The organism is Pseudomonas sp. YNh (assembly GCF_037993085.1).
GTDB lineage: Bacteria > Pseudomonadota > Gammaproteobacteria > Pseudomonadales > Pseudomonadaceae > Aquipseudomonas > Aquipseudomonas putida.
On record NZ_JBBMRJ010000004.1, the window covers coordinates 115,344 to 171,422 of the forward strand.

A 56,079-nucleotide genomic window follows, 5' to 3' on the forward strand; every position below is an offset into this window, starting at 1 on the left:
ATGGTTGGAGAACAGCGTCCCCAACCCTTCGATGTCATTGCGCCAGTCGCGGTGCAGCTCGCATGCCACGCCAAACCAGGTCATCAACTGCGCCCCGGCCGCCTCCATGCGCCGCCAGGCCGAATCACGGGTCAGTTCGTTGAAGGTGCCGGAGGCGTCAGTGACGACGAACACCTCAAAGCCCTCCTCCAGCGCCGACAAGGCCGGGAACGCCACGCACACCTCGGTGACCACACCAGCAATCAGCAGCTGCTTCTTGCCAGTGGCTTTTACCGCTTTGACGAAATCTTCGTTGTCCCAGGCGTTGATGTTGCCGGGGCGTGCGATGTAGGGGGCGTCAAGGAACTGCTCTTTCAGCTCCGGCACCAGCGGGCCGTTGGGGCCGGTCTCGAAGCTGGTGGTGAGGATGGTTGGCAGCTTGAAATACTTGGCCAGGTCGGACAGGGCCAGCACGTTGTTCTTGAAGCGGTCGGGGTCTATGTCCCTTACCAGCGATAGCAGACCGGTCTGGTGATCGACCAGCAGCACGGCGACGTTGTTCTTGTCCAGACGCTTGTATTGGAAGGCCACGGTGAACTCCTTGCTTCAGCGGGTTGGGAGTATCAGCGTAGGCAAGGATCAAGGGTGGGACAGACCGTCAGTCGGTTCGCTTGTTGCTGCCTGTACCGGCCTCATCGCCGGTAAGCCAGCTCCCACAAGGTACTGTGTCTTCCTTAGGCATCAGGCACGGGGAGATGGCAGAAATGCGACTGAACATTCGCTGCTGTGAGATGACGTTGGATAACTGCGGCAGATCTCAATGGGAGCGGGACGTAGCCTACCTTGCAACCCGACGATACTGCTGCTTGGGACTGCGAGGTGAATCGGGATCTGTCATTTCGATCAAGCCAGCAGCCAAGGCCGGGTGCAAATAACTCTTACGGAATGTGGCACGGTGCGAGAGGCCCAGCTGATGCATGAGATCACTTGCCTTCAAAGCAACACCAGCGGGCAGCACCTTGAGAAGATTTGCTACTTGGTCGGTTACTTGGTCGGTTACTTGGTCGCTCTCTTTGGCTTCTACAAGCGCACTTAGCAACGCTTCAAGCATGTACTCGACAAACGGGGTAGCTTCAGCAGCCTGGTCAGCCGCAGCCAGCGCAGCGTAGTAAGCGTCCTGCTGCTCACGGATAACAGTTTCGACCGGCAGGTATGCCATCGCTGGTCGCCACCGGCTAAGCAGCAGGGTTTGCCATAGCCGTCCCATGCGCCCGTTGCCGTCAGCAAACGGGTGGATGAATTCGAATTCGTAGTGGAATACACAGCTGGTAATCAGCGGATGCCAATCGTTGTTCGAGAGCCAATCCAGTAAATCGTGCACCAGTGTCGCCACCCGGCTGGCCGGTGGTGCCATATGTAACAGGCGAGAACCCCGATAAATCCCCACACCACCGCGCCTGTAACGCCCAGCGTCGTCTATCAGGCCATGCATCTAAGCGCTGCATTGCGATAGGCAGTCAATAACCCCACTTGCTCGCTGACTTCGGCAACCAGAGCCAGAATCCGGGGGGTCACCGTCAGCGGTGGTTGGTAATTGCTCATTGCCTGCAACCTGAAGGGGTGGTGAACGACGCCGGCCATGGACGGGATCGTCCAGATGCTGGATGCCACAGCTGCAGACACCTTAGTCGACACATTACGCGAGGGTAAAGGAAGCATTGCCATCACTTCACAAATTCCTGAACTGATTATTTGCCTCCAGCGATTTGTTCCCTCGCCAACCATCACCAGAATCGCTTCACCATAATCACAAAAACCGTGAGGCCACTCCCGTGGACCAGACCCTTCAGGTGCGCCAAGCCGCCGCCAACCTCGTTGCCGCGTTCGCCAGCAACGACACCGCCCGCTATTTCGCCTGTTTCAGCGAAGACGCCACGTTCCTCTTCCACACCTTGCCGCAACCGCTGCTGTCGCGCCGTGCCTACGAAGACCTCTGGGCGCAGTGGCAGGCCGAAGGTTTTGCCGTGCTTGCCTGCGAGTCGGGCAATGCCCACGTGAGCCTGCAAGGTGACGTGGCGATCTTCATGCACGATGTGGCCACGCATATCCGCATCGCCGGCGAGGAACACCAGTTGAGCGAACGCGAGACCATCGTCTTCCGCCACCAGGGTGACCAGTGGCTGGCCTGCCATGAGCACCTGTCGGTCGTCTCGCCGGCCTGATCACCTTTTTACGCGGCCCTGCCGCCCTGCCATCGCACCCACAAGAAGGCCCGCGCACGCGCAGGCCCACAACAACCGCGCTGGAGCATCACCATGAGCCACTCGACCGGTATCGAGACCAACGGTGTCGAACAGATCCCCGACGATCAACGCGACGCCTCCCCGCTGGACCTGTTCCGCCTGATTTTCGGCGGCGCCAATACCTTCGCCACCGCCGTGCTGGGCAGCTTCCCCGTGCTGTTCGGGCTGTCGTTCCAGGCGGGTGTGTGGGCCATTCTGCTCGGCGTTGGCGTGGGCGCGCTGATTCTTGCGCCAATGGGGTTGTTTGGTGCGCTTAACGGCACCAACAACGCCGTGTCGTCGGGCGCACACTTTGGCGTGCACGGGCGTATCGTCGGCTCGTTCCTGTCGCTGCTCACGGCGGTGGCGTTCTTCTCGCTGTCGGTGTGGAGCTCGGGCGATGCCCTGGTCGGCGGCGCCAAGCGCCTGGCCGGCCTGCCGGAAACCGACCTCACCCTGGGCCTGACCTACGGCCTGTTCGCGGTGCTGGTACTGGTGGTGTGCATCTTCGGCTTTCGCTTCATGCTGTGGGTCAACAAGATTGCCGTGTGGGCTTCAAGCCTGCTGTTCCTGCTGGGCATCGTTGCCTTTGCCGGGCCGTTCGACGCCAGCTACGCAGGTAGCGTCAACCACGGCCAGGCGGGCTTCTGGGCGGCGTTCGTCGGCGCAGCGATCCTGGCCATGAGCAACCCGGTGTCGTTCGGCGCCTTCCTGGGCGACTGGTCGCGCTATATCCCGCGAGCAATACCCAAGACGCGCATCATGCTGGCGGTGATTGCCGCCCAGGGCGCAACGCTGATTCCGTTCCTGTTCGGCCTTTGCACCGCCACCTTGGTCGCGACCCAGGCACCGGACTACATCGCCGCCAACAACTATGTGGGTGGCCTGCTGGCAGTGGCGCCAAGCTGGTTCTTCCTGCCGGTGTGCCTGATTGCGGTGATCGGCGGCATGTCCACCGGCACCACTGCGCTGTATGGCACCGGCCTGGACATGTCCAGCGTGTTCCCGCGCCTGCTCAGCCGCGCCGGCGCCACGCTGCTGATCGGCGTGCTGGCGATCGGCTTCATCTTCATCGGCCGTTTCACCTTCAACCTGGTGCAGAGCGTGTCGACCTTTGCGGTACTCATCATCACCTGCACCAGCCCGTGGATGGTGATCATGATCCTCGGCCTGATCACTCGCCGCGGCTTCTACCACGCCGATGACCTGCAGGTATTCACCCGCGGCCAGCGTGGCGGCCATTACTGGTTCCTGCATGGCTGGAACTGGCGCGGCATGGGGGCGTGGCTCCCCAGCGCGGCGGTCGGCCTGTGCTTCGTCAACCTGCCCGGGCAATTCGTCGGCCCGCTGGGCGACCTGGGTGGCGGCATCGACCTGAGCCTGCCGGTCACCCTGGGGCTGGCTGGCGTGATGTACCTGCTGCTGCTCAACCTGTTCCCTGAACCTGCTGGCGTGTATGGCCCCCGGGGCCCGCGTTGGGTGCGTTGCAAAAGCACCGCGCACACGCCTGTGACCACTGCCGAAATGGCCTGACTGGAAACCGACCATGACCAATTCCCACTACATCGCCGGCCGCTGGGTCGAAGGCCAAGGCAGCGACTGCATCAGCGTCAACGACCCTGCGCTGGGGCAGCCGTTCGCCGAGTTCATGGCTGCCAGCGTGGCCCAGGTCGACCAGGCCGTAACCGCTGCCCGCAGCGCCCTGCCCGCCTGGAAAACCACCAGCGCCAGCGAACGCGCGGCCTACCTGCGCGGCTTTGCCGAACAGCTCGGGCAACGCCGCGAAGCGTTGATCACCTTGCAAATGCGCAACAACGGCAAGCCGCGCCACGAAGCCGAGATCGATCTGGACGACGCCATCGCCACCTTCGGCTACTACGCCGAGTTGGCCGAGCAACTGCCTGCCAAGAATCGCGACGTGCCACTGACCGCCCCAGGCTTCACCGCGCGCACTCGCCTTGAGCCGGTGGGTGTGGTCGGCCTGATCGTGCCGTGGAACTTCCCGCTGGTGACCAGCGCCTGGAAGCTAGCCCCGGCGCTGGCTGCCGGCTGCACCGTGGTGCTCAAGCCATCGGAAGTCACCCCGCTGATCGAACAGGCCTACGGCCAGATCGCCGACGCCCTGGGCCTGCCGGCCGGGGTGCTGAACATCGTCAACGGCAAAGCCGAGACCGGCGCCGCACTGAGCAACCACAACGGCCTGGACAAACTGTCGTTCACCGGCAGCAACAGCGTCGGCAGCCAGGTAATGCGCAGCGCGTCGGCACAGTGCCGGCCGGTGACGCTGGAGCTGGGCGGCAAGTCGGCCATCGTGGTGTTTGACGATTGCGATGTCGATCAGGCGGTCGAGTGGATTGTCGCCGGTATCAGCTGGAACGCGGGGCAGATGTGTTCGGCCACCTCGCGGTTGCTGGTGCAGGACGGTATTGCCGATGCGCTGCTGCCACGCTTGCAGGCGGCACTGGAAAACCTGCGGGTTGGCAACCCGCTGACCGAAGAGGTCGACATGGGCCCGCTGACCAGCCAGGCCCAGTGGCTGAAGGTGGCCGGCTACTTTGCCACGGCGCGGGAAGAAGGCTTGCAGTGCCTGGCCGGTGGCAAGGCGTTGGACCGCGACGGCTGGTTCGTCAGCCCTACGCTGTATACCGATGTGCCGAAACACAGCCGCCTGTGGACCGAGGAAATCTTTGGCCCGGTGCTGTGCGCACGGCGGTTTGCCAGTGAAGAGCAGGCGATTGCCGAGGCCAATGACAGCCGCTTCGGGCTGGTGGCGACCGTGTGTTCTGCCGATTTGCAACGCGCCGAGCGTGTGGCCGATGCGCTGGAGGTTGGCCATGTGTGGATCAACTCGGTGCAGGCGGTGTTCGTCGAAACCTCGTGGGGCGGTACCAAGGGTAGCGGGATCGGCCGTGAACTGGGGCCTTGGGGGTTGTCGGCCTACCAATCGGTCAAGCATGTGACCCGGTGTTTGGGCTGAATTATCAGGGGCCGCTTTGCGGCCCTTTCGCAGGCAAGCCAGCTCCCACCGCTGTCGTTGAAAGTTGCGCTGTACCTGTGGGAGCGGGTTTACCCGCAAAGAGGCCGGCACAGGTAGAACAAAACTCCGCCCCGCGTGACTTTCCCCGCCCGCTGCAAAGTCCCACCTCCTGGTACCCCAACAATCACAACACCAGGCCGGACCACCCATGCACCCTCAACGCACCGCCTTGCACAACGAATTGCACGCCCGCCCGTCGCTTTACTTCGACGGCCCTGCGCATGTCTTCCACCTGGCCTTGCTCGGCGGTGATGCAGCCTGTGCAGCGCTGCTGGAACGCTGCTGCCCGGAGGCCCTGGACACCGCTGCCGCCCAAGGCATCACCCGCCTGGATGGCCACCCGTTCAAGTGGGAACGGCACACCGAGTTCTTCACCCTGACACTGGTGGTGCCGTGCGTTGCCACCGACACCGAATGGCGGCCCCTGCCTCCCGTGCTGGCCGAAGCCATCGCCCCACAGGCGGCGCAGGTGATCAACGCCGTGCAGGTGCTGGTGCGTGACGAACAGGGGCTTGAGCTGCCTCGCTACGGTTTCAAAGACCCGTGCGGCTCGTGCGTTGGCGGGGGCGATGCGGTGGTGTGGAGCGATTTCCGCCTGACCGAAGATGGCACCAACCGTTTCCTGTTCATCAACCGCCGCCTCAATGCCTACCGCCAGGGCCGAATGATCCGCCGTCTGCTGGAAATCGAGACGTACCGCATGATGGCCTCGCTGACCCTGGCCACGGCCAAGGCCCTGAGCCAAGAACTGGACACTTTCGACCAGACGTTGGTCAGCCTCTCGGAGCGCAGTGCCGGGGGGGACGGCCATGACTCCAAAGGGCTGCTGGACGCCATTGCCCACTTGTCACGCCAGGTGGTCAGCCACACGGTAAAAACCCGCCACCGCTTCGGCGCCACCCAGGCCTATGCGCAACTGGTGTTCGAACGCCTGGGCGAGCTGCGGGAAAGCCATGTAGGCGACTGCCAGCGCCTGGGGGTGTTCATCGAGCGTCGGTTCAAGCCGACTGTGCGCTATTGCGCGGCGACCGAGCAGCGGCTGGAGCAATTGGCGAAGAACGTGGCAAACCTGGGCGACCTGTTGCAGGCGCGTGTTCAGGTAGAAATGGAAGAACAGAACGCCGAGATCCTGCGCAGCCTCAATGCCCGGGCCGACGCCCAGGTGAAAATTCAGCGGGCGGTGGAGGGGCTGTCGATCATTGCCATCACCTACTACCTGCTGAATTTGTTCAAGCTGCTGTATGGCGGGCTTAATGTGCTGGGGTTGGGGCTGACGGCGCGGGATGGGTTGCTGGCCATGGCGCCGCCGGTGCTGCTGGTATTATTGGTGATTTTGCTGAGGATCAAGCAGGCCAAGCAGCATTGAATTCGGGGGGCGCTATGCGCCCCCCGCTTTACACCGACTCGTCAGCGGGGCGCGTACCCTCTTGCACCAGCACCATGCTCTGCGGCGAAGACAGCGGAATGCCTTCATCACGCAGGCGACCAAGAATGGTGAACAGCAGGTCGCTACGAGTGCCTGACACCTGCCGCGGCCCCGCCACGTAACCACTGACGCCAATCACCATGCCACTGGCCGTCAGGTCCTTGAACGACACCGAAGTGGCGGGCGCATCCAGAATCGCCTCATGCTCGTGGTACGCCGCCAGCAGCAACTCGCGTACCCGGTTGGCATCGGTCTCCAGTGGCAGGGTCAGGGTAATGCCGACCACGCCCAGCGCATTGCCCATGGTCACGTTGCGCACGTTCTGCGAAATGAACTGCGAATTGGGCACGATCACCGTCGAGCGGTCGGACATCTGGATTTCGGTGGCACGCACATTGATGCGGCGGATATCACCCTCGACGCCCGCCAGGCTGACCCAGTCGCCCACCTTGACGGGGCGCTCGGTGAGCAGGATCAGGCCGGAGATGAAGTTCTGCACGATCTGCTGCAGACCAAAACCGATACCTACCGACAGGGCACTGACTACCCAGGTGAGGCTGGTGAGGTTGATGCGCAGGGTCGACATGACCAGCATGGCCAGGAACAGGAAGCCCAGGTAACCGACCAGGGTCACCAGCGAGGCGCGCATGCCGGCGTCCATGTCGGTTTCCGGCAGCAGGCGCTCACTCAGCCAGCGCTTGACTACGCGAATGGCGAACAGGCCACCGAAGAAAATCGCCAGGGCCAGCAGGATGTCCTGCGGCACGATGTTGAGGTTGCCAAGCAGCTTGCCGCCGGTGCCGTCCCAGTCACCCAGGCTCATCAGCAGCTCGCTGGGGCTGGTGCCCGACGGCATCAGCGCCAGCAACAGTGCCAGGAACAGCACGATGGTACGGCCGATGCCGGCCAGGATGGTGCTGGCCTGCGCCTGGTGGCGAGGCGCCAGGCCCAAGGTTGAGGCCAGCGCCAAACCACCTGGCTGACGTGGCGACAGCAAGGTTTCGCACAGGTCACCGAAGAAGGTGGTCAGCAAGTACGCACAGGTGACCACCAGGCTGACCCACAGCAATTTGGCGGTGAGGAAATAGGCGAGCGTCAGGTAGCCGGTAAGCAGTGCCAGCAAGATCAGCGTCAGCCAGACGACCATCACGAACGGGATCAGCCCGACCAGACCGGTGGGGCGCTCCAGGTCATGCTTGCGCAGGGTTCGGCGATAACGCAGCAGCGCGCCGGCAAAGATGAACGCCACGACCAGCGCGGTGAGGCCATTGACCGCCACGGTCAACGCCAGGCTGGCGCCGATGACGCTGTTGATGCGCTCCATGGTCATCATCACCATCAGCGCCAAGGCCAGTACCTTGGGGAACCAACCGAGCGCACTGGCCACTTCGTCATGCATCGGCGGCAGGCGCCAGGACGGGCGCTGCAGCATCAGCATGGCGCGGCCCAGGCCGGTGATGAAGGCGCTGAACACCACCAGGGTGAGAATGTGGTTGACCAGGCTGGCGATATCCGAGCCCAGCTCGGCGCTGCTCTCCAGCCCCCAGCGCAGCAGCGATACAGAGCCGGCAATGGTACCCAGGGTTGCCAGGCTGACGCCCAGGGCCAAGGCGCTGCGGCGCAAGCGGCCCTCGGGCAACCAGCCGACCATGGCCCTGGCCAGCAGGCGCTCGAGCACGCGCCGCACCAAGGTCCAGACCAGAATCGCCGCCACCAGGCTGGTAATGAACAGCCAGCGGTTTTCGGCGCTGAAGGCACTACCGATGGCGTCGGCCGCCTCGCCGCGCAGGTCACGCAGACGCGCCACGTCGTCCTGGGTGGGGCGGATGATGCTCTGCCAGAACGCCGGGGTCAGTGGCGAGGCCGCACGGCTGGTGATTTGCGAGTTGAACTGGCTACGGCGCAGGTTGACGATTTGCGTGGAAAGGTCGCGGGCCGACTGATTCAGCTTGGTGGCCTGGTCCTGCTGGGCTACCAGCGCTTTTTTCTCGGCCTCCAGCGCTTTGCGCTGCTGGGTCAGGGTGGCGGCTTCGTCCGGCTGCACCGGGCCGATGACCTTGAGCTTGTCCTCGAGCTTTTCTATGTCGGCGGTGCGCTGTGCACTCAGTGCATCCGCCTGGCGCTGAACCTGCATCGCCGCAAGGCGCAACTGGGACAGCAAGTCGTCGTTGGCCTCACTGGTGACGCCCTGGCGGATCAGGTCCAGCCGGTCGCTCAGCTGTTCGATGCTGGCGTTTTCATCCAGCGCTGGCGCTTCGGCAGCCGCAAGATTGGACAATGGCGTGGCCGGGGCCGACCAGGCCGGGCTGGCAATAACCAGCATCAGGGCCAGCAGGGCCATCAGGCCTGGGCAATAACGGGCAAGGCTCACACGCCTCATCGAAGTTTCCTCTTTACAACTCGATTTGGCGGGGGATTCTACGCGGCTTCAGGCAATCAGGAGAGTGCCGTCTCTCGCTTCAGGAGTTGCTGTTTGCGCTCGACACCCCAACGGTAGCCACTGATGTCGCCGTCCCGGCGCACCACCCGATGGCAGGGGATGGCCACCGCGATGTGGTTGGCCGCGCAGGCCATGGCCACCGCGCGCACCGCTTTGGGCGCACCGATACGCTCGGCAATATCGGTGTAGCTGACCCGGCTGCCGGCCGGCACCTCGCGCAACGCCTGCCACACCCGCTCCTGAAACGCCGTACCTTGCACATCCAGCGGCAGCGCCAGGCCCAACGCCGGGGCTTCGACAAAGCCCACCACTTCGGCGACCAACTGTTCGTAGGCGCTATCGCCACCGATCAAGCGGGCCTTGGGGAACTGGTCTTGCAGGTCGTGCAGCAGGCCCTCAGGGTCGTCGCCCAGCAAAATCGCGCAAATGCCCTTCTCGCTCTGGGCAACCAGGATGGCCCCCAGCGAACACTGGCCGAGGGCAAAGTGGATGGTGGCCCCTGCGCCGCCGGCACGGTACTGCCGGGGGCGCATGCCCAGGCGCTGATCGGCGCTTTCGTAGAAGCGGCTGTTGGAGTTGAAGCCGGCATCGTAGATGGCGTCGGTGACTGAACGCTGGCCATCTTCCAGGTGCTCACGCAGGCGCCGGGCACGGAAGGCGGTGGCATAGGCCTTGGGGGTAACGCCAATTTCGGCCTTGAACAGGCGGTGCAGGTGGAAGGGGCTTACGGCCAGTTGCGCACTGAGCTGGTCGAGGCTGGGCGCAGGGTCGATGGTTTCGATCAGGCGGCAGGCGCGGGTGACCAGTTGGCTGTGGCGGGTGGTGCTGGCCTTGCTGATACAACGCTTGCAGGCACGGTAACCCGCCGCTTCGGCGGCAGCGGGGGTGTCGTAGAACTCGACATTGGTGCGCTTGGCCATGCGTGATTTGCAGCCGGGGTGGCAGTAGACGCCGGTGGTGCGGACGGCGTAGACGAAGTGGCCCGTGGCGGTGGAGTCGCGGGACTCCACGGCTTGCCAGCGTTGGTCGGGGGTGATGTAGAGATTCATGGGTTAGCATCCAGATAAGTTGTCGCCTGTACCGGCCCTTTCGCGGGTAAACCCGCTCCCACAGAGACTGCAAAAGGCTCGAGCATTGGGCAGTCCCTGTGAGTTACCTGTACTGGCCTCTTCGCGGGCATGCCCGCTCCCACAGGGACTGCACAAGGCTCGAACCCGGCAGAGGTACCTGTGGGAGCGGGTTCACCCGCGAAGGGGCCCGTTCAGGCGATGCAAAAACCTCAGGCCCGCCACAGGTACCAGGCCGCCACGGTTCGAAACGGCCGCCAGCCGCCGCCCAGCGAGCGCATCTGCGCAGGTGTCGGCGCCTTGTCCAGCCCCTTCAGCCGTCGGTACCCCTCGCGCACGCCAAAATCGTCCACCGGCAGAATGTCCGAACGCTCCAGGCTATAGATCAGCAGCATCTCCACCGTCCATCGCCCTACCCCGCGCAAGGCTACCAGGCGTTCGATCAGGGCTTCGTCGGCCATGGCCAATGCCTCTTCCCGCGTCGGCACCAGGCCTTCCAGCCGTGCCTGGGCAATGCCTTGCACCGTGGCCATCTTGCTTGCCGAGAACCCACAGGCGCGCAGGGTTTCCGGGCTGACCGTCAGCAACTGCTGTGGCGTCGGGAACGCAACCTCCGGAAACAATGCCAGCAACCGGCCAAGGATCGCTTCGGCAGCCCGGGCATGCAGTTGCTGGTAGGCAATAGCCCGCACCAACGCTTCGTAAGGCTCACGCCCCGGCGTGGCCTGGTGCAGGCAGGGCCCGGTTGCAGCAATGTGCCGCGACCAGTCCGGGTCGAGCGCTGCCAAATATCGAGTGGCCTCGCAGTAGGCCTCGGGTGAAAGGTCGGCCAGAATCATGGCGCCTCCAACAGGTTGAATGCAGGCCCAGCTTAGCTCAGCCGTTCATCGGCTAAACCCCGCTTCTTGCGCGGCTAATTCCTGGCATACCATTGCCCTGCGTCACATTCCCCGCATAGAATTGAGAACTATTCACAATCGCACAGTTCACAGGGCCAGGCCTTCGCTACGATGCAGATCAACGACACGCTCAAGCCGACCGAGGTCGCTCTGCTCTACCAGGCCCACCATAGCTGGCTGCGCGGCTGGTTGCGCAACCGGGTAGGTTGCAGCGAGCATGCCGCCGACCTGGCCCAGGATACCTTCGTGCGGCTGCTGCGGGCCCGCCAGGCTTCACCACTGAAAGAGCCACGCGCCTATCTCAGCAGCATCGCCCGTGGCCTGATGATCGACCAGTTCCGCCGCCGTGCACTGGAACACGCCTACCAGCAAAGCCTGGCCCACCTGCCCGAAGCCGAGGTACCGAGCGAAGAACACCGCCTGGTCATTCTCGATGCCCTGCACCGCCTCGACCGTGCCCTGCACCAGCTCAAGCCGCGTGTTCGCCAGGCGTTTCTGCTGGCGCAACTGGACGGCTTGAGCATCGTTCAGATCGCCCAGCAGCTGGAGGTATCCCGGGCCACCGTGGAGCGCGACCTGGCCAAAGCCTTGGGCGCCTGCTACCGGTTGCGTTATGCCGATGCATGACAGCGTGCCGGCGCAGGCGCAGATCGACCAGGCCATCGACTGGCTGGTGAAGCTGCGCTTCGACCGCCCCAGCCCGCGTACCGAGCAGCAATTCCAGCACTGGCTGGCCAGCCACCCGCACAACCCGCTGGCCTGGCAACGGGTCAGCCAACTCGGCGACGAACTGGCCGGGCTGCCCAAGGACCTGAGCCGGCGCACCCTGGACGGCAGCCAGCGCCAGCGCAGCAGCCGCCGTGACCACCTCAAGTTACTGAGCCTGCTGGCCGTGGGCGGCAGCCTGGGCTGGGCCACGCGCGAACCTCTGGGCCTGCCGCAACTGCTGGCCGACAGCAGCACCGCCACGGGTGAACGGCGCCAGTGGCAAGTCAGCGATGGCAGCCACATACTGCTAAACACTGCCAGCGCCATCGACCTGCATTACAGCGCCGAGCAACGCCAGTTGGAACTGGTACGTGGCGAGGTCAGCCTGGACAGCAACCCCAACGATACCCGCCCGTTCTACATCGACACCCGCATCGGCCCGCTGACCACCCTCAACGGCCAGCTGCTGCTGCGTGAAAACAACCAAGGCCTGCTGCTGGCAGTGCGACGTGGTGAAGTTACGCTGTTTCCCACGTCGGCCTCACCGCGTCAGGTGCATTCGGGCGAAACGGTACAGGTTGGGGCCAATGGCAGTGTCCACGCGGTGGCGCTGCACAGCGACCCTTGGGGCTGGACCGACGGTGTGCTCAGCGTGCAGCAGATGCCACTGGGCGAGTTTGTCGCAGAGCTCGCCCGCTACCGCCCGGGCCTGTTGCGCTGCGCCCCTGAGGTGGCGAACTTGAAGGTGTCAGGCACCTATCAGTTGGCCGATACCGCTCAGATCCTGCAGTTGCTCACCCGCAGCCTGCCGGTGCGTGTCGACTACAAAACGCGCTACTGGGTAAGCATTGGCGCAGCCTGAAAAGCACATCACTCCGCCACGGCGCGCATCCGGCCCGCGCGTCGGTACGATTGCCGGGCAAAACACACGAACAACCCGGCCATCAGCGCCAGCGCCATGGGCAGGCCATGCGGGGCCACATCCATCGCCGCACCACTCACCAGCGGGCCGATCAGGCTACCAACGCCCCACAACAAACCCACACTGGCATTGGCAGTCACCAGATCCTGGCCTTTGAAACGTTGCCCGATCAGCACCAACGCCAGGGTATAAATGCCCCCCGCAACCGCGCCCAGCACCACCAGCAGCGGCCACAGCAGCCAGGTCATGTTCAGCAGCCACGGCAGGCCGATGCCAATCGACATCGCCACCAGCCCGCACACCAGGTGCAGCCCGGTGCGCTCCACCCGGTCGGCCAGCCAGCCCAACGGCAGCTGGAACAGCATGTCGCCGGCAAACACCACCGTTACCATCAGCGCCGCCACGCCTACGGCAAAGCCATGGCTGGTGGCGTACACCGGCAACAGCGACAGCACCACGGCATCGAAGAACGAGAAGAACAGCACCGCCACGCACAACGCCGGTGCCACGCGGAAGAAGCCGGCCAGGCCGAAGCTCTTGTCGCCCTCTTCATGTTCGACATGGTCATTGGGAACGGTCAGCACGATGCACAGCAACGCCAGGCCATAGCAGGCGGTGACCACTCCGGTGATCCACGGGCTGTTGGCCCCCAGCACCGCGAGCATGGCCGGGCCCAGCACCTGGAAGCCGGTAAAGCTGGTGGCATAAAGGGCCATGATCTTGCCGCGATTGTGCTCAGGGCAAAGCTCGTTGACCCACGACTCGCCGAGGATGATCGCGATACCCATGCCCAGCCCCAGGCCCAGGCGCAGCATCGCCAGCAACCACATCGAGCCGAAGGCCGGTTCGAGCAGGGCGATGGTGACGGTGCACAGGCTGAAACTCAGCAGGTAGATGGTGCGCCGGGTGAGGTGGCGGCAGCAGGCGTCGACCAGAAACGCCGAGAGCATCATGCCCGCAGCGGGGATGGCCGAGATGATGCCGATTTCCAGGGTACTGGCGCCGGCCTCATGCAGGCGCAACGACACCAGCGGCAGGCTGGCCCCCAGGCTAAAACCCACGACAGAAACGGCGAACAACAGGCCCGCCAGCAAACGCATGTTCATGTACCACTCCTTGCAAACCAGAAAGACGTGCAGACACAGGCGCGCACGCCGGGGGGCGAGCGACGCAAAAGCGCAGATCAGTTCAGGCGAGGTGTGGCGAGAAGGTGAAGGCAAACAGCACGCTGCGGCGACGCTTGAGCACCGTGTCGCTCGGCCAGGCACGACGCAGGGCCTGGAGGGCAGGCTGGCGGGCATGTGGGAGGGACGGGTTACGGCGCATTGCTTTGGCTACTACGCAGGTGGTGGGTAAAAAGAGGCGGCACTCTAGCTACCTCAAGGGGGGGTAGTCAATCGGCCAGGGGCCTCTACGAGGCCCCCAGCAATTTCAGCGTTTACCTGTAGACGGCAAGAACACCGCCAGCAACCCGAACAACGGCAGGAACGAGCACAGCCCGTACACATACTCGATACCGCGCAGGTCCGCCACATACCCCAGCAGCGCCGCGCCAATGCCGCCAAAGCCGAACATCAGCCCGAAGAAGATGCCGGCGATCATGCCCACGCTACCCGGCACCAGTTCCTGCGCATACACCACGATCGCGGAAAACGCCGAGGCCAGGATAAAGCCGATCACCACGCTCAGCACGGTGGTCCAGAACAGGTCGGCATACGGCAGCGCCAAGGTGAACGGCGTCACCCCCAGGATCGAGAACCAGATCACGGCCTTGCGCCCGATGCGGTCCCCGATCGGGCCGCCAAAGAACGTGCCCGCCGCCACTGCACCCAGGAACAGGAACAGGTGCAACTGCGAACTGGCCACCGACACATCGAACTTCTCGATCAGGTAGAAGGTGAAGTAGCTGGTGAAGCTGGCCATGTAGAAGTACTTGGAGAACACCAGCAGGCCCAGCACGATCAGCGCCGCGATCACCCGATTGCGTGAAATGCCATGGGTGGCCTGCACCGCCTTGCGCGCCTTGGCCTGGTTGAGGTGTTCCTTGTACCAGCCGCGCAGCATCAGGGTTACACCGAGGAAGAACAACGCGGCCAGGCCGAACCAGGCCACATGGGTCTGGCCGAACGGAATGACGATGGCCGCCGCCAGCAGTGGGCCCAGTGCGGAGCCGGTGTTGCCGCCCACCTGGAAGGTCGACTGGGCCAGGCCGAAGCGCCCGCCAGAGGCCAGGCGCGCAATACGCGAGGTTTCCGGGTGGAACGTCGACGAGCCGATGCCCACCAGCGCCGAAGCCAGCAGAATCATCGGGAAGCTGCCGACGAAGGCCAGCATCACGATCCCCACCAGCGTGCACAGGGTGCCCATCGGCAACAGGTTCGGCGCTGGCCGGCGGTCAGTAAAAAAGCCGACCCAGGGTTGCAGCAGCGAAGCGGTGATCTGGAACGTCAGGGTGATCAGGCCGATCTGGGCGAAGCTCAGGTCGTAATTGGCCTTGAGCATCGGGTAGATCGCCGGCAGCACCGACTGGATCAGGTCGTTGATCAAGTGCGCCAGGGCGCAGAAGCCGATGATGCGCATTACCAGCGGCGTCGCTTGGCTCGCCGCTGCGCTGGTGGACGCCGTGGAGGCGCTACTGGTGGCCATGTGCCTGAATCTCCGTCCGCAGTTTGGGATCCGATTATCGGGAAACAAATAGATACATAGCTACCTTTTTTATCCCTCCGTCGCAACGTACTTGAAAATGGTTCTCAATATAATTAGCATCCTCGACCCATACCCCTGTCATCGTTGGGCGAAACGGCCCCTATCGTGAGCAGACTGAACCCATGAGCCCGATGCCCGCCAAGCAGCTGCAGCAGCCCGACCCACAGCAGGAAGCGCTGGAATGGTTTTCGCTGTTGCGCCAGCCCGGTTGCGACGAAACCCAGCGCCAGGCATTCGCAGCCTGGTGCCAGGTACCCGAAAACGCCCACGCCTACGCCGAGCTGGAAACGTTCTGGCAACAGCTGCAACCACCACCCGCCCGCCCTCGCCCACGGCACGTCACGGTACGCCGCAGCCACCTGGGCAAATGGCTGGCGCTGGTGTTCCTGGTCGGGTTGGGCGCCGCAACCTACCTGTACTGGCCGCTGCTGCAACGCCTGGCCAGCGAGCTGCACACCGACGTGGGCGAGCGGCGCAGCACACGCCTGGCGGATGGCACGACCCTGAACCTGGACAGCGCCAGCGCAATGAACATCGACCTGCGTGGCCGCACCCGCCAATTGCATTTGGTGCAGGGCCAGGTGTACCTGGAAGTCGTGCTCGACGGCCGGGCCATGGAAGTGGACGTGGGCAACGCCCGCATCCAGGTGTTCGGCACCCGCCTGCAGGTAGCCCGCCATGCCGGTCATGATGAACTTGTCGTACTCAGTGGCAAGGCCATGGTTACCCAGGGGGGTGAACAGCGCATGGTCTCCGCAGGCGAGCGGGTCACCTTCAATGACACACGCATCGACCCGGTGCAGAAGGCTGACCTGAAAACCGCAGACAGCTGGCGCAACGGCCGTCTGAAAGCCACCGACATGCCATTGGGCCAGGTGCTGGAGCGCCTGGCCAGCTACCAAGGGCAGCGCGTGTGGATGGTGGATGAACAAATGGCCCATCGGCGCGTGAGCGGTGATTTCAACCTTGACCGCCCTGGCGAAAGCCTGCAATCACTGGCGGCGGCCCAGCATCTGCAGCTTCAGGGCGTGCTCGGGCACTGGCTTGTGGTGCACTGAAAGCAAGCCCGGCCGCTAAGTTTTTGAAAGCGTGCAAATTTTTTTTGAAATGAGTGTTGACAGAGGGTCCGTTCAAGAGAATAATGCGCGCCATCGGCTACATAGCTCAGTTGGTTAGAGCATAGCATTCATAATGCTGGGGTCCGGGGTTCAAGTCCCTGTGTAGCCACCAAACAAGACGAAGGGCTTACCGCAAGGTAAGCCCTTTTTCTTTGCCTGCGAAAAAGCTGCACGCTTTCAATTTGAGCAAGCAGCTACCCCCAACATGCAATCGCCCCTCAACGAATCCCCGTCACCGCCACTGCCAGCCCAAGCCCGATCAAAGCCAGCCCGATGACGCGGTCCACCAGCACTTGCCGGTCGATCATCGCCTTGCGCAACGCAGTACTGGAGAAAAACACTGCAACCAGGCTGAACCACAGCCAATGGGCAAAGGACATGAACGCGCCGTAGGCGAAATCCAGCGCCAGCGGGCTGCCCGGCTGCACCACCTGGGTGAAAGCGCTGATAACGAACAACATGGTCTTGGGGTTCAGGGCATTGGTCAAAAATCCCGTGCGCAGGGCGCTCAGCACGCTGGCGGCGGGTTGACTGCCGCCCTCGAGGTGGATGCGCTGAGTGTTGGTCAGCGACTTGTAGCCCAGGTAGATCAGGTAACCCGCACCGAGCACTTTCATGACCAGGAACAGCGCCGGGCTCTGGCTGATGATCACGGCAATGCCCAGCACCGTGTACAGCACGTGCACCTGCACCCCCAACGCGATGCCGATCGCGGCGGCCAGCCCGGCCTTGCGGCCTTGTGCATAACTGCTGCGGGTGACCATGGCGAAATCGGCACCAGGGCTGATGACGGCGAGTAAGGTGAACAGGGCGACGGCGATAATTTCGGTCATGCTGATGGCTCTCGATAGGCGATGAAAATGCACAGGCCTGGGGATTATCGAGGGCTTATGAACCAGGAAAAATCGATTTATAGTGAGGCATATCTGATAGTTTTACTCACAGATATTTAGACCCTGTACCGGCCTCTTCGCGGGTGAACCCGCTCCCACAGGTAATGTGCTTTTCTCAGGTGTGATGAGATCCCTGTGGGAGCGGGTTCACCCGCGAAGAGGCCGGCACAGGCAAAAAGGGATGCCATGAAACTGCCGCCGCTCAACGCCTTCCGCTACTTCGACATCGCCGCCCAGACCGAGAGCTTCGTACGCGCCGCCGAGCACCTGCACGTCACCCACGGCGCGGTCAGCCGCCAAATACGCCTGCTTGAAGAAAGCCTTGGCGTGGCGCTGTTCGAGCGCCGTAACCGGGCCATTTTCCTCACCTCCGCCGGCCGTGCCCTGCAAGGCACCACCCAGGCGATTTTCGAACAGCTGGAAGGCGCCGTGCAGCGCTTGCAACAACAGGCCCGCGACAATGTGCTGGTGCTGTCCTGCGAGCCGACCATCGCCATGCGCTGGCTGATCCCGCGCCTGCCCCGCTTCCATGCTGACCACCCCGACCTGCAGTTGCACCTGGTGGCCGCCGGCGGGCCGCTGGACTTCGCCCGCAGCGGTGTCGACCTGGCCATCCGCCGCGACGACTTCCACTGGGACAACCAGCTGTTCAACCAAAAAATCTGCGACGAATGGATCGGCCCGGTGTGCCACCCCACCTCCCCCACCCAGCTCGACGGCCAACGCCTGCTGCACAGCACCACCCGCCCCGCTGCCTGGCCCACCTGGCTGCGCCTCAGCGGCCAGCAGGCGCGGCACAACGAACGCAGCGACTACGAACACTTCTACCTGACGATCCAGGCCGCCAGCGCCGGCCTGGGCCTGGCCATGGCCTCAGCCCTGATGGTGCGCGACGAACTCGACAGCGGGCAGTTGCAGGCACCGTTCGGCTTTGTGCGCGATGGCTCGGCTTATCACCTGCTTAGCCCACAGCCCCTGGACGACAGCGGCAAGCGCCAGCGCTTCGCAGAGTGGGTAATGGGCGAGTGCCAGCGCTGCCTGGCTCACTTGGGTTTGACGCAAAACGACGACCCCGCGCTGCCATCGCCGCCCCAGGTGCGATAGCCCGCGGTATCCAGATGGATGCGCCCCGACGGGTAGCGCCCCAGGCCCATGCTCCACACCTGGCCATGCTGCTGCCAGAAACGGCACAGCGGGTTAGGGTCGGCCCAGGCCGGCAACAGAATATCGACGGCGAAGGCGCGGGTATGGGCACTGTTGTCAGCACCGCCTGCGCACTTATTCAGACGAGGGTCGCGATAGGCCGAAACCACCTCGAACTGGCGCAGGATGCCTTGGCCGTCGAGGACCTTGATAAGCGAGAGGGTCGAGCGTACAGCCGGCCAGTTGCTGACAGGCGGCACGGCGAAGGGAGACGCGTGGCACAGCTTCCAGTCCGAGGCCGAACGCAGCAGTTGGTGGATAGGCACTACACCGTAAAGACGGGCATCCACCAGCATTTCACGGAAGGGACGGGTTTGATGGTCGCCGGCCCACTGGGCGAACATCCACAGGTCGCGTTGGTCGGCGTGGGCAGTACCCGCTATCAGCAGGCCTGCCGCCAGAAGCAGTTTTTTCATTCTTTATCCATCCCTGCATAGAGAACAAACAAAGCTACGCGGTGGATGGCGCCGACTGTGCGAGGTCAGTCCTCAAGCAGCGTGCAGGCCATCACCAGGGCATCTTCACGGCCCCCGGCAATCGGATAATAGTCGCGACGGCGGCCGATTTCGTTGAAACCGTAGCGCTCGTACAAACGATAGGCCGACTGGTTGCTGGCGCGCACTTCCAGGAAGCATTCGCGGCCATTGAGCTGGTAAGCCCGGGCCATCAGGTGCTCCAGCAGGCGCAGGCCCAGGCCGCGCCCCTGGTTTTCCGGTTTGACGGTGATATTGAGCAGGTGCGCCTCGTCGATGATCACGTTGATCACCCCATGGCCAACCTGCTGCTGGCCATCGAACATCAGCCAGACTTCGTACGACTTGAGCGCATCCTGAAAGATCCCGCGGGTCCAGGGGTGACTGAACGCGGCATATTCGATCTTAAGTACGGCTTCCAGATCCGCCTCGTTCATCGGGCGGAAACTGATCGATTCACTCATTCAACGCTCTTCCAGCGCGCCATCAGCTGGCGCATGGCTTTCCAGACGTCCGCCTTGCGCTGCGGCTCGTCCATCAACAATTCAAGGCCCGGCAGCGCCCAGGCATCGCCCAGGCCGTCCAGCTCAAGGGTTTGGTAATAGGCCTCGGCATCGGCATTGGCGGCAAAGCGCAGTGCCGGCAAGCCGATCAGCCACAGGCAGGTACTCGGGGCATCTTCCAGGCGCGCCTGGACAAAGCCCTGGACGAAGTCGCGCGCGGCTTCGGGGCCCTGGTCCATGTTGCCGCGTACCAGCAACGGCCAGCGCACCGGTTCGCCGATGATCTGCGGGGCGTCAGGCAGGCCGGCAGCGCGCAGCATGTCCTTGAGCAGCAGGTAGGACGGGTCGCGGCTCTGGAACGGCTGACCGGTGGTCAGTTCGACCAGCAGCAGGCAGCTGCCAGCGCGCAGCAACTGCAACGAGAAGCGCGGTGGCGGCACCGGGGCCGGCCGTGGCGGTGCGGGCTGCTCCTCGGCTTCGACGGGCTTGGCGGCAGGCTTGGGCGCACTACCCGGGCGCGGGATCTCGATTTTCGGCCGCTCACCGGAGCGGGCCTGGGGGCTGGCGGGCGCTTCGTTTGCAGCCGGTGCCGGCCTGACCTCGAAATCCATGTCCTCGACCGGCCCCACCGGCAGCAGCAGCTCGGGCCGCGACGGTGCGGCGAACGGCAGTTCGGCGCGCGGCAGCCAGTGCACCACTTGCATGGCGGAAAGGTAGGCGCGGCGACGGGGTTCGGTCAGCAAGGGGCGGGTATCCGAGGGGCTCAAGACAGTTGGGCATTCTAACGTGTACGCCGTGGCTTTTGCAGCGCCTATCAGACCGAGCGCCGCCCGCGCGGCGCTCGATCTCCACACCACCACAAAAACAACGCCATACACCCACAAACAAAAAGGTTATCTCTCATTACAGACCAAGGGGTGAAAACCTCCCCCCCGGATGCAGTACAATCGCCCCCTTTTTCTTGGCAACGAGTCGAAGCCAATGATCGAACCCAAGCGCGTCCTGCGCGCCCTAGCCGAACACTGGGCCCTGATCGAGCCGCTGTGCGAGCGTTTCGACCAGGGCACCCTGAGCCTGGTCGAGTTGCGCCAGCATGTGGCCCGCCAGCAGCTCGAAAGCACCCCGCAGGACATCACCCAGCTACTCGACGTGTGGATCCGCCTGGACATCCTGGTCCCGGTGGCCAAGAGCCCGAACCGCTTCGAGCTCAACGCGCAGATCCACGACTTCCTCGCCTACCTGCGCCGCGAACACCGGCTGGGCCTGTGCCTGGAGATCGAAGCCTACCTGCGCCACCTCGAACGCCTCGCCGGCCATATCCAGGACGCCTTCGACAACCGCGACAGCGACGACCTGGCGCGCCAGCTGCGCCTGCTCGACATGCGCGTGCGCGATGTACTGAAAAAGCTCGATAACGACGAACAGGCACTCGTAGCCGTGGCCGAGCGGGCCAAGACCAGCAACCGCCAGATCCCGTTGCGCCAGCGTTACGCCGAAGTACTGGCCACCTGGGACGAATACGTCGAGCCGATGATCCAGCTGGTGAACGCCGACGGCGCCTTCGAACAAGGCGTGCGCAAGGTCGAGACCGTGCTGCTGAAGCTGCTGGGCGAACAGGCCCGCCTGGGCCACCTGGTAGACGACGACATGCTGCTGCGCACCCACGCACGCATCCTGGAAATGCAGACCAGCGCCCAGCTGACCCTGCGCCACGCCCGTGAACTGCTGCTGCCGCTGCGCGAAGAAGCCCGCCGTCACAACGCCGTGACCCGTGGCGCCGCGCTGGCCCTGTCGGTGATCCGGCGCAAGGGCATCGACGCCGTGCCGCAGGCGGCCATGCCGATGTTCACCCGCCCGCAGAGCACCTTCCTCGGCAGTGCCAGCCAGGTCGAGGCCTATGTGTACGCCCTGGCGCGCTTCGAGCCCAAGCCGGCGCGCTTCCCCAAGGCCCACAAGACCCAATCCGGCGACTTGCCCCGCGCACCGCGCACGGTGAAGGAAATGGCCGAACGCTGCGAACAGGCCCTGCCGCTGCCCGACCTGATGGTCTGGCTGCTGGAGCAGGAACCCGAAGGCGCCACCGACGAACTGCTGTACTGGTTCTCGCGCCTGTCGCGGGAAAAGCGCTTCAAGCGCGAGCGCCTCGACCGCCGCGAATACACCACCCAGGAACACTTGGTCAGCCTGCGCTCGTACGCCCTGACCTCCAGCCGCGAAGACGCCACCAGCGCGCCTACCGAACCCAACGCGAGCCCAGCCCATGCATCTTGATCTTTCCGAACTGTCCCAGCTCGCGCCGATCTTCCGCGAGCTGTTCAAAGGCTTCCACGTCAGCCGCCGCGATCCCGAGCTGTACGCGCAGCTGTCGAACTTCCAGGACCAGTACCGCACTTTGTTCAAGGCCCTGGGCTTCGAGCTGGTGTGCGATACCCGCGGCTTTTATTACTTCGTGCCGGACATGACCGCCGCGCAGGTCAACAAGACCGCGCAGCGCCTGTCGCTGTTCACCTTCATCCTGGTCGAGCACCTGGCCGACCAGGGCCGTGACCCGATGGCCGTGCTGGACGGCGGCAGCATCGGCCGCGACGAACTCCCGTCGCTGCTGGACAAGTACCGCGACCTGTTCCTGCAGGCCGAAGTGCAGACCGTGGACGAGCTGGAAGAAAAAATCCTGCGCCGCATGAGCCAGCTCGGCTTCGCCCATGAAGAAGGCGGCATCTACCGCTTCCTGCCGCCGATGCACCGCTTCCTCGATGTGTGCCTTTCGGTGCAGCAGGACCGCGACCTGGCCGCCACCCTGCATAGCGTGCTGCCGCTGCCCACCCCGGTACTGGTCGAGGAAGAAAGCCCCGAAGAACTCAACCGCACCGACGATCCGCTCGACCTCACGCCCTTCGAGGGCGAGGAAAGCGAAGAGGACGCCCTGGCCCGGGCCATCCGCGAAGAGCAACAGGAGATTGACGCATGAGCCAGGAACGCTACGGCATCCGCCGCTTTGCATTGCTCAACACCGCCGGCTACAGCCTTGGCCTGTTCCCGCTGGAACACCCGCTGTCGGTCTACGGTGCCAACAACCTGGGTAAGTCGGCGTCGATCAACGCCCTGCAGTTCCCGATCCTGGCACGCATGTCAGACATGAGTTTCGGCAAGTACAGCCTCGAGCAGTCGCGCCGCTTCTACTTCGCCAGCGACACCTCTTACATTCTCTGTGAGCTGAGCCTGCCCCACGGCCCGCACGTGATCGGCGTGGTCGGCCGCGGCCCGGGCGGCGGTTTCGGTCACCAGTTCTTCGCCTACAAGGGCGAATTGGACCTGGGCCATTACCAGAAGAACGACACCTGCCTGCGCCAGAAAGAGCTGTTCACCAACCTGGAGCGGCTGGGCATCAAAGCCTACGAGCTGAAGCCGGACGAACTGCGCCGCCTGCTGGTTGGCGGCCACACCTCGGTGCCGCTGGACCTGACCATGATCCCGCTGCGCTCCACCAGCGAGCAAAGCCTGAAAACCTTCCGCGCGCTGTTCATCAACCTGCTGCACATGCGCGAAATCACCGCGGCCAAGCTCAAGCAGCTGTTCCTGGACGCCTTCGAGCACAGCCTGCGTTCGGGCAGCGTCGACTACATCGCCGCGTGCGAGGAAGCCTTCCGCGACGTGCGCCGCATGGAGCAGGACTACAACGCCCTGGTCGCCGCCGGCCCGCTGGTCGAGGCCCTGGCCGGTGGTGTAGCCCAGCGCGACATCCTGCGTGGCAAGCTGCACCGCATTTCGCCAGTGCTCGACACCCTGCTGGGCACCTGGCAGGAATACGCCATGGCGCGCAAGGAAGAGCTGGTCATCCAGTCCGAGCACTACCGTGGCGAGCAGGACCGCCTGCAGAACGACCAGCGCGGTGGCACCCAGGAGCTGATGCGCCTGGAGCGTGAAATCACCGGCATCCAGCGCTGGCTGGGCGAGCTGTCGGTGCTCAAGCACCGCTTTGCCCTGGTCGATGACGTCAAGGTACTGGAGCAGCAGCTGCTGGCGGCCAAGGATGCCCACGACGAACTGGCCGGCGCCCTGGCGCAGTCGCGCCAGTTCAGTGCCGAAGACCTGGACGAGCGCGTACGCGACCTGGAAAAACGCCTGAAGCAGGTCAAGCAGCAACTGGACCACGCTGACAACAACAGCTACGCCCGCCTGCGCGAGGAGTTCTCGCAGCAGGACGTCGACCGCCTGATGCGCCTGTTCAACGGTGCACTGTTCAGCCTGCCGCTGGGCGACCGTGGCATCGAGCTGGACGACAGCGCCCTGTGGGTAAAATCGCTGGAAGCGGTGCTGGACGGTTTCAAGGGCGAGCGTTTCGAAGCCCCGGGCCTGTCCATCGACCTCACCCACATCGACCCACCGGCGCTGCAGGCCCTTGCCGACCGCGCCGCCCTGCGCGACCAGAAAGAGCGCCTGGAAAAAGAGCTGAAGCAGCTCAAGACCCAGCAGGCTGTAACCGCAGACCGCACCGCCTCGAAGGCGCAGACCGAAGCCCTGTACCAGCAAGTGCTGGACGCGCAGAAGGCGCTGGAAGACTTCCGCCGCAGCGAAACCCTGGCCGCCGAAGAGCCCGAGAAGCTGGAACAGCTGTCACAACTGGAAGCCGCCCAGGACGAACTCAAGCGCTCCAGTGATGCCTTCACCGAGCGCGTCCAGCAGCTGTCGGCCAAGCTGCAGCTGGTCGGCCGCCAGATCGGCGACCTCGAGTCCAAGCAGCGCACCCTGGAAGACGCCCTGCGCCGTCGCCAGCTGCTGCCGGCCGACCTGCCTTACGGCACCCCGTTCATGGAAGCCATCGACGACTCGATGGACAACCTGCTGCCCCTGCTCAACGATTACCAGGACAGCTGGCAAGGCCTGCAACGGGTAGACAACCAGATCGAGGCGCTGTACGCCCAGGTGCGCCTGAAAGGCGTGGCCAAGTTCGACAGCGAAGACGACATGGAGCGCCGCCTGCAGCTGCTGGTGAACGCCTATGCGCACCGTACCGAAGAAGCCCTGACCCTGGCCAAGGCACGCCGCGCCGCGGTCACCGACATCGCCCGGACCCTGCGCAACATCCGCAGTGACTACGACAGCCTCGAGCACCAGCTGGCCCTGTTCAACCGCGAGATCAACAAGCGCCAGGTTTCCAACCTGGAGAGCTTCCGCGTGGTGCTGGCGCCGAACAAGGAAGCGCTCAAGCACATCGACCAGATCATCCACAGTGCCGGCCAGTACGAAGAAGGCGAAACCTTGTCGGTGTTCGACCTGACCCAAAGCGCCGAGCAGGACAACAAGAACGAAGAGGCCAAGGAATACCTGGCACGCCTTGTGGCAGCCAACCACAACCAGCTGGGCCTGAAAGACCTGTTCGAGCTGGCGTTCGAGATCACCAAGGTCAACGGCCAGCCGATCATCCACGCCGACATCGACGGCGCTGCGTCCAACGGCACCACCATGACCATCAAGGCGCTGACCAACATGTACTTGTTGCTGCACCTGATGGACCGCGACCTGGCCGGGCGCATTCGCCTGCCGTACTACCTGGACGAAGCAGCGGACATCGACGAACGCAACCAGGCCGCACTGCTGGAGACCAGTTTGCAGCTGGGCTTCGTACCGATTCTGGCGAGTGTGAAGCCACAGGTATCCGCGCACGTGGCGATCGACCTGGAAGGCGGCAGCGGGCCGAACGGCATCTACATCGACGAGGCGGACTGGAAGTTCATCAGCCGGCTGGATGAGGTGAAGGCGGTTGTGCGCGAGGATAAGGCCGAGGAACTGGCCTGACATTTGTGTATGGGGCCGCGTTGCGGCCCATTCGCCGGCAAGCCAGCTCCCACAGGTACTGCACAAGGTTCAAGGTCTGCGCAGTACCTGTGGGAGCTGGCTTGCCGGCGATTGGAGGCCGTAGGCCTCCCGCGATTCAACAGGCTATCAATGAGCCCAAGGCAGGATCGGGATCGCGGTCACCGCGTTCTGCGGGCTGCCTTCGATCATGCGGTCGCTGTACACCAGGTACACCAGCGTATTGCGCTTCTTGTCCAGGAAGCGCACCACCTGCATGGTCTTGAACACCAGCGAGGTGCGTTCCTTGAACACTTCCTCGCCGTCTTTCAACTCACCCTTGAAGTTGATCGGCCCGACCTGACGGCAGGCAATCGACGCCTCCGCACGGTCCTCCGCCAGCCCCAGGCCACCCTTCATGCCGCCAGTCTTGGCCCGCGACAGGTAGCAGGTCACGCCCTCCACCTTGGGGTCGTCAAACGCTTCGACCACGATGCGGTCGTTCGGCCCCAGGAACTTGAAGACAGTGGACACCTGGCCGACTTCCTCGGCCCCGGCCAGCATTGGCAGCGCCAGCGCCACCACGGCAATCACTCGCTTGAACAGGCTCATACCAGCACCAGATTGTCACGGTGTACCAGCTCGGGCTCAGCGCTATAGCCGAGGATCGACTCGATACCATCGGACGACTGACCGATGATCTTCTGCGCCTCCAGGGCGCTGTAGTTGGCCAACCCGCGGGCCACTTCAACACCGTCCGGGCCAACGCACACCACCATCTCGCCACGACGGAAGCTGCCCTGCACGGTCTTCACGCCAACCGGCAACAGGCTCTTGTTGGCCTGGCGCAGCGCCTGCACGGCGCCGGCATCCAGCACCAGGGTGCCACGGGTCTGCAGGTGGCCAGCCAGCCACTGCTTGCGCGCAGCGAGCATGCCGCGCTCGGGCGACAGCAAGGTACCCAGGCGCTCGCCCGCCTTGAGGCGGTCCAGCACGCGCTCGATGCGGCCACCGATGATGATGGTGTGGGCACCGGAACGGGCGGCCAGGCGCGCGGCGCGCAGTTTAGTCTGCATGCCGCCACGGCCCAGGGCACCACCGGTACCACCGGCCACGGCATCCAGCGTCGGATCGTCGGCACGGGCTTCGTAGATCAGCTGGGCTTCGGGGTTGTTGCGCGGGTCGGCGTCGAACATGCCATCGCGGTCGGTGAGGATCACCAGCAGGTCGGCCTCGACCAGGTTGGCCACCAGCGCTGCCAGGGTGTCGTTGTCGCCGAAGCGGATTTCGTCGGTGACCACGGTGTCGTTTTCGTTGATCACCGGCACCACGCCCAGGTCGACCAAGGTGCGCAGGGTGCTGCGGGCGTTCAGGTAACGCTTGCGGTCGGACAGGTCGTCATGGGTCAGCAGGATTTGCGCGGTGTGCTTGCCGTGTTCGCCGAAGCTCGACTCCCAGGCCTGCACCAGGCGCATCTGGCCGAGCGCGGCAGCGGCCTGCAGCTCGTTCATCGCGCTCGGTCGCGAAGTCCAACCCAGCTGGCTCATGCCGGCAGCCACGGCCCCGGAGGAGACCAGTACCAACTCCACGCCTGCCTCACGCAGCGCGACCATCTGCTCGACCCAAACGGCCATGGCACCGCGGTCGAGGCCCTTGCCATCGGCGGTCAGCAGAGCACTGCCAATCTTCACGACCCAGCGCTTGGCGCCCGTCACCTTGCTTCGCATCTTCTTCCAACCTATGTCGAATCTGTAGATACCGTGGATACAAAAACGCCGCTCCAGAGAGCGGCGTTTAGTGTACTGCAACCGGTCAGTCGCGCACGTAAATGATTTCCGGACCGTCTTCGTCGTCCTCGAAATCATCATCCCAGGCGTCATCGTCACCGATGTCGTGCACGCTCTTGACGCCAGTACGGCGCAAGGTACGCGCGTCGTCCAGGGCCTGCAGCTGGGCACGGGCTTCGTCTTCGATGCGCTGGTCGAGGTCGGCCAGCTCGGCGGCGTAGGCCGGGTCGTTGGCCAGGCGGTCGGCGCGGTCTTCAAGGTAGCGCATCAGGTCGTGGCTGAGCTTGTCGGTACCCTGCTTGGAGATCGCCGAGATCACGTAGACCGGGCCTTCCCACTCCAGGCGATCGATCACCTCCTGAACACGCTCATCGCGCTCGTCGTCCATGACCATGTCCGACTTGTTCAGTACCAGCCAACGCTCACGCTCGGCCAGCGATGGGCTGAAGCGGGTCAGCTCGTTGACGATCACTTCGGCAGCATCGGCCGGGCTGCTTTCGTCCAGCGGCGCAATGTCCACCAGGTGCAGCAGCACGCGGGTGCGCGCCAGGTGCTTGAGGAAGCGGATACCCAGGCCGGCACCGTCGGAGGCGCCTTCGATCAGGCCAGGGATGTCGGCGATGACGAAGCTCTTCCAGCGGTCGACGCTGACCACGCCCAGGTTTGGCACCAGGGTGGTGAACGGGTAATCGGCCACTTTCGGCTTGGCGGCCGAGACCGAGCGGATGAAGGTACTCTTGCCGGCGTTTGGCAGGCCCAGCAGGCCAACGTCAGCCAACACCTTCATTTCCATCTTCAGGTCGCGCTGGTCACCCGGCTTGCCTGGCGTGGTCTGGCGCGGTGCACGGTTGGTGCTGGACTTGAAACGGGTGTTGCCCAGGCCGTGCCAGCCGCCTTGGGCGACCATCAGCTTCTGGCCAGGGGTGACCAGGTCACCGATCACTTCCTGGGTGGAAGCGTCAATCACGGTGGTACCGACCGGCACGCGCAGGAACAGGTCTTCACCCTTCTTGCCGGTGCAGTCGGTGCTGCCGCCATTGGAGCCGCGCTGGGCTTCGTGGTGACGGGTGTAGCGGTAGTCGACCAGGGTGTTCAGGTTTTCGTCGGCGACCATGTACACCGAGCCGCCGTCACCGCCGTCACCGCCGTTAGGGCCACCGTTCTCGATGAACTTCTCGCGACGGAAGCTCATGCAACCGTTGCCGCCGTCACCGGCCTTGACCCGAATCGATACTTCGTCAACAAACTTCATTAAAACCGCCTCTCGTCGGTAGACGAGTTGAATGAATCAAAAACATGAGGCTCTTGCAAAAATGAGCGCGGCGGCCCCGTACGACCGTAGAAACCAACGCCGGCAACCCAGACAAACAGCTTTGCAAGAGGCTCACCACAAACGAAAAAGCCCCGTCGCATGACGGGGCTTCTGGAGCGACGTCGCGATTAAGCGGCGACGATGCTCACGTAACGGCGCATGAACTCGCCTTTCTTCTCGAACTTGATCACGCCTTCGATCTTGGCGAACAAGGTGTGGTCCTTGCCCATGCCAACGCCGTAGCCAGCGTGGAATTCAGTGCCGCGCTGACGGACGATGATGTTGCCTGGCTTGATAACCTGGCCGCCATACATCTTCACGCCAAGGCGTTTAGATTCTGAGTCGCGACCGTTACGAGTACTACCACCAGCCTTCTTGTGAGCCATGGTTCAATTCTCCAAATAAATTCAGGGGATCTAGGGGATTAAGCCTGGATGCCGGTGATTTTGATCTCGGTGAACCACTGGCGGTGGCCCATACGCTTCATGTGGTGCTTACGACGACGGAACTTGATGATGCGAACCTTGTCGTGGCGGCCTTGCGAAACGACTTCGGCCACTACTTTAGCGCCAGCAACAACTGGAGCACCGATGGTGACTTCTTCACCGTTGGCGACCAGCAGAACGCGATCGAAAGTCACGGATTCGCCAGTGGCGACTTCCAGTTTTTCGATCTTGAGGAATTCACCTTCAGCGACTTTGTACTGCTTGCCGCCGGTAACGATTACTGCGTAAGACATGGTATTTCTCCGATAATCCTGCTCACCCAGCGCTTTATATGATGAGTATTGGCTGGCATGGCTGCACAAGGCTGGAACGGCCCGGCGCAATTGCGTAAGGCAGGTGCTGCCCAGGAAGTTAGGGTGCGCGATTGTACGCAACCCTGGTTTTGCTTGCAAGTGCCGCCCCCGGCCCGCTGGCACCGCGCCTTGACACACCGGTACCCGCGACCTAGCATGCCGCGCAACCTCACTGGAGCAGCCGATGCAACCCCAAACCTTCTACCGCGCGGTGGCTGATGATTTCAGCGCCGTCGACGAGATCATCAAGAAGCAGCTGACCTCGCGCGTGCCGCTGGTATCGAAGATCGGCGACTATATCACGTCGGCCGGTGGCAAGCGCCTGCGTCCCCTGCTGGTACTGCTGTGTGGCAAGGCCCTGGGCCGCGAAGGCGACGACCTGCGCCTGCTGGCTGCCACCATCGAATTCCTGCACACCGCCACCCTGCTGCACGACGACGTGGTCGACATGTCCGGCATGCGCCGTGGCCGCTCCACCGCCAACGCCCTGTGGGGCAACGCGCCGAGCGTGCTGGTGGGCGACTTCCTTTATTCGCGCTCGTTCGAAATGATGGTCGAACTGGGTTCGATGCCGGTCATGCAGATCCTGTCCAAGGCCACCCGTGTGATTGCCGAAGGTGAAGTGCTGCAGTTGTCGCGGGTACGCGATGCCAGCACCACCGAGGAAATCTACATGGAGGTCATCCGCGGCAAGACCGCGATGCTGTTCGAAGCCTCGACCCACAGCGCCGCTGCGCTGGCCGAAGCCACCGACGAGCAGCGCGAAGCCCTGCGCACCTTCGGTGACCACCTGGGCGTGGCCTTCCAGCTGGTCGACGACCTGCTGGACTACAAGGGCGATTCGCAAACCCTGGGCAAGAACGTCGGTGACGACCTGGCCGAGGGCAAACCTACCCTGCCGCTGATCTACACCATGCGCGAAGGCACTGCCGAGCAGGCTGCGCTGGTACGCCAGGCGATCCAGAAGGGCGGCCTTGAGGATCTGGAACAGATCCGCCTGGCGGTCGAAGCGTCGGGCGCGCTTAAGTACACCGCAGAGCTGGCGCGCGACTATGTGAAGCGCGCCATTGCATGCCTCGAAGTGCTGCCTGCCAGTGAGTACCGGGATGCCCTGGTCGAGCTGAGCGAGTTTGCGGTCGCGCGTACGCACTGACAGAACGAGTCGCCTTCATTCGCGGGCAAGCCCGCTCCTGCAGGATTGCGTCGCCTGCAGGAGCAGGCTTGCCCGCGATGCGTTTTGTCCGGACATAATCACTTCTGGGAAAATACCTTTTACAATGTGGGTTTTTAACCGCCCGTCTGTTTGTTTGAGGAACCGAAGTGAGCACTTTGCCACCCTGCCCAAAATGCAATTCCGAGTACACCTATGAGGATGGCACTCAGCTGATCTGCCCTGAATGCGCCCACGAGTGGTCTGCCAGTGGCGACGCCGAAGCGGCCAGCGACGAGGCGGTGAAGAAGGACTCGGTCGGCAATATCCTGCAGGACGGCGACACCGTCACCGTGATCAAGGACCTCAAGGTCAAGGGTTCGTCCCTGGTGGTCAAGGTCGGCACCAAGGTCAAGAACATCCGCCTGTGCGACGGCGACCACGATATCGACTGCAAGATCGACGGTATCGGCGCCATGAAACTGAAGTCCGAGTTCGTTCGCAAAGTCTGATTACAGAAAAAAAGGCCAATTGTCGCTTGCTATTCTGATAATAAGAATTATTCTCATTGGAACTGGTATCCAAGGAGAATAGCCATGACTTATCTGATTGACGCTTGGCTTGACCGCCCTCACCCCTACCTGCGCATTCTTCATCGCGAAACCGGCGAAGTGTGCGCGGTGCTTGAAGAAGAAGCGCTCGACGAACTGCGTGACCAGGGCGACCTGGACATGAGCGGGCTGAATTCGAGTGAACCGGGGGTGCTCAAGGAGCTGGTGCGCAACCTGTTTCTGTTCTGCTATGCGCGGGCATTGCGCCCGATGGGAACAGACTGGAACTGAGGGCCCCGGCGAGGGCTTCGCCCTCGATCGCGGCACAAGGCCGCTCCTACAGGGGACGCATCCCGCCGAGGGATCGCATATTCCTGCAGGAGCGGCCTTGTGCCGCGAATGGGCCGCAACGCGGCCGAAGCGGTATTACAGAACGTCGAGCAGCTCGACGTCGAACACCAGCACGCTGTGCGGCGGGATGCTGCCAACGCCTTGGGCGCCGTAGGCCAGCTCGCTCGGCACGTACAGGCGCCATTTGCTGCCGGCATTCATCAGCTGCAGGGCTTCGGTCCAGCCAGCAATCACGCCACCAACCGGGAATTCAGCCGGCTGGCCACGCTCGTAGGAGCTGTCGAACACGGTGCCGTCGATCAGGGTGCCGTGGTAGTGCGTACGCACGTTGTCTTCGCGAGTCGGCTTGGCGCCTTCACCTGCGGTCAGTACTTCGAACTGCAGGCCCGAAGCCAGGGTGGTGATGCCATCACGCTTGGCGTTTTCAGCCAGGAATTCCTTGCCAGCGCCAGCAGCGGCTTCAGCCTTGGCAGCCGCTTCGGCTTGCATGATGTCGCGGATCACTTTGAAGCTGGCCGACAGGTCGGCTTCGCTGACGCGGCTGTCGGCGCCGTTGAAGGCGTCGGTCAGGCCGGCCAGGATGGCTTCCAGGCTAACACCTGGTGGCGGGTTGTCGCGCAGCTGGCCGCCCAGCTGACGGCCGATACCGTAGCTGACGCGCGTTTCGTCGGTAGACAGATTGAGTTCGGACATTGTCGTGCTCCACTGCAGGGCGCAGTGCAGCCGCGCCCTTGATGAAAAGGGCGAGCAGCCTAGCACACTGATGAGCTGCGAGCAGCTACCAGGCCGAACGCTGGGAAATCGGCACCTTGAGGTCTTCTTCGGGGTGCGAACCCATGCCGCACATTTCATCCTGCACCGACCAGTGCACCAGGTTCATCGAGACCATGGGGATGGTTTGCAGCAACTTGCGTGCATCCTCCACCGAGTGCACGCGCAAGCGCTCGCCACGGGTGTCAGACAACGGGTGGGCGCGGCCTTTGAGCCGGGCTTCAATGAGGTAATCGCCGCCTTCGATGGCGATCAGGTTCACTTCGTCGACATGGCCAGCCCTGGCCTCGAGATTGAGCTGATGCAGGTTCATGTAAGCACCTCGCGATGAGAACCACGCATGAGTGCTCATTTTTCGTACAGGTGAGACTAAAGCACAAGCCAGAAACGACACCGCCCGTCCGTTTTGCAACAGACGGGCGGTGCAGGCAACAACCGGGCTCAGTGCTTGGTCAGCTTGTCCAGGTAGCCCATGCAGAACGCCGAAACCACAAAGGTCATGTGGATGATCACGTACCACATCAGGTAGTCGGTGGAGATGTTCTGCGCATCCATGAACACCCGCAGCAGGTGAATGGACGAAATCGCCACGATCGACGCAGCCACCTTCATCTTCAGCGACGAGGAGTCCATCTTGCCCAGCCAGTTGAGCTTTTCCTTGCTGTCGTCGATGTCCAGTTGCGAGACGAAGTTCTCGTAGCCGGAGATCATCACCATCACCAGCAGGCCACCCACCAGCGACATGTCGATCAGCGAGAGGATCACCAGGATCAGGTCAGCTTCGCTCAGGGCAAAGACGTTGGGCAGGACGTGGACCACTTCCTGGAAGAATTTCAGCGCCAGGGCCAACAGGCCGAGGGACAGGCCGAAGTAGATGGGGGCGAGCAGCCAGCGCGAGGCATACATCGCGTTTTCGAGAATACGTTCCATGGAGGGTTTGGGACTCGTCAGGTGACTAAAAAAACGACAACGAGTATAGCCAGCCACCTGTTACAGCAAAAGCCCGGTGAATGGGGGCTGCTTTGCAGCCCATTCGCAGCACAAGGCTGCTCCTACAGGAGATCACAGTCCCTTGTAGGAGCAGCCTTGTGCTGCGAATGGGCCGCAAAGCGGCCCCCGGCATCAATCAGGTCTCAGGATGAAACTGATAATCCCCCAGGTTCCGGCACCGCTCGCCATTGATCCGCCGCAACTGGGCCTGCAGGTGCAAGCACCAGATCTGCGGGTCTTCGGATACCTGGTAGCCATGCAAGGTCAGGCTGTCGACAATGGCGTTAAGCACCGATTCGGCCACCAACGGCCCATGAAACGGCCCTTGAGCCTTTATCGCGGAAGGTTGCTCACCGGCCATGCCGGCGGCGAACAGCAGCGTCCACATGCCGTTATCCCCGGCCAGTGGGCGAATGCTGCATTCGATGCGGGTCACCAGGCCCAGGCACTGGCGTGTGAGGCTGAGGTTGCGCATGGCCGCGTCCCCTCCAATAAGCCTTGTTCAGCCTGAACACCAGGCTGTTTCCATCCTGAACGCTGATACCGTCCTTAAGTTCCAGCATAGAATAACAGCACCAAAAGATGGAAAACCGGCGCTGAACGGTAGCACATCGCCGCCAGCGCCGGTTTATTGACTCAGGCCGGTTTGGCTTGGGCAATCACCTCTTCCAGGCGTTCTTTTTCTGCCTTCTCGATGTCTTCCTCGCTGATCATTTCGGCGATTTCACGCAGGCGCTCCACCACCCGGGCGTTAACGCTGCCCTCGGTAAACAGGCCCTGGTCATCAAGCACCCCGGCCTCCTCGCCCACCAGCAGGCTCAGCGCCTCATCGGCCTGGCTGACCGCGTAAACGTGGAACATGCCGTTCTCCACAGCCTGCAGCACGCGCTCGTCGAGCATCAGGGTGGCCACGTTGGCACGCGGAATGATCACCCCCTGCTCGCCAGTCAGGCCACGCGCCTCGCACAGGCGGAAGAAGCCCTCGATCTTCTCGTTGACCCCACCCACGGCCTGCACTTCACCGAACTGGTTGATGGAACCGGTGATGGCGAAGCACTGCTTGAGCGGCGTGCGCGACAAGGCCGAGATCAGCGTGCACGCTTCGCCCAGCGAGGCGCTGTCACCGTCCACATAACCGTAGGACTGCTCCAGGGCGATACTCGCTGAAATCGCCAGCGGGAATTCCTGGGCATAGCGGCTGCCCAGGTATCCGGTGAGGATCATCACACCCTTGGAGTGGATCGGCTGGCCAAGGTTGACCTCGCGCTCGATGTCGACAATGCCGCTGCCGCCCGGGTACACGGTGGCAGAGATACGCGCCGGCATACCGAACGCCGAATCGCCCACTTCCAGCACGGTCAGGCCGTTGCACTTGCCGATGGCCGCCCCTTCGGTATCGATCAGGATAATGCCGGCCAGCATGTCGTCCAGCACCCGCTGCGAAACACGCCCGGTGCGGGTGGCCTTGGCCTTGAGCGCACGTTCGATGTGCCCGGCGTCGGTCATTTCGTCACTGGCCAGCTGACGGATGAAATCGGCTTCGCTGACCAGCTGGAACAGGTCGCCGATACGCGCCGACAGGCGTGACTGGTTCTCTGCCAGGCGGGCGCTGTAGGTGGCCAGGCGTGCTACCGCGTCACTGGTCAGCGGCGCCATGCCCTCTTCGTTGGTGCGGGTACGCAACAGCTGGGCGAACTGCTCCAGGTTCTCGTCGACCATGGGCATGTCTTCGTCGAAGTCCACCAGCACGCGGAACATCTCCTGGAAGTCCGGGTCGTGGTCCTGCAGCGCGTAGTACAGCTGGCGTGAGCCGATGATCACCAGTTTCACGTTCAGCGGAATCATCTGCGGCTGAAGGCTGACGCTGGCCACACGGCCCAGCTCACCGATGGGTGACTCCATCTTCAGCTTGCGCGACTGCAGCGCACGCTTGAGCGCATCCCACACGAACGGCTCGCCGAGCATTTTCTCGGCTTCAAGAATCAGGAAGCCGCCGTTGGCACGGTGCAACGCGCCTGGGCGCAGCTGGCGGTACGAGGTGTACAGCGCGCCCTGGTCGGTGCTGTATTCGATGCGGCCGAACAGGTTGTCGTAAGTCGGGTGCGGCTCAAACACCACTGGCGCGCCACCGGCGGCATGGTGGCCGACCACCAGGCTTGGGGCGTACTGCTCTTCCAGCAGCTTGCGCGCGGCGGCGTCGGTCTTGCTGTCGTCGACCAGTTGCTCGACCACGGTGCGCAGCAGGTTCAGCTGCACCGACTGCAGGTAGGCGCACACCGCTGCGTTCTCGGCGTACTTTTCCGACAGCGGCGCCAGCAACGGCTGCAAGGCCAGGGTGATGGTTTCTTCGTTGAGCTGGCGCAGCTGGTTGTTCGACTCGCGCTTCCACTGCGGCAGGCTGGCCAGCTCTTCGTTCAGCTGTTCCTCGAGCAAGGCAATGTCTTCGTGGAACTGCTCGCGCACCGCTTCAGGCAACTGGGCGAACTCGGCTTCATCCAGCGCCTTGCCTTCTGCCATCGGCGTGAAGGCGACGTTACTGGCATCGCGGTACAAGGCCACGTCCTTTTCCAGCGATGCCCGCTCGATCACATCCAGGGCGCGGTCGTAGCGCTGGTTGAAGGCGCGGTCGATGGCGCCTTTCTTCTGTTGGTACGACGGGTGCTCGAACACTGCCGGGAAGGTGGCCAACAGGTTGTCGATCAACCCGCCCATGTCGGCGATGAACGCACCGGCGCTGCCCGACGGCAATTCCAGGGCGCGGGGCTCGCGGGTGTCATCGAAGTGGTTGACGTAGACCCAGTCGGCCGGGGTCTGCTGGCGCTTGCCCTCGGCCTTGAGGTAGCGCTTGACGAACGAGAAGCGCCCGGTGCCGGGCTCGCCCATCACGTATACGTTGTAACCGGGGCGGGGCATGGCCACGCCGAACTGCAGGGCCTCGACAGCACGTTCCTGGCCCAGGACTCCGCGAAACGGCTCCAGATCGTCGGTATGGGTAAAGGCAAACTGCTCGGGGGAGAAACGCCGGGTCAGGGCTTCAGGCGCGAGACGCAGGCGCGCAGCGACAGGATCGGGCATTGGGTTTCCTTACTTCGGCGGGGCAGATGAGCAGCATTCTGGCGCTGCCCCAGCGCGCCTTGCAAGGCTCTACGGGACTTTATATCGCGGCAGGTCGCAGCCAGTGCAGGTCATGTAACAGCAAATTTTTCGCAATCAACAACGCAACCTTTAGATCGTGCCTAAACTCCAAGCTGCGCGGGTGGGTGAAAAGCTTTCCCGACCTGGCAACCGAGTTGCCAGAAACCCTGACCCTTGGTTAAGACAAAGAGAACAAATGCTATGAAACGGATTCTTCTGGGTACTCTGTTCACCGTGGTCTCGCTCAACGCCATGGCCGAAGCGCCTGGCGGCCCGAACTGCGGCTGGGGCAACATGCTGTTCGAAGGCCAGCGCGGCACTCCGGCACACTTCCTGGCTTCTACCACCAACGGCACTTCCGGTAACGCCACCTTCGGCATGACCTCCGGCACCAACGGCTGCTCGACCAAGGCTTCGCTGACCTACGGCGGCAAGTCCTGGTTTGCCATGAACGGCATGATGAACGAGCTTTCCGAAGACATGGCCATGGGCCAGGGCGAAGCACTGACCACCTATGCCGTAGTGCTTGGCGTGGCCCCGGAAGACCGCGTCTACTTCAACTCGGTTACCCACCAGCACTTCAACCAGATCTTCAGCAGCGCCGACGTCACTGCCGAAACTGTCCACACCAACACCCTGGCCGTTCTGAAGAGCGACCCACGCCTGGCCAAATACGCTACCGAGGCCTAAGCACCGCTGTTCCCGCCCCCACGGGGGCGGGTTTCGCCTTTTTCGGCATCGTGAAGAAGTAGTTGCCCGATATGCTCAAACGCCTCGCTTCCCTGGCGCTGTGTGCCTGCGCCCCTGTTCATGCCGCGCCCGTGCTGGATCAAGGCCGTCTCCAGCAACTGGCCAATACCCCTTACTGGCTCGCCATTGGTCACTACGAAACCGCCAAGCTCGGCGGCTGGCGTAGCTATGTGGACGATGATGCCTTCTTCCTCGCCGAGGACGGTGCGCACCACCCCGACCAAGAGCTGCAAGCCACGGTCGAAGCGCTGTATGCCCCGGCCAGCCTGGGCGACAAGCACGCCCAATGCGTATTCCCCGCCCGCACCCGCTGGCTGCGCGAACAGCTTGACCTGCAAGGCTTGCCGCAACCGGACTGCCAGGAGTTCAAGACCTGGTACAAGTCGATCGACCCGCACAGCGCCGCGCTTATCTTTCCGGCGGCCTACCTGAACAGCCCGTCTTCGATGTTCGGCCACACCCTGCTGCGCATCGACCAGTCCAACACCCGCAGCGACGACACCACGCTGCTGAGCTACGCGATCAACTTCGGGGCCTACATCGAAGGCAGCGACAACAGCATCCTGTACGCCTGGAAGGGCCTGATGGGCGGCTACCCAGGGCTGTTCGCGCTGATGCCCTACCAGGAAAAACTGTCCGAATACCGCAGCCTGGAAAACCGCGACCTGTGGGAATACCAGCTGGACCTCACCCCCGAAGAAACCGGGCGCATGGTCGAGCATGTGTGGGAGTTGAAGCAGATCCAGTTCGACTATTTCTTCTTCGACGAAAACTGCTCGTATCGCCTGCTGGAGCTGCTGCAAGTGGCCCGGCCGAGCCTGGACCTGACCTCGCAGTTCCCGCTGACCGCCATCCCGACCGATACGGTGAAGGCCGTGAAACAGTCCGGCCTGGTCGCCAGCGAGGTCTACCGCCCTTCCCGCGAACGTGAACTGCTGGCCCGGGCAGAGCCGCTGGACCACGACGAAAAGCGTCAGGTGCTGGCCGTGAGTGCCAACACTGCACAGTTGCAGAGCCCTGAGTTCAAGGCCCTGCCCCGCGAACGCCAGGCGTTGGTACAAGACGCCGCCTATCGCCTTGAGCGTTACCGGGCCAATGGCCAGGAACGTGACCCTGGGCAGGCGAAACGCAGCTTCGAGCTGCTGCGGGCGATCAACAGCAACCCGCCGCCGCCCTTGCATATCGAGCGCCCCGGCCTGCCTGAAGACGGCCATGACTCACGCACCTGGCAACTGGGCGTGGGCACCCGTGAAGACCGCGCCTACGCCGAGTACGGCCTGCGCATGGCCTACCACGACCTGAACGACAATGCCTACGGCTTCCCGCTGGGGGCGCAAATCGAGATCCTGCAGCTGAAGGTGCGCCAGTACGAGGGTAATGACTGGCAGGTGCAGCGCCTGGACCTGGCCACCATTCGCTCGCTGACACCTCGCAACGAGCTGCTCAAACCCTGGTCGTGGCAAGTGGCCGGCGGCCTGGAGCGGGTGCCGGGCAAGCATGATGACGAGGTGCTGGTAAGCCACGTGAACGGCGGCGCCGGTGGCACCTGGCAACTGGCCGACGGGTTGCTGGGTTTTGCCCTCGGTACGGTGCGGGTCGAGCATCACAACGACTTCGCCCAGTTCATCGCCCCGGCGGCAGGGTTCAATGGCGGGCTACTGTGGCGCAACGGCTTGGGCAACCTGACGCTGGAGGCAAAGGGTGATTACTTCACCAACGGCGAAGTGCGGCGCAGTGTGAGCCTGAACCAGCAGTGGGAGATCAGCCAGAACCTTGGGCTGCGGTTGAGTGCCTCGCGCGAGTTCAGCCACCTGGCTACCGCGCAGAACGAGGTAATGCTCGAATTGAAGTGGTACCACTACTGAGTGATCCAATCGACTCTTTGACACCGTTTTGACAGCTCCTCGACAAATGGCCACCTAGACTTCCCACTATAAACGGGAGGGTCTGGTGGTCATGTCGCGGTACTGGTTCGGCGTGTGCATTGCGTTGTTGCTGTCAGGTTGCGAAACCACCCACGAGCACATGCTCAACCATGGTTATCCCCCTGCCTATGCCGATGGCTTTGAGGATGGCTGCAGCAGCGGCCGGCAGGCGGCCGGGCTGATGGTGGGCGGCTTCAGCAAGAACGTGCCGCGCTACCTGCACGAGCGCCAGTACGAAACCGGCTGGGACGACGGCTTCCGCCAGTGCCACGCCATGCAGAACAGTGAAGAACAGCGCGAGTACCACGAACGCTTCTGGGACCAGCGCGACCGCGATTGGGAACAGGAAAAGGACCGTGGCGCGGCCAAGGCTTATCGCCACAACTGAGTCGCAAACGGACATTCCTTGAAACCGGCGGCCTGCCATGATGGTCTCCTGCACATAGGAGGCCCAGCATGAGCCGAGCATTCGTCAATGAAGACCAGGCTGCCGCCCAGGCCGACCAGCCGGTCGAGCGTCGTGTCAGCGAACAACCCAACTACCTCACCGCCAACGGCCTGCGCCAGCTCCAGGCCCGCGTGGCCGAGCTGAATGCCTTGCGCAGCGAACTGCAGGCGCAGGGCGAACGTGGCGACAAGCAGCGGCTGGCCGATACCGAGCGGGACCTGCGTTACTTCAGTGCGCGAGTGCAGAGTGCCCAGGTGGTGCCGGCAGCCACCTCACACAGCAAGGTGCAGATTGGTAGCCGGGTGCGGTTTGTCGATGCGCAGGACCAGGAGCAGGTGGTGCAGCTGGTGGGCGAGGATGAAGCGGATGCCGGGCAGGGGTTGATCAACTGGGGTTCGCCACTGGGGCGGGCGTTGCTGGGCGCGGGGCCTGGGGATGAAGTGGTTTGGCGGCGGCCGGTGGGGGATCAGGTGATTGAAGTGGTCGGGATCGAGGGTGAGCCCTGAGGAGGCCGCCGTGCGGCCCATCGCCGGCAAGCCAGCTCCCACAGGGTCATCACAGCCCTCGAGCCCTGTGATGACCCTGTGGGAGCTGGCTTGCCGGCGATGGGCTGCAAAGCAGCCCCAAAAAACTTCAGGTCAGACTACGCCTTGGGCCAGCATCGCATCAGCCACTTTCACAAAGCCTGCGATGTTCGCACCTTTGACGTAGTTGATACGGCCATCCGCCTCTTCACCGTAGTGCACGCAAGCATGGTGAATCGACTGCATGATGTTGTGCAGCTTGCTGTCCACTTCACCGGCAGTCCACAGCAGGCGCATGGCGTTCTGCGACATTTCCAGGCCCGACACAGCCACGCCGCCGGCGTTGGAGGCTTTGCCCGGGGCATACAGGATGCCGGCGTCCAGGAAGATATCCACAGCTTCGAGGGTGGTCGGCATGTTGGCGCCTTCGGCCACGCAGATGCAGCCGTTGCGCAGCAGCGTGCGGGCGTCTTCGGCGCCCAGCTCGTTCTGCGTGGCGCACGGCAGGGCGATGTCGCACGGCAGGCTCCACGGGGTCTGGCCCTTGCGGAACTCCAGGCCATACTGCCCCGCCAGTTCGCTCAGGCGGCCACGCTTGACGTTCTTCAGCTCCATCAAGGCGTCCCACTGGGCATCGGTCAGGCCGGCTTCGACGTACAGGGTGCCTTCGGAGTCGGACAGCGAGATCACTTTGCCGCCCAAGTCCATCACTTTACGCGCCGCATACTGGGCCACGTTGCCCGAGCCGGAAACCGCCACGCGGCGCCCGTCGATACGCTTGTCCTGGCGTTTGAGCATTTCTTCGGCGAAGTACACGCAGCCGAAGCCGGTGGCTTCCGGGCGGATCAGGCTGCCGCCGTAGGTCATGCCTTTACCAGTCAGCACCGACGTGAACTGGTTGGCCAGGCGCTTGTACTGGCCAAACATGAAGCCGATTTCGCGGGCGCCCACGCCGATGTCACCGGCCGGTACGTCGCAGTCAGCGCCAATGTGACGGTACAGCTCGCTCATGAACGCCTGGCAGAAGCGCATCACTTCGGCGTCGCTCTTGCCTTTAGGGTCGAAGTCCGAGCCGCCCTTGCCGCCGCCCATGGGCAGCGAGGTCAGGGAATTCTTGAACACCTGCTCGAAAGCTAGGAACTTCAGCACGCTGAGGTTTACCGACGGGTGGAAGCGCAGGCCGCCCTTGTACGGGCCGATGGCGCTGCTCATCTGGATGCGGTAGCCGCGGTTGACCTGCACCTTGCCTTGGTCATCGACCCAGGAAACGCGGAACAGCACCGCGCGCTCAGGCTCGACCATACGCTCGAGGATGCCCGATTGCAGGTAGTGGGGGTTGGCTTCAAGGAACGGCCACAGGGTGCGCAGCACCTCTTCCACCGCCTGGTGGAATTCCGGTTGGCCGGGGTCACGCTGTTGCAGGCGTGCAAGGAAATGGTCGACAGATTCGATCATGGTAGACATCTCACCAAGAGGATTGGACTTATTGGTTTTTTTTCGAATGTACCAAGAAGCAATCGCACTGGAATAGGGCGAAATGTCGTTTTTTTGAAATTATTTGGTGCGTTTTATATAAGTGTATACAAACCACGCGCTTGATCAGCCGCTTTCCCGCTTGAGCCAGGCACAAAAATGGGGCCACCAAGGGCCCCATTCTTGTGCATCAGAAAACCGGCTTACTGGGCCAGTTTCTTGTGCCGTACACGGTGCGGCTGGGCAGCAGCATCGCCCAGGCGCTTCTTGCGGTCGGCTTCATACTCGGTGTAGTTGCCTTCGAAGAACACCACGTTCGAGTCGTCTTCGTACGCCAGGATGTGGGTAGCCACACGGTCCAGGAACCAACGGTCGTGGGAAATCACGATCGCGGCGCCCGGGAAGTCCAGCAGGGCTTCTTCCAGCGAACGCAGGGTTTCGACGTCGAGGTCGTTGGACGGTTCGTCGAGCAGCAGGACGTTACCGCCCTCCTTCAGGGTCAGGGCCAGGTGCAGGCGGCCACGCTCACCACCGGACAGGTCCTTGACGAACTTCTGCTGGTCGCCACCTTTGAAGTTGAAGCGGCCAACGTAGGTACGCGACGGGATCTCGTAGTTGCCGATGCGGATCTGGTCGGAACCGTCGGAAATCTGCTGGAACACGGTCTTGGCGCCGTCCAGGTCTTCGCGGCTCTGGTCCACGCAAGCCAGTTGCACGGTTTCACCGATCTCGATGCTGCCCGAGTCCGGCTGTTCCTTGCCCATCAGCATGCGGAACAGGGTCGACTTACCGGCACCGTTACCACCGATCACGCCGACGATGGCGCCTTTTGGCATGGCGAACGACAGGTTGTCGATCAGCACGCGGTCGCCGTAGCCTTTGGAGACGTTCTTGAACTCGATGACCTTGTCGCCCAGGCGCGGGCCAGCCGGGATGTAGATCTCGTTGGTTTCGCTGCGTTTCTGGAATTCCTGCGACTGCATTTCTTCGAAGCGCTGCAGACGGGCCTTGGATTTGGACTGACGAGCCTTGGCGCCTTTGCGCACCCACTCCAGTTCCTCTTTCATGGCCTTCTCGTGGGCGCTCTGCTGCTTGGATTCCTGCGCCAGACGGTCCGACTTGGCTTCCAGCCAGCCCGAGTAGTTGCCTTCGTACGGGATACCGGCGCCGCGGTCCAGCTCCAGGATCCAGCCAGCGACGTTGTCGAGGAAGTAACGGTCGTGGGTAATGGCTACCACGGTGCCAGGGAAGTCGTGCAGGAAGCGCTCAAGCCACGCCACCGAATCGGCATCCAGGTGGTTGGTCGGTTCGTCGAGCAGCAGCATGTCGGGGGCCGACAGCAGCAGGCGGCACAGGGCCACACGGCGCTTTTCACCACCGGACAGGTGCTCGATTTTTGCGTCCCAGGCCGGCAGGCGCAGGGCGTCGGCGGCGACGTCCAGCTGACGCTCCAGGTTGTGGCCATCGGCGGCCTGCAGGATGGCTTCCAGCTTGGCCTGCTCGGCGGCCAGCTTGTCGAAGTCGGCATCCGGGTCGGCGTAGGCGGCGTAGACCTCATCCAGGCGTGCCTGGGCGTCCTTGATCACGCTGACCGCTTCCTCGACCACTTCACGCACGGTCTTGGTCGGGTCCAGTTGCGGTTCCTGTGGCAGGTAACCCACGTTGATGTCGGGCATCGGACGGGCTTCGCCGTCGAATTCCTTGTCGACGCCCGCCATGATCCGCAGCAGGGTCGATTTACCGGCACCGTTCAGGCCGAGCACGCCAATCTTGGCGCCCGGGAAGAACGACAGGGAAATGTTCTTGAGAATTTCCCGCTTCGGCGGCACGACCTTGCTCAGCCGATGCATGGTGTAGACGTATTGAGCCAAAACCAAGCCCTCTAATTCAGATAGGTAAAGACATCGACGATCGCCCAGGCAGCATGGCCAGGGGGATGCGTGTTCGGGTGTCATTGGACAAAGACGACCATTCTACGCCAACGCGCGGCGTTGCATAGGAGGGGCCGAGGGTGGGGGGATCCCAGAGAAGATGCTATTGCCTGTACCGGCCTCTTCGCGGGCACGCCCGCTCCCACAGGTTCACCACAGGGCCTGAGCAATCCGTGATCCCTGTGGGAGCGGGCGTGCCCGCGAAATGGCCGGCACAGCAGCCGAGATGGCTCAGACGTGACGCTGTTTGGCCTTGCCCCGCGGCAACCGGCAACGGTCGCCCTGCCCGGCCAGGCGCGCGGCCCAGGCGGACTTCACGCTGAAGCCGCCGCTGCGGGCAGGTTGCTGCTCGGCAACGTTGGCCACATTGGCCGGCTTGGCAGCCGCAGGCGCAGTACTGACCACCTTGGCGGCAGGCTTGACTGCCCCCTCTGCCGGCGTTGGCGCTGCTGCCGCCTTGGCGGTCTTGCGCAGTTCAGCCAGCGAGGGCGCTTTGCTCTTGGCGCTGGCGGCAGCGCCAGGTTTGACCAGCGAGCGCTGGCAAGACTTGCAGGATACGTCCTCGGTCACGGCAGTGCTGACAAGGGTCTGACTGCTGCGCCCACAGGCGGAATCGAGGCCATTGGAGGAAAAGTGAGTAACCAAAACCGAACATCTCCGATGCGTTGTCATGTATAGCGGGCGCTATTCTCGCACAGGTTGCAGGGGCTTGCCGAACCACCGGGCCGGCACCATCGGTCAACATGGCTGGCACTTTGCCATAATCCTAGGCATGCTAGCCGGTTTCAGGTGTCCGGCCTTATAGTGCGCCACCGTTGTGCGCCAACCAGACACCGGCACACACCGTGCATGATCCTTCCCTGCCATCGCCAGCCCAATCGCAGGATCAACGCTTGACCAACCTTAATCATCCGTCGACATTGCGTACCGCGCCACAGGCGCCCGCCGCCACCCTGCGCGGGTCGGTCAAGGGTGCGTTGGCGATGCTTGCCTTGATACTGCTGGGCCTGTTGCTGTGGCAGCTTTTCGCCCAGTTCAACCACACCCAGGCCGACCTGCGCAAACAAAGCCTGGACGCCACTGCGGAACTCGCCGACCACCTGGGCCTGAACATGGCGTTCAAGGCGCAGCAGGCAGTAAATGTGGTGCAGCCTTACGTCAATGCGCCGACGCCCGCCGCCCTGCCGAGCCTGGTGGATACCTTGCGCGAGCGCCTGCCCGCCTTGCAGAGCGTGGCCTGGCTGGACAGCGCCGGGCAACTGCGCGCCGACAGCCTGGCCGGCAGCCCGGACCGCCAGTTGCTTGACGAGTTGCTGAAGCTGAACCAGGGCCGCCCCTACTTCTTCACCAATTCAGCCGACAACCGCACCCTCTACCTGCTGCTGCGCCAGTCCACCGAGCAGGACCGTGGCTACTGGCTGCTGCGCCTGTCGCCGGACTACTACAGCACCCTCACCGTCCACCTCGATGGCGCCGGCCACCCCCTGTGGCTGCTGGAAAACAGCCGCAGCGGCGAGGTACTGCAACGCCACGCGCCGGCCGACACCGGCAGCGAGCCGCTACAGAGCGTGATGCTGGCCTTTATCGACAACAGCACCTGGCAACTGCGCGGCCTGTTCGACGCTCAGCTGACCCAGCAGAAACTGCTGCCTGCACTGATCGGCAAATGCCTGCTGGTGCTGTTCTGCGCCCTGCTGCCAGTGCTGGCCCTGATCAACATGCGCCGCCGCCAGCGCGCGCTGCAGGAGGACCGCCGGCGCTACCAGGAAATTTTCGAAGGCACCGGCGTGGCCTTGTGTGTACTCGACCTGTCCAGCCTTCCCGGCCAGCTCGACCGTTACCACCTGCGCAACCGCGCTGCGCTCAAACATAGCCTGGCCCTGGACCCGAACCTGCGCCGCTCGCTGCTGCTGGAGCTGAAAATCACCGAGGTCAACCAGGTTGCCCGCCAGCTGCTCAACATCAACTGCCACGAAGGAGCCTGGCAGCGGCTGATAGACGGCACGGGCGATGGCCGCGACAGCATCGGCATGCAACTGATCGACGCGCTGATCGAACACCGCCCGCTGCTGGAGCTGGAAGTACGCCTGCCGGCCCCGCTGGGCGGTGAGCTGCACCTGTGGCTGATGGCACGGCTGCCGCAGCAGCGCGGCGACTACCAGGCGGTGATCCTCAGCATCAGCGACATCACCAGCCGCAAGCAGGTGGAGCTGTCGTTGCTGGAGCGCGAAAGCTTCTGGTCGGACGTGGTGCGCACCGTCCCCGACCAGTTGTACGTGCAGGACGTGCTCAGCCAGCGGATGATCTTCAGCAACCGCCACCTTGGCCAGACCCTGGGTTACGACCGCACCGAGCTCGCGCAAATGGGCGACCGCTTCTGGGAGCTGCTGCTGCACCCCGAAGATGCCGCGCACTTCCAGGCCCTGCGCCAGCAACAGCGCGACAACGGCCATGACCAGCCGCTGCACTGCCAGTTGCGCTTCCGCCACCGTGATGGCGGCTGGCGCTGCTATGACATCCGCGAGCAGGTGTTGACCCGTGACGCCGAAGGCCTGGTAACGCGCATCATCGGCGTGGCCAAGGACGTGACGGTGCAGATAGAGGCCAGCCAGTCGCTGCGCGACAGCGAACAGCGCTACCGCATGCTCGCCGAAAGCATCAGCGACGTGATCTTCTCCACCGACAGCCTGCTCAAGCTCAACTACGTCAGCCCTTCGGTGCAGAGCGTGCTGGGCTACCAGGCGGACTGGATCTTCGCCAACGGCTGGCAGTCGATCATCGCCAACCCGGCCCAGCTCACCGGCATCTACAGCCTGATGGAGCGCGTGAGCAAGGCCATGGGCGACCCGGTCCAGCTGGCCCAACTGCGCAGCCAGCTGCCGACCCAGCTGTTCCTGTTCGACTGCCTGCGTGGCGATGGCCGCAAGATCCCCATCGAACTGCGCCTGGTGCTGGTGTGGGACGATGACCAGCGCTTTGAAGGCGTGCTTGGGGTGGGCCGTGACATCAGCCAGCAACGCCGTGCGGAAAAAGACCTGCGCATGGCCGCGACGGTATTCGAGCATTCCACTTCGGCCATTCTCATCACCGACCCGGCTGGTTATATCGTGCAGGCCAACGAGGCGTTCAGCCGCGTCAGTGGTTATGCCGTGAGTGAAGTGCTCGACCAGTTGCCGGGCATGCTCACCGTCGACGAACAGCAGGAAGGCCACCTGCGCTATGTGGTCAAGCAGTTGCACCAGCGCGGCAGCTGGGAGGGCGAGGTGTGGCTCAAGCGCCGTGACGGCGACCACTACCCGGCCTGGGTCGGCATTACTGCGGTACTGGACGACGAAGGCGACCTGGCCAGCTACGTGTGCTTCTTCACCGACATCAGCGAGCGCAAGGCCAGCGAACAGCGCATCCACCGCCTGGCGTACTACGACGCCCTCACCCACCTGCCCAACCGCACGCTGTTCCAGGACCGCCTGTACAACGCACTGCAGCAGGCCGAGCGGCAGAAGGGGTGGGTGGTGCTGATGTTCCTCGACCTCGACCGCTTCAAGCCGATCAACGACTCCCTCGGCCATGCCGCTGGCGACCGCATGCTCAAGGACATGGCCCTGCGCCTGCTGGCCTGCGTGGATGATGACGACACCGTGGCACGCATGGGCGGCGACGAGTTCACCCTGTTGCTGCAACCGCGCCCCAGCCGCGAACTGGCGCTGAACCGCGCCATTCACGTGGCAGAGAATATCCTCGGCAGCCTGGTGCGGCCGTTCGTGCTGGAAAACCGCGAGTTCTTCGTTACGGCCAGTATCGGCATCGCCCTCAGCCCGCAGGATGGCAGCGAGCTGAGCCAGCTGATGAAAAACGCCGACACCGCCATGTACCACGCCAAGGAACGCGGCAAGAACAACTTCCAGTTCTACCAGGCCGAGATGAACGCCAGCGCCCTGGAGCGCCTGGAGCTGGAAAGCGACCTGCGCCACGCCATGGAGCAGAACGAATTCATCCTCTACTACCAGCCGCAGTTCAGCGGCGACGGCAAGCGCCTGACCGGCGCCGAGGCGCTGCTGCGCTGGCGCCACCCGACCCGTGGCCTGGTGCCGCCGGGCGACTTCATCCCGGTGATCGAGGAGCTGGGCCTGGTGGTGGACGTGGGCGACTGGGTGTTGCGCGAAGCCAGCCGCCAGCTAAAGGCCTGGCACAAGGCCAAGGTGCGGGTGCCGAAGGTGTCGGTGAACATTTCGGCCCGGCAGTTCTCCGACGGCCAGCTGGGCACGCGGATTGCCAACATCCTTGAAGAAAGCGGCCTGCCGCCGGCCTGCCTGGAGCTGGAACTGACCGAAAGTATCCTGATGCGCGAGGTGAACGAGGCGCTGCAGATTCTGGCCAGCCTGAAAAACCTCGGCCTGAGCATTGCGGTTGATGACTTCGGCACCGGCTACTCATCGCTCAACTACCTCAAGCAGTTCCCCATCGACGTGCTGAAGATCGACCGCACCTTCGTTGATGGCCTACCCGAAGGCGAGCAGGACGCGCAGATTGCCCGGGCGATCATCGCCATGGCCCACAGCCTCAACCTGGCGGTAATTGCAGAGGGCGTGGAAACCCACGAGCAGCTGGAGTTCCTGCGCGAGCATGGCTGCGACGAGGTGCAGGGCTACCTGTTCGGGCGGCCGATGCCAGCACATCAGTTCGAGGCGCAGTTCGCCAACGAAACCCTGTTCATGCTCCATTGATGCGGTACCTGCACTGGCCTCATCGCCGGCAAGCCAGCTCCCACAAGTGATGCATCAGCCTCAAGGCCAGCGCCAGTCCTGTGGGCGCTGGCTTGCCGGCGATGGGGCCATATGCGCCCCAAAAAATGGACCTGAGAGTCAGCTCCGGAACCCACTCAGCCCAGACACGGCGCGGGATGCAACATGAGCCCCATTGGTCCGCGACTTGATGCCACTTCATATGCCAGCCGCGAATCAATCGGTTAGAATGCCCACCCAAACTACCCCGATCCTTGAGGACCGCCATGTTCAGCCGTGATTTGACCATTGCCAAGTACGACGCCGAGCTCTTCGAAGCCATGCAGCAAGAAGCCCTGCGCCAGGAAGAGCATATCGAGCTGATCGCTTCGGAAAACTACACCAGCCCGGCAGTCATGGAAGCTCAGGGCTCGGTCCTGACCAACAAGTACGCCGAAGGCTACCCAGGCAAGCGTTACTACGGTGGTTGCGAGTACGTCGACATCGTCGAGCAACTGGCCATCGACCGTGCCAAGGAACTGTTCGGCGCCGATTACGCCAACGTCCAGCCGCACGCTGGCTCCCAGGCCAACGCCGCTGTCTACCTGGCCCTGCTGTCGGCCGGTGACACCATCCTGGGCATGAGCCTGGCCCACGGTGGCCACCTGACCCACGGTGCTTCGGTAAGCTCGTCGGGCAAGCTGTACAACGCCATCCAGTACGGCATCGACGGCAACGGCCTGATCGACTACGACGAAGTCGAGCGCCTGGCTGTCGAGCACAAGCCGAAGATGATCGTTGCCGGCTTCTCGGCCTACTCGCAGGTCCTGGACTTCGCCCGCTTCCGCGCCATCGCCGACAAGGTCGGTGCCTACCTGTTCGTCGACATGGCCCACGTTGCCGGCCTGGTTGCCGCTGGCGTGTACCCGAACCCTGTTCCGTTCGCCGACGTGGTCACCACCACCACTCACAAGACCCTGCGCGGTCCACGTGGCGGCCTGATCCTGGCCCGTGCCAACGCCGACATCGAGAAGAAGCTGAACTCCGCTGTCTTCCCAGGCGCCCAAGGCGGCCCGCTGGAGCACGTCATCGCCGCCAAGGCCATCTGCTTCAAGGAAGCCCTGCAGCCTGAGTTCAAGGCTTACCAGCAGCAGGTGGTGAAAAACGCCCAGGCCATGGCCAGCGTATTCATCGAGCGTGGCTTCGACGTGGTGTCCGGTGGCACCCAGAACCACCTGTTCCTGCTGTCGCTGATCAAGCAGGAAATCTCCGGTAAGGACGCTGACGCCGCTTTGGGCAAAGCCTTCATCACCGTCAACAAGAACTCGGTACCGAACGACCCACGTTCGCCGTTCGTCACCTCGGGCCTGCGTTTCGGCACCCCAGCCGTCACCACCCGTGGTTTCAAGGAAGCCGAGTGCAAGGAACTGGCTGGCTGGATCTGCGACATCCTGGCTGACCTGAACAACGAAGCGGTGATCGACGCCGTACGTGAGAAGGTCAAGGCTATCTGCAAAAAGCTGCCGGTTTACGGCAACTGATTGGCGCCAGCCTGAAGTGAAAAAGCCCGGCCCAGTGCCGGGCTTTTTCGTGAGCGGACCATGAAACACGTTCGCAGGCCTGATACACGTCCTGTGGGAGCGGGCGTGCCCGCGAAGAAGGCTACGCGGTGGATGGCACCGGCTGCGCCGGTGTTCGCGGGCACGCCCGCTCCCACAGGTAATATGCTTGCCTTCACTACCTGGGCTCCATTCAAGTTGCTTCCACATTACCAACCACAGGCCACACCTTGACCAGAGAACAACTCGAGACCCACCAGATCCCGATCTACTTCGCTGCCGTGCTCGCAGCCGTTGCCTTCGGCTTGATGGCCAGCGACAGCGCACGCCACCTGGAAGCCCTGGTCACCCCCGCCATTGCCGTGCTGATGTACGCGATGTTTCTGCAAATCCCTTTCCTCGACCTGCGCCAGGGTCTGGGTAATCGCCGTTTCATGGGCGCCCTGCTGCTCGCCAACTTCATTCTTGTGCCGCTGTTGGTCTGGGCGATCACCCGTGGGCTGGTCGAGCACCCGGCGATCCTTGTCGGGGCGCTGCTGGTACTGCTTACACCCTGCATCGACTACGTGGTGGTGTTCACCCACATCGGCAAAGGCGACTCGCGCCTGACCCTGGCCGCCACACCCGTGCTATTGCTGGTGCAATTGGCACTGCTGCCGATCTACCTGGCCCTGATGCTGGGAGACAGCAACAACGTGGCCATTTCCATCACGCCGTTCGTGGAAGCCTTCGTGCTGCTGATCGTGCTGCCCATGCTGCTTGCCGTGCTCACCAGCCTCGGTGCCCGCCGCTCGCGCACAGTCGCGGCCTGGAATGACGCCTGGGCGTGGTTGCCCGTGCCGGCGATGGCCTTGGTACTGGTGGTTGTGATCGCTTCGCAGATTGCCGTGGTGCTGCGTGATTTCGACCGCTTGCTGCCGGTGATTCCGGTGTACATCGGCTTCATGCTGCTGGCGCCAGTGCTCGGGTTCATCGCGGCGCGGCTGCTGCGCCTGCCGGCCACCGAAGCGCGTTCGGTGATGTTCAGCGCATCGACCCGCAATTCGCTGGTGGTGCTGCCGCTGGCACTGGCCTTGCCAGAGCATACGCGCACCCTGGCGGCAGCTGCCGTGATCACGCAGACGCTGGTGGAACTGGTGTGCGAGCTGGTGTACGTGCGGGCCATACCTCGCCTGGCCCGCACGTAGGGGCTCAACTGACCACGTGCAGGTAGTGCAGGTGGCGCTCGTACTGGTCCAGGATGTCGCCAATCACATCTTCGCGGCTCCAGCCCATCACGTCGTAGTCCTGCCCGCCCTCACGCAGATACACCTCGGCGCGGAAATACTTGCGTGCATCGTTGTTATCGTCAGATTCGCGAATGACGAAGCTTGGGGTATTGTACGCACGCGGCCGAACTTCATATTTGAAGCGGCCCTCGCCCGCGTGGGAAAGCTCGAGCGTGACCCGGCCATCGTCGCGTTCCTCAACCGTAACCTCGTAACCTTGCTTGCGCAGCTCCTGGGCCACTTCCTCGCAGGCGGGCTTGACCACATCATTGATAAAGCGAGTAACGTGGGCCCTACGCGGCATCATGGCGATGTTGCGCAGGCGCCGTTGCCAGCCACCGTGATTCTGCCGGTGCTGGCGCTGGCCAGGCAGCGATTGGGTGCGCAGGCCGCGACGTGTGGCATCCAGGCCCAGGGCCTTGAACAGGCCCCAGATCGCCACCAGCAGGATTACCGCGAATGGCAAGGCACTGGCGATGGTGGCTGCCTGCAACGCTTTCAGGCCGTTGGCCAACAGCAAGGCAATGGCAACTGCGCCCATGGTCACCGACCAGAACACCCGCTGCCACAGCGGCGAGTGACCTTTGCCCGAGGAGGCAAGCATGTCTACCACCAGTGCCCCGGAGTCGGCGGAGGTGACAAAGAACACCACCACCATCAGCACCGCCACCAACGATACCGTTGTCGACCACGGGAAGTGTTCGAGAAACGCGAATAGCGCAAGCGAACTGTCCTGATCGACCACCGCCGCCAGCTCCCTCACACCCCCGTGCAGGATCATGTGAATGGCGGTGTCCCCGAACACAGTCATCCACAGCAGGGTAAAACCGGCCGGTACGAACAACACGCCGCAGACGAATTCGCGAATGGTGCGACCACGGGAAATACGCGCGATAAACAGCCCTACGAAAGGCGACCAGGACAGCCACCAGCCCCAGTACAGCAGGGTCCAACCCCCGATCCAGTCGGTGGGTTCGTAGGCGAACAGGTTGAATGTCTTGTTGACGATATCGGACAGGTACGCGCCGGTGTTCTGAACATAGGCCTGCAGCAGGAACACGGTCGGGCCCATCACCAGCACGAACAGCATCAATATCACTGCCAGGCCAAGGTTGAGCTCGGAAAGAATGCGAATGCCTTTATCCAGCCCGCTGGCCACCGACAGCGTGGCAAGGGCACAGGTGGCGGCGATGAGAACGACTTGCACAGTAGTGCTGACTGGCAAACCGAACAGCTGGTGCAGGCCGCTGTTGATCTGCAGCACGCCGTAGCCAAGCGACGTGGCCACGCCAAATACCGTCCCGAGAATGGCAAAGATATCCACAGCATGCCCGATCGGGCCGTAGATGCGCTCGCCGATCAAAGGATACAGAGCCGAACGCAGCGTCAACGGCAGCCCGTTGCGGAAACTGAAGTAAGCCAGGATCAGCGCGACGATGGCGTAGATGGCCCAGGCATGCAGGCCCCAGTGGAAGAACGTGATGTTCATGGCTTCACGGGCTGCTGCGATGGTATTTGGCTCACCGACCGGGGGGTTGATGAAATGCATCACAGGCTCGGCTACACCGAAGAACATCAGGCCGATACCCATGCCTGCCGAGAACAGCATGGCGAACCAGCTCTTGTTGGGGTAGTCCGGTTCGCTGTGGTCCGGTCCCAGCTTGATATCGCCGTAACGGCTGACCGCCAGGAACACCACGCTGATCAGTACCAATGCCACGGTAAGGATGTAGAACCAGCTGGCGTTGGTGATGATCCATTGCTGCACGTGTTCGAACACACGCTGGGCGTGCTCCTGGAAAACAGTGGCGTACAGCACCAACAGCAGCACCAGAATGGCACTGGTAAAGAAAACGGGAGGGTTGATGGTGCTCCTGCGTTTTTGCTCTGCATTCATAGGCAGTATTGCTCCTGGTGTTCAGCGCTGCGCATCGTGAACGAGCGGTCAAGACTCGATCACCCTCGACGCGTGGTGAATGAGAGACGCCCAAACCTTACCGTCAGTTCAGGCATTTCCCAACAATAACCGCTGCGCTTTCCCGCCAGACCCGCGCTGAAAGTCAGCCCGGGTTACGTTTGAGCTCGGCAATGCGCTCCGGGCCGGTACCACAGCCGACGCGGTCGATGCCGCAGCAACCTTGGGTCGCGAGAGGTCTGCTCGTGCAAAGCTCGAGTCTGCCGGTTAGAACAACCCCCTGCGCACGAAGAGGCTCGGTATAGCCAGCACCATGGAGATCAAACCCGTACGCATAACCTTGCCCAGAAGGCCTGCATGTTGAAACGTGATTTAAAGACTCGTAGTACTCAGTGTATTTATGTGCGATGAAACACTGTACGACCATCGCCAGCATCATGGGTGCAAGAATCAGAATCGCAATTAGCCCAGGCTCAACTTCATTCACTCCGATACTTCCTTGAGATGCTGGCCCGAGCAGCTGGCTTCCAGCAGCTTGCAACTCGCGCTGTCGAGAAACTTGGTGAACGTGAAGTTGGTCAAGGTGGTACGTCCCGATGTTGCACCGCCGGACGAGCTTGCGGTAGCCGACGTGCTTTGATTGACACCGAAGTTTTAGCCGTTGATCTCGATCCAGTTGGTGTACTGCTCATCCAGCGCTTCGCCAGCGATATCGTCGATTTGGATGAAAGCGTCGAAAGCCATGCCTACCTCTCCCTGGTAATGGTGGGTCTGAACCCCAATGAACGGGTGTGACAGGTACGGAGGCAAAGTGTTCCCCCACTGCCCGAGCCGCCACACCCGATGCATGACGCTTCAAGCCCTACAACGCCTTCATCTCGGCAATATCTCGCGCCACCTGGTCTGCAGAGTGGTCGAACATCGCCTGCTCCTGCGCATCCAGCGGCAATTCGATAATCCGCGCAAGCCCCTTCTCTGCCAGTACGCAGGGCACACCCATGGCGATATCCGTTCGCCCATACTCGCCCTCAAGAATCGCCACCGCCGGCAAAATACGGTTCCGCCCATTGGCGATCGCATCGACCATCTGCGCAATGGCCACGCCCGGTGCATCGCAGGCGCTCCCCGTCTTCTTCAACCCCAGAATCTCACCGCCGCCCTTACGGGTGCGCTCGACAATCTGTTCGATCTGCTCGCTGGACAGGAAGTGCGACAGCGGCACCGAGCCGATCTGGCAGTAGCGCATCAGCGGCACCATGCTGTCGCCATGGCCGCCCAGCACCAGCGCGGTGATATCCCGGGCAGAAAACCCGGTTTGTTCGGCGATGAAACACTTCATGCGGGCGGTATCCAGCACCCCCGCCTGCCCGAACACCTTGTCCCGCCCAAGGCCGCTGACGCTCCAGGCGCGGTAGGTGAGCACGTCGACCGGGTTGGACACCACCAGCACCGTGGCTGCCGGCGCATGGTGCCTGATATCGGCCATGATGCTGTCGAGGATTGGCAGGTTGATGCTCAGTACATCCTGGCGCGACTGGCCGGGCTTGCGCGGCACGCCTGCGGTAATTACCACCAGCTCGGAGCCGTCCAGCATGTCGGCTTTGCCCCCGCCGTAAACCCGGGTATCGGAGCCTGATTCCACGGCTGCCTGCCACACGTCCAGCGCCTTGCCCTGCGCCAGCTCACCCTGCACGTCCATCAGCACCAGCTCACGGCACAACTCGTCCCGCGCGATGATCTGCGCCGCCGCCTCGCCGACCAAGCCGGCGCCCACGATTGAAAGTTTGTTCACCTGACACCTCCCAGCGGCGCGCGCCACCAGGAACACGCCTGCATATACAGAGAAGTATTGCCCGCCGAGGCGAAAAGGCCACCCAAAGGCTGATGGCCGGCAGCTGGCTGGACACTGGCCTGCCCTGCCCGGGGATCAAACGGTGTATTAACCGCGCATCTGCCAGAGGATGAAATCCACTTTCTTCAGGTCGGTCAGCTTGTTGTGCTCTGGGGTCAGTTGGTTGAACTGGTCAATCCAGCTGGCGCCCTGGCTCGATGCGAGGAAGGCCTGGTACCAGTCTTCCATCTTTGCGTAGCAGCCCTTGGCGTCCTCGATTTTTTTGCGCGAATAGTAGGCCGGCGCCTTCTGGTTGATGTTGCGCAGCACATGAATATCCCAGACCGGTTTGCCAGGGTTCAATGTCGCAACCAGCTTGCTGGAGAACGAAGGCTCGTAACGGCCGGTGGCTTCGTACATATGATCGAGCACATCGCCAAACGTAGGCTGCGCGCCCTTCATTTGCTGCATCAACTGGTAGTAGGCGCCATACCAGGAGCGTTCACGCCGCTGCACGCGGTAAAACGCGTTGTACATGCGCTGGAACACCGCGTCGGTCGAGACATCCACCGTTTCCACTTGGTCCATCAGGGCCAGGTACTTCTGGATGCCGGGCTTGGCGTTGATAATGGCAGAGGTCACATCAGTGCTGACCATAGTGTGTACTTCCTTGGTTGGCTGACAGTTGCCCGGTGACAGGCGCTTACTGGGTATCGGTTTGGCCACGTCGCGCTTGAGCGATCATGTCATCAAGTTGTTTGATCAGATCGTCTGCGTCGATCTCTTTAAACGCTCCACAGGACGCAGCAATGATGCGTTCTGCAAACTGAGGGCTGTATTCCGGCGCTGCGCTGGCAGGGTCGTTCTGATCGATGCTGGTGTACCACCATTGGCCTTCTACTTCCTGGCCGTAAAGGCGGCCCTCTTCCTGGAGTGCGAACAGGGCCATCTGAATTTCAATTCCCGCCAGATGGGCACCCTGTGGCATTAGCCGCAGGAACAGTTCCGGAGCACTGATGCCGCAGGCCGCGTGTTGAACAATCAGTGCTTTCACCTTATCGATGTCGCTCATCGCGATGCCCTCTTTATCTCTGCTGCATCCTCGACGCAGGACGCGGGAATACCGTGATCAAGGTCGTTGCCTTGCCAACGAAGAACATCTTGAACTCCAATAGGGACACTTCTTGTCCGGATTCAAAAAAAATGATCAATCTTGCCCATCGCCGTGACTATCTGCGGCAAATCCTTCGTGCAGCGGGTAAGCCTCTCTCCACCGCAGACGTGCACGCGAAGCTGGTTGCATGGGTAGGGCGCCATGGGGATGCTGCTGATGACCAACGTGATAAAACCACCATCAGGGATTTGAAGGCGCTGGAGGAGCTGAACTACGTTCAGTCGCAAACGGACCCAGAAGATAAACGAGGGTTGCTCTGGTCTGC

54 protein-coding genes, 1 tRNA gene and 1 pseudogene (2 of these 56 running past the window's edge) are annotated in these 56,079 nt (G+C 62.9%); 24 read left to right on the forward strand and 32 right to left on the reverse strand.

The window, feature by feature from the left end; all coding sequences use genetic code 11:
* The 3 genes from ycaC to WF331_RS29245 form a co-directional block, all read right to left on the reverse strand.
* Positions 1-570: the 5' portion of an isochorismate family cysteine hydrolase YcaC gene (gene ycaC, locus WF331_RS05265; protein WP_340622705.1), read on the reverse strand. 51 nt of this gene lie to the left of the window's left edge; only the first 570 of its 621 coding nucleotides appear in the window; it begins with the start codon at positions 568-570; the stop codon falls past the left edge of the window.
* 247 nt (positions 571-817) lie between these two features.
* Entirely contained in the window at positions 818-1,471 is a 654-nt protein-coding gene (locus tag WF331_RS05270) for a Fic family protein (protein ID WP_445324372.1), read from the reverse strand.
* Positions 1,459-1,581, reverse strand: coding sequence for a hypothetical protein (locus tag WF331_RS29245; protein WP_431357558.1), 123 nt, complete (start codon positions 1,579-1,581; stop codon positions 1,459-1,461). The genes WF331_RS05270 and WF331_RS29245 overlap by 13 nt, the downstream gene beginning before the upstream one ends.
* Before the next feature lie 37 nt (positions 1,582-1,618).
* On the opposite strand from WF331_RS29245, the gene WF331_RS05275 reads away from it, so the two are divergent.
* From WF331_RS05275 to WF331_RS05295, 5 genes are all read left to right on the forward strand, one after another.
* Entirely contained in the window at positions 1,619-1,786 is a 168-nt protein-coding gene (locus WF331_RS05275; protein WP_284363243.1) for a hypothetical protein, read from the forward strand.
* Positions 1,787-1,811: 25 nt separating this feature from the next.
* Positions 1,812-2,201: a YybH family protein gene (locus tag WF331_RS05280; protein ID WP_016501521.1), complete on the forward strand. Its 390-nt coding sequence runs from the start codon at positions 1,812-1,814 to the stop codon at positions 2,199-2,201.
* Positions 2,202-2,294: 93 nt separating this feature from the next.
* A complete protein-coding gene (locus tag WF331_RS05285) occupies positions 2,295-3,794 on the forward strand; it encodes a purine-cytosine permease family protein (protein WP_284363242.1) in 1,500 nt (499 codons plus the stop codon).
* Positions 3,795-3,807: 13 nt separating this feature from the next.
* Entirely contained in the window at positions 3,808-5,238 is a 1,431-nt protein-coding gene (locus WF331_RS05290; protein ID WP_340622706.1) for an aldehyde dehydrogenase family protein, read from the forward strand.
* Positions 5,239-5,446: 208 nt separating this feature from the next.
* Entirely contained in the window at positions 5,447-6,664 is a 1,218-nt protein-coding gene (locus WF331_RS05295) for a DUF3422 domain-containing protein (protein ID WP_340622707.1), read from the forward strand.
* 28 nt (positions 6,665-6,692) lie between these two features.
* On the opposite strand, the gene WF331_RS05300 is transcribed toward WF331_RS05295, so the two are convergent.
* The 3 genes from WF331_RS05300 to WF331_RS05310 form a co-directional block, all read right to left on the reverse strand.
* Positions 6,693-9,104 carry a DUF3772 domain-containing protein gene (locus WF331_RS05300; protein ID WP_016501525.1) on the reverse strand — a complete coding sequence of 804 codons (2,412 nt, stop codon included), beginning with the start codon at positions 9,102-9,104 and terminating at the stop codon, positions 6,693-6,695.
* 56 nt (positions 9,105-9,160) lie between these two features.
* Complete coding sequence (gene ada, locus WF331_RS05305; protein ID WP_284364864.1) at positions 9,161-10,213, reverse strand: bifunctional DNA-binding transcriptional regulator/O6-methylguanine-DNA methyltransferase Ada; 1,053 nt, start codon at positions 10,211-10,213, stop codon at positions 9,161-9,163.
* Between the two features lie 230 nt (positions 10,214-10,443).
* On the reverse strand, positions 10,444-11,070 hold the full coding sequence (locus WF331_RS05310) for a DNA-3-methyladenine glycosylase family protein (protein WP_016501527.1): 627 nt from the start codon (positions 11,068-11,070) through the stop codon (positions 10,444-10,446).
* A 171-nt stretch (positions 11,071-11,241) separates the two neighbouring features.
* On the opposite strand from WF331_RS05310, the gene WF331_RS05315 reads away from it, so the two are divergent.
* Positions 11,242-11,757, forward strand: a complete 516-nt coding sequence (locus WF331_RS05315) for a sigma-70 family RNA polymerase sigma factor (RefSeq protein ID WP_016501528.1) — start codon at positions 11,242-11,244, stop codon at positions 11,755-11,757.
* Positions 11,744-12,700, forward strand: a complete 957-nt coding sequence (locus WF331_RS05320) for a FecR domain-containing protein (RefSeq protein ID WP_041167869.1) — start codon at positions 11,744-11,746, stop codon at positions 12,698-12,700. The genes WF331_RS05315 and WF331_RS05320 overlap by 14 nt, the downstream gene beginning before the upstream one ends.
* A gap of 8 nt (positions 12,701-12,708) precedes the next feature.
* On the opposite strand, the gene WF331_RS05325 is transcribed toward WF331_RS05320, so the two are convergent.
* From WF331_RS05325 to WF331_RS05335, 3 genes are all read right to left on the reverse strand, one after another.
* Positions 12,709-13,866 carry an MFS transporter gene (locus tag WF331_RS05325; RefSeq protein ID WP_340622708.1) on the reverse strand — a complete coding sequence of 386 codons (1,158 nt, stop codon included), beginning with the start codon at positions 13,864-13,866 and terminating at the stop codon, positions 12,709-12,711.
* 82 nt (positions 13,867-13,948) lie between these two features.
* Entirely contained in the window at positions 13,949-14,086 is a 138-nt protein-coding gene (locus WF331_RS05330; protein WP_016484845.1) for a hypothetical protein, read from the reverse strand.
* Positions 14,087-14,191: 105 nt separating this feature from the next.
* A complete protein-coding gene (locus WF331_RS05335; protein WP_061202950.1) occupies positions 14,192-15,406 on the reverse strand; it encodes an MFS transporter in 1,215 nt (404 codons plus the stop codon).
* 191 nt (positions 15,407-15,597) lie between these two features.
* Between WF331_RS05335 and WF331_RS05340 the strand changes: the two genes are divergently transcribed.
* A complete protein-coding gene (locus tag WF331_RS05340) occupies positions 15,598-16,524 on the forward strand; it encodes a FecR family protein (RefSeq protein ID WP_059396026.1) in 927 nt (308 codons plus the stop codon).
* A gap of 95 nt (positions 16,525-16,619) precedes the next feature.
* Positions 16,620-16,696: transfer RNA gene (locus WF331_RS05345), tRNA-Met, on the forward strand.
* Between the two features lie 106 nt (positions 16,697-16,802).
* Here the strand turns inward: WF331_RS05345 and WF331_RS05350 are convergent.
* Positions 16,803-17,417 carry a LysE family translocator gene (locus tag WF331_RS05350; RefSeq protein ID WP_016501533.1) on the reverse strand — a complete coding sequence of 205 codons (615 nt, stop codon included), beginning with the start codon at positions 17,415-17,417 and terminating at the stop codon, positions 16,803-16,805.
* Between the two features lie 246 nt (positions 17,418-17,663).
* Between WF331_RS05350 and WF331_RS05355 the strand changes: the two genes are divergently transcribed.
* Positions 17,664-18,581, forward strand: a complete 918-nt coding sequence (locus WF331_RS05355) for a LysR substrate-binding domain-containing protein (protein ID WP_063423703.1) — start codon at positions 17,664-17,666, stop codon at positions 18,579-18,581.
* On the opposite strand, the gene WF331_RS05360 is transcribed toward WF331_RS05355, so the two are convergent.
* From WF331_RS05360 to WF331_RS05370, 3 genes are all read right to left on the reverse strand, one after another.
* Positions 18,521-19,096 carry a D-Ala-D-Ala carboxypeptidase family metallohydrolase gene (locus WF331_RS05360; protein ID WP_340622709.1) on the reverse strand — a complete coding sequence of 192 codons (576 nt, stop codon included), beginning with the start codon at positions 19,094-19,096 and terminating at the stop codon, positions 18,521-18,523. The two genes, WF331_RS05355 and WF331_RS05360, sit on opposite strands and share 61 nt — an antisense overlap.
* A 65-nt stretch (positions 19,097-19,161) precedes the next feature.
* Positions 19,162-19,617 carry a ribosomal protein S18-alanine N-acetyltransferase gene (gene rimI / locus WF331_RS05365; protein WP_016501536.1) on the reverse strand — a complete coding sequence of 152 codons (456 nt, stop codon included), beginning with the start codon at positions 19,615-19,617 and terminating at the stop codon, positions 19,162-19,164.
* Positions 19,614-20,399: a hypothetical protein gene (locus WF331_RS05370; protein ID WP_041167871.1), complete on the reverse strand. Its 786-nt coding sequence runs from the start codon at positions 20,397-20,399 to the stop codon at positions 19,614-19,616. Before WF331_RS05370 ends, rimI begins: the two co-directional genes overlap by 4 nt.
* A gap of 238 nt (positions 20,400-20,637) precedes the next feature.
* Here WF331_RS05370 and mksB point away from each other — a divergent pair, with 238 nt between their 5' ends.
* The 3 genes from mksB to mksF are packed head-to-tail and all read left to right on the forward strand — an operon-like array spanning position 20,638 to position 25,452.
* Positions 20,638-21,927, forward strand: coding sequence for an Mks condensin complex protein MksB (mksB, locus tag WF331_RS05375; RefSeq protein ID WP_016501538.1), 1,290 nt, complete (start codon positions 20,638-20,640; stop codon positions 21,925-21,927).
* Positions 21,917-22,624, forward strand: coding sequence for an Mks condensin complex protein MksE (mksE, locus tag WF331_RS05380; protein ID WP_016501539.1), 708 nt, complete (start codon positions 21,917-21,919; stop codon positions 22,622-22,624). Before mksB ends, mksE begins: the two co-directional genes overlap by 11 nt.
* Positions 22,621-25,452 (forward strand): Mks condensin complex protein MksF, encoded by a 2,832-nt coding sequence (mksF, locus tag WF331_RS05385; protein WP_340622710.1) that lies wholly within the window; start codon positions 22,621-22,623, stop codon positions 25,450-25,452. The genes mksE and mksF overlap by 4 nt, the downstream gene beginning before the upstream one ends.
* A 147-nt stretch (positions 25,453-25,599) precedes the next feature.
* Here the strand turns inward: mksF and WF331_RS05390 are convergent, their stop codons facing one another.
* From WF331_RS05390 to rplU, 5 genes are all read right to left on the reverse strand, one after another.
* On the reverse strand, positions 25,600-26,061 hold the full coding sequence (locus WF331_RS05390; RefSeq protein ID WP_049278050.1) for a CreA family protein: 462 nt from the start codon (positions 26,059-26,061) through the stop codon (positions 25,600-25,602).
* Positions 26,058-27,176 (reverse strand): glutamate 5-kinase, encoded by a 1,119-nt coding sequence (proB, locus tag WF331_RS05395; RefSeq protein WP_016501542.1) that lies wholly within the window; start codon positions 27,174-27,176, stop codon positions 26,058-26,060. The genes WF331_RS05390 and proB overlap by 4 nt, the downstream gene beginning before the upstream one ends.
* Positions 27,177-27,261: 85 nt before the next feature.
* A complete protein-coding gene (gene cgtA / locus WF331_RS05400) occupies positions 27,262-28,488 on the reverse strand; it encodes an Obg family GTPase CgtA (protein WP_016501543.1) in 1,227 nt (408 codons plus the stop codon).
* Between the two features lie 188 nt (positions 28,489-28,676).
* On the reverse strand, positions 28,677-28,934 hold the full coding sequence (gene rpmA, locus WF331_RS05405; RefSeq protein WP_003247464.1) for a 50S ribosomal protein L27: 258 nt from the start codon (positions 28,932-28,934) through the stop codon (positions 28,677-28,679).
* 38 nt (positions 28,935-28,972) lie between these two features.
* Complete coding sequence (gene rplU, locus WF331_RS05410; protein ID WP_003247466.1) at positions 28,973-29,287, reverse strand: 50S ribosomal protein L21; 315 nt, start codon at positions 29,285-29,287, stop codon at positions 28,973-28,975.
* A 244-nt stretch (positions 29,288-29,531) separates the two neighbouring features.
* Between rplU and WF331_RS05415 the strand changes: the two genes are divergently transcribed.
* From WF331_RS05415 to WF331_RS05425, 3 genes are all read left to right on the forward strand, one after another.
* Positions 29,532-30,500 (forward strand): polyprenyl synthetase family protein, encoded by a 969-nt coding sequence (locus WF331_RS05415; RefSeq protein ID WP_340622711.1) that lies wholly within the window; start codon positions 29,532-29,534, stop codon positions 30,498-30,500.
* 167 nt (positions 30,501-30,667) lie between these two features.
* Positions 30,668-31,009: a zinc ribbon domain-containing protein YjdM gene (locus WF331_RS05420; RefSeq protein WP_016484830.1), complete on the forward strand. Its 342-nt coding sequence runs from the start codon at positions 30,668-30,670 to the stop codon at positions 31,007-31,009.
* Between the two features lie 84 nt (positions 31,010-31,093).
* The gene (locus tag WF331_RS05425) at positions 31,094-31,339 is read left to right on the forward strand and encodes a PA4570 family protein (RefSeq protein ID WP_016484829.1); all 246 of its coding nucleotides are present in this window, start codon (positions 31,094-31,096) and stop codon (positions 31,337-31,339) included.
* A gap of 135 nt (positions 31,340-31,474) precedes the next feature.
* Here the strand turns inward: WF331_RS05425 and WF331_RS05430 are convergent, their stop codons facing one another.
* The 5 genes from WF331_RS05430 to WF331_RS05450 form a co-directional block, all read right to left on the reverse strand.
* Positions 31,475-32,092, reverse strand: a complete 618-nt coding sequence (locus WF331_RS05430; RefSeq protein WP_016484828.1) for an FKBP-type peptidyl-prolyl cis-trans isomerase — start codon at positions 32,090-32,092, stop codon at positions 31,475-31,477.
* Positions 32,093-32,177: 85 nt separating this feature from the next.
* Entirely contained in the window at positions 32,178-32,483 is a 306-nt protein-coding gene (locus tag WF331_RS05435) for a DUF6482 family protein (RefSeq protein ID WP_016501545.1), read from the reverse strand.
* Between the two features lie 128 nt (positions 32,484-32,611).
* Positions 32,612-33,100, reverse strand: coding sequence for a TIGR00645 family protein (locus WF331_RS05440; RefSeq protein WP_016501546.1), 489 nt, complete (start codon positions 33,098-33,100; stop codon positions 32,612-32,614).
* Positions 33,101-33,296: 196 nt separating this feature from the next.
* Positions 33,297-33,635: a PA4575 family protein gene (locus WF331_RS05445; RefSeq protein WP_016484826.1), complete on the reverse strand. Its 339-nt coding sequence runs from the start codon at positions 33,633-33,635 to the stop codon at positions 33,297-33,299.
* A 161-nt stretch (positions 33,636-33,796) separates the two neighbouring features.
* Positions 33,797-36,235: a Lon protease family protein gene (locus WF331_RS05450; protein ID WP_016501547.1), complete on the reverse strand. Its 2,439-nt coding sequence runs from the start codon at positions 36,233-36,235 to the stop codon at positions 33,797-33,799.
* 261 nt (positions 36,236-36,496) lie between these two features.
* On the opposite strand from WF331_RS05450, the gene WF331_RS05455 reads away from it, so the two are divergent.
* The 4 genes from WF331_RS05455 to WF331_RS05470 all read left to right on the forward strand — a co-directional run bounded on the left by WF331_RS05455 (position 36,497) and on the right by WF331_RS05470 (position 39,924).
* Positions 36,497-36,985: a DUF3015 domain-containing protein gene (locus WF331_RS05455; RefSeq protein ID WP_016501548.1), complete on the forward strand. Its 489-nt coding sequence runs from the start codon at positions 36,497-36,499 to the stop codon at positions 36,983-36,985.
* A 71-nt stretch (positions 36,986-37,056) separates the two neighbouring features.
* On the forward strand, positions 37,057-38,910 hold the full coding sequence (locus WF331_RS05460; protein ID WP_340622712.1) for an Lnb N-terminal periplasmic domain-containing protein: 1,854 nt from the start codon (positions 37,057-37,059) through the stop codon (positions 38,908-38,910).
* Positions 38,911-39,001: 91 nt separating this feature from the next.
* Entirely contained in the window at positions 39,002-39,358 is a 357-nt protein-coding gene (locus WF331_RS05465) for a hypothetical protein (RefSeq protein ID WP_284364866.1), read from the forward strand.
* A gap of 68 nt (positions 39,359-39,426) precedes the next feature.
* Positions 39,427-39,924: a GreA/GreB family elongation factor gene (locus WF331_RS05470; RefSeq protein ID WP_340622713.1), complete on the forward strand. Its 498-nt coding sequence runs from the start codon at positions 39,427-39,429 to the stop codon at positions 39,922-39,924.
* 132 nt (positions 39,925-40,056) lie between these two features.
* Here the strand turns inward: WF331_RS05470 and gdhA are convergent, their stop codons facing one another.
* The 3 genes from gdhA to WF331_RS05485 all read right to left on the reverse strand — a co-directional run bounded on the left by gdhA (position 40,057) and on the right by WF331_RS05485 (position 43,991).
* Positions 40,057-41,397, reverse strand: coding sequence for an NADP-specific glutamate dehydrogenase (gdhA, locus tag WF331_RS05475; RefSeq protein ID WP_016501552.1), 1,341 nt, complete (start codon positions 41,395-41,397; stop codon positions 40,057-40,059).
* Between the two features lie 221 nt (positions 41,398-41,618).
* Entirely contained in the window at positions 41,619-43,286 is a 1,668-nt protein-coding gene (ettA, locus tag WF331_RS05480) for an energy-dependent translational throttle protein EttA (RefSeq protein ID WP_016501553.1), read from the reverse strand.
* Positions 43,287-43,577: 291 nt separating this feature from the next.
* Positions 43,578-43,991: a hypothetical protein gene (locus tag WF331_RS05485; protein WP_340622714.1), complete on the reverse strand. Its 414-nt coding sequence runs from the start codon at positions 43,989-43,991 to the stop codon at positions 43,578-43,580.
* Positions 43,992-44,239: 248 nt separating this feature from the next.
* Here WF331_RS05485 and WF331_RS05490 point away from each other — a divergent pair, with 248 nt between their 5' ends.
* From WF331_RS05490 to WF331_RS05500, 3 genes are all read left to right on the forward strand, one after another.
* Complete coding sequence (locus WF331_RS05490) at positions 44,240-48,070, forward strand: sensor domain-containing protein (RefSeq protein WP_340622715.1); 3,831 nt, start codon at positions 44,240-44,242, stop codon at positions 48,068-48,070.
* Between the two features lie 284 nt (positions 48,071-48,354).
* Positions 48,355-49,608 carry a serine hydroxymethyltransferase gene (glyA, locus tag WF331_RS05495; RefSeq protein ID WP_012270418.1) on the forward strand — a complete coding sequence of 418 codons (1,254 nt, stop codon included), beginning with the start codon at positions 48,355-48,357 and terminating at the stop codon, positions 49,606-49,608.
* Between the two features lie 248 nt (positions 49,609-49,856).
* Positions 49,857-50,813, forward strand: coding sequence for an arsenic resistance protein (locus WF331_RS05500; RefSeq protein WP_340622716.1), 957 nt, complete (start codon positions 49,857-49,859; stop codon positions 50,811-50,813).
* Between the two features lie 4 nt (positions 50,814-50,817).
* Here WF331_RS05500 and WF331_RS05505 read toward each other — a convergent pair whose 3' ends face one another.
* From WF331_RS05505 to WF331_RS05530, 6 genes and pseudogenes are all read right to left on the reverse strand, one after another.
* On the reverse strand, positions 50,818-52,791 hold the full coding sequence (locus WF331_RS05505; RefSeq protein WP_049278035.1) for a BCCT family transporter: 1,974 nt from the start codon (positions 52,789-52,791) through the stop codon (positions 50,818-50,820).
* Positions 52,792-52,954: 163 nt separating this feature from the next.
* Positions 52,955-53,296 carry a hypothetical protein gene (locus WF331_RS05510; protein WP_016501559.1) on the reverse strand — a complete coding sequence of 114 codons (342 nt, stop codon included), beginning with the start codon at positions 53,294-53,296 and terminating at the stop codon, positions 52,955-52,957.
* 5 nt (positions 53,297-53,301) lie between these two features.
* Positions 53,302-53,553, reverse strand: a pseudogene (locus WF331_RS05515) (type VI secretion system tube protein Hcp); the annotation flags it as partial.
* 118 nt (positions 53,554-53,671) lie between these two features.
* A complete protein-coding gene (locus tag WF331_RS05520) occupies positions 53,672-54,601 on the reverse strand; it encodes a malate dehydrogenase (protein WP_061202638.1) in 930 nt (309 codons plus the stop codon).
* A gap of 147 nt (positions 54,602-54,748) precedes the next feature.
* On the reverse strand, positions 54,749-55,297 hold the full coding sequence (locus WF331_RS05525; protein WP_340622717.1) for a hypothetical protein: 549 nt from the start codon (positions 55,295-55,297) through the stop codon (positions 54,749-54,751).
* 46 nt (positions 55,298-55,343) lie between these two features.
* Complete coding sequence (locus WF331_RS05530; RefSeq protein WP_340622718.1) at positions 55,344-55,712, reverse strand: hypothetical protein; 369 nt, start codon at positions 55,710-55,712, stop codon at positions 55,344-55,346.
* A 53-nt stretch (positions 55,713-55,765) separates the two neighbouring features.
* Between WF331_RS05530 and WF331_RS05535 the strand changes: the two genes are divergently transcribed.
* A protein-coding gene (locus WF331_RS05535; protein WP_340622719.1) for a helix-turn-helix transcriptional regulator crosses the window boundary here: on the forward strand, positions 55,766-56,079 show its beginning. Its footprint extends 841 nt past the window's final position; only the first 314 of its 1,155 coding nucleotides appear in the window; it begins with the start codon at positions 55,766-55,768; its stop codon lies off the right edge, out of view.

Coding starts and splice junctions, on each gene's coding strand:
- rpmA (WP_003247464.1), bottom strand. CDS start 28,934: ATGGCTCACAAGAAGGCTGGTGGTAGTACTCGTAACGGTCGCGACTCA.
- WF331_RS05335 (WP_061202950.1), bottom strand. CDS start 15,406: ATGGCCACCAGTAGCGCCTCCACGGCGTCCACCAGCGCAGCGGCGAGC.
- WF331_RS05315 (WP_016501528.1), top strand. CDS start 11,242: ATGCAGATCAACGACACGCTCAAGCCGACCGAGGTCGCTCTGCTCTAC.
- WF331_RS05460 (WP_340622712.1), top strand. CDS start 37,057: ATGCTCAAACGCCTCGCTTCCCTGGCGCTGTGTGCCTGCGCCCCTGTT.
- WF331_RS05325 (WP_340622708.1), bottom strand. CDS start 13,866: ATGAACATGCGTTTGCTGGCGGGCCTGTTGTTCGCCGTTTCTGTCGTG.
- rplU (WP_003247466.1), bottom strand. CDS start 29,287: ATGTCTTACGCAGTAATCGTTACCGGCGGCAAGCAGTACAAAGTCGCT.
- WF331_RS05425 (WP_016484829.1), top strand. CDS start 31,094: ATGACTTATCTGATTGACGCTTGGCTTGACCGCCCTCACCCCTACCTG.
- WF331_RS29245 (WP_431357558.1), bottom strand. CDS start 1,581: ATGAGCAATTACCAACCACCGCTGACGGTGACCCCCCGGATTCTGGCT.
- WF331_RS05355 (WP_063423703.1), top strand. CDS start 17,664: ATGAAACTGCCGCCGCTCAACGCCTTCCGCTACTTCGACATCGCCGCC.
- ada (WP_284364864.1), bottom strand. CDS start 10,213: ATGAATCTCTACATCACCCCCGACCAACGCTGGCAAGCCGTGGAGTCC.
- WF331_RS05530 (WP_340622718.1), bottom strand. CDS start 55,712: ATGAGCGACATCGATAAGGTGAAAGCACTGATTGTTCAACACGCGGCC.
- mksB (WP_016501538.1), top strand. CDS start 20,638: ATGATCGAACCCAAGCGCGTCCTGCGCGCCCTAGCCGAACACTGGGCC.
- WF331_RS05445 (WP_016484826.1), bottom strand. CDS start 33,635: ATGCGCAACCTCAGCCTCACACGCCAGTGCCTGGGCCTGGTGACCCGC.
- mksE (WP_016501539.1), top strand. CDS start 21,917: ATGCATCTTGATCTTTCCGAACTGTCCCAGCTCGCGCCGATCTTCCGC.
- WF331_RS05390 (WP_049278050.1), bottom strand. CDS start 26,061: ATGAGCCTGTTCAAGCGAGTGATTGCCGTGGTGGCGCTGGCGCTGCCA.
- WF331_RS05320 (WP_041167869.1), top strand. CDS start 11,744: ATGCCGATGCATGACAGCGTGCCGGCGCAGGCGCAGATCGACCAGGCC.
- WF331_RS05505 (WP_049278035.1), bottom strand. CDS start 52,791: ATGAATGCAGAGCAAAAACGCAGGAGCACCATCAACCCTCCCGTTTTC.
- cgtA (WP_016501543.1), bottom strand. CDS start 28,488: ATGAAGTTTGTTGACGAAGTATCGATTCGGGTCAAGGCCGGTGACGGC.
- WF331_RS05290 (WP_340622706.1), top strand. CDS start 3,808: ATGACCAATTCCCACTACATCGCCGGCCGCTGGGTCGAAGGCCAAGGC.
- WF331_RS05465 (WP_284364866.1), top strand. CDS start 39,002: ATGTCGCGGTACTGGTTCGGCGTGTGCATTGCGTTGTTGCTGTCAGGT.
- WF331_RS05450 (WP_016501547.1), bottom strand. CDS start 36,235: ATGCCCGATCCTGTCGCTGCGCGCCTGCGTCTCGCGCCTGAAGCCCTG.
- WF331_RS05415 (WP_340622711.1), top strand. CDS start 29,532: ATGCAACCCCAAACCTTCTACCGCGCGGTGGCTGATGATTTCAGCGCC.
- rimI (WP_016501536.1), bottom strand. CDS start 19,617: ATGAGTGAATCGATCAGTTTCCGCCCGATGAACGAGGCGGATCTGGAA.
- WF331_RS05360 (WP_340622709.1), bottom strand. CDS start 19,096: ATGAAAAAACTGCTTCTGGCGGCAGGCCTGCTGATAGCGGGTACTGCC.
- WF331_RS05270 (WP_445324372.1), bottom strand. CDS start 1,471: ATGCATGGCCTGATAGACGACGCTGGGCGTTACAGGCGCGGTGGTGTG.
- proB (WP_016501542.1), bottom strand. CDS start 27,176: ATGCGAAGCAAGGTGACGGGCGCCAAGCGCTGGGTCGTGAAGATTGGC.
- gdhA (WP_016501552.1), bottom strand. CDS start 41,397: ATGATCGAATCTGTCGACCATTTCCTTGCACGCCTGCAACAGCGTGAC.
- WF331_RS05435 (WP_016501545.1), bottom strand. CDS start 32,483: ATGAACCTGCATCAGCTCAATCTCGAGGCCAGGGCTGGCCATGTCGAC.
- glyA (WP_012270418.1), top strand. CDS start 48,355: ATGTTCAGCCGTGATTTGACCATTGCCAAGTACGACGCCGAGCTCTTC.
- WF331_RS05310 (WP_016501527.1), bottom strand. CDS start 11,070: ATGATTCTGGCCGACCTTTCACCCGAGGCCTACTGCGAGGCCACTCGA.
- WF331_RS05430 (WP_016484828.1), bottom strand. CDS start 32,092: ATGTCCGAACTCAATCTGTCTACCGACGAAACGCGCGTCAGCTACGGT.
- WF331_RS05340 (WP_059396026.1), top strand. CDS start 15,598: ATGCCCGCCAAGCAGCTGCAGCAGCCCGACCCACAGCAGGAAGCGCTG.
- WF331_RS05350 (WP_016501533.1), bottom strand. CDS start 17,417: ATGACCGAAATTATCGCCGTCGCCCTGTTCACCTTACTCGCCGTCATC.
- WF331_RS05300 (WP_016501525.1), bottom strand. CDS start 9,104: ATGAGGCGTGTGAGCCTTGCCCGTTATTGCCCAGGCCTGATGGCCCTG.
- WF331_RS05295 (WP_340622707.1), top strand. CDS start 5,447: ATGCACCCTCAACGCACCGCCTTGCACAACGAATTGCACGCCCGCCCG.
- WF331_RS05525 (WP_340622717.1), bottom strand. CDS start 55,297: ATGGTCAGCACTGATGTGACCTCTGCCATTATCAACGCCAAGCCCGGC.
- WF331_RS05440 (WP_016501546.1), bottom strand. CDS start 33,100: ATGGAACGTATTCTCGAAAACGCGATGTATGCCTCGCGCTGGCTGCTC.
- WF331_RS05470 (WP_340622713.1), top strand. CDS start 39,427: ATGAGCCGAGCATTCGTCAATGAAGACCAGGCTGCCGCCCAGGCCGAC.
- mksF (WP_340622710.1), top strand. CDS start 22,621: ATGAGCCAGGAACGCTACGGCATCCGCCGCTTTGCATTGCTCAACACC.
- WF331_RS05330 (WP_016484845.1), bottom strand. CDS start 14,086: ATGCGCCGTAACCCGTCCCTCCCACATGCCCGCCAGCCTGCCCTCCAG.
- WF331_RS05285 (WP_284363242.1), top strand. CDS start 2,295: ATGAGCCACTCGACCGGTATCGAGACCAACGGTGTCGAACAGATCCCC.
- WF331_RS05455 (WP_016501548.1), top strand. CDS start 36,497: ATGAAACGGATTCTTCTGGGTACTCTGTTCACCGTGGTCTCGCTCAAC.
- WF331_RS05275 (WP_284363243.1), top strand. CDS start 1,619: ATGGACGGGATCGTCCAGATGCTGGATGCCACAGCTGCAGACACCTTA.